A 54592-nucleotide genomic window follows, 5' to 3' on the forward strand; every position below is an offset into this window, starting at 1 on the left:
GCCGTCGCAAAGGGCGGCGACCTGGTTCATCTCGACCAGCGAAAGCTGGGGGGCCGCGAAAACGACGACGTCGACCGGATCGCCTTTCGCGCCGAAGCGCGCCTGCAATGCGGCGAGATCCTCGGCGCCGATCTCTTCGGCCGGCAATTTGTCCCCGCCGACAGCGGCGAGCGTGGGGGCTTCGGTCGTGACGCCGACAATGTGAAACAACGGCGTCGAGCCGTAGCTCGCCATCGCGGCGCCGAAGTGTTTCATTTCGTCGGAGCCGGGCTGGCGCTCGATGCCTTCGATCACGGGGACGGCCCAGTAGGACCCGGATTTCTGGCCGATGACGGCGCCGAGCGCGCCCCAGCCTGTGAGGCCTTCAGGTTGATGCCGCACCACGAAGCGGCGTGTCGCCAGTCGGCGCTCGTCGAGATGGAGGCCGTAGCGGGGCGTGCGGCCGGTCAGTCCTGCGGCAAGCGCCGATGGTCCGCCCTCGAAGTTGGAGCGGGCGCCCAGAACGCTGTTGGAATAGATGACGACGCCCGTGTCGCCGAACGCAACGTGCTCGCCGTGAACCGGCGGAAGAATGGTCTGGTAGTTGATGCAGGTGTTCGTCATCATGATGCCGAGTTCACCGCAGGCGGCGATGAAGCGTCGCTCGATCTCTGCCATTTCTTCCGTCTGGCCGAGCGGGCGATAATGGTTCAGGTCGACGCCGCGCGGATCCGTGATCATCGGAATTGCCACGCGCCGTTCCGCTTCCGGGTGGCGGGCCATCTGCTCCACCAGCTCCAGGCCTGCGGGGCCGATCGATTCCGGGTCCGCCATCATGTGGGCCTGGGTCACTTCGACGAAATCGGCCGCATCGAACATCGTGCCGACCTTGATCATGTGATCCATCGCCCAGCGTCTTGGCTCGCCGAGCTCTCCCGCGAGCATGGCTTCTTCGACATTGCTCAATTTCACGTCGTAACCTCGAATGATGGGTAGTTTGGGGGCTGCGGTGCCGAGCTGGGCGGTTCCGGAGCGCACGCTCGCGGAACCGCCCAACGGCACCGGCCGTTCAGATCAGGCGGGGCGGTGCTTCGCCCGACTATTCCATGTTCGCAGCGATGGCTTCGTCGAGCGCGCTGCGGACGTCTTCGGATGCGAAGACCTGCATGTTCTCTTCGAGAAGGGCCTCGATCGCGTCAGCCGAGATCGCCGACGGGACAGGCACGCCGATCTTTTCGAGCTGCGCGACATAGTCCGGGTCGGTATAGGCCTCAAGGATCGCCGTCTCCCAGGCATCCTGGTAGGATTGCGGCGTTTCGATCGGCAGGGCGAAGGCATGCTGCATCGCCATGGCCTTGTGGAACGTTTCCCAGCCGCGATATGCGGCGCTGTCGACGCTGTCCGGAGCGGCGCTGCGCCAGATGTTGTCGAAGACCGGAATATCCTCCAGCCCTTTCTGGGCGACGATCTTGCCGTCGATGAATTCTCCCATCTGGCCGAGCGGAACCAGGACGCCGTCGCCGGTGATGGCTTCACGGTTGGAGCCGAAATAGGAATCGTTGGTAATGGCGATTTCCGCTTCCTGGGCGCGCACCGCGCTGACCATGCGGCCCTGCGTCGTGTAGCCGCTGACCAGCCGGAACCCGTCGGCGCCGATCGCGCTGCAGAGGAGGCGCAGGCGCAAGGCCTGGGCGTTGTCCGGCGTGTTCGCGGTGAGGAAGAAGCGGTCCGAGTATCCGGGCAGCGTGTCGGCCGTCAGGCCCGCATCCGTGCTGGTCACGAGGACATGGTTCACGCTTCTGCCGGCCACGAAGTGCAGGTCTTTCGCGCGCGCGGGCAGGCTGTCGTCAGCTTGTGCGAGAAACATGAGCGTGCCTGAGAAATATCCGATCGTCATGCCATTCGGCGCGACGGAATCGATCAGGTAGCCGACGCCGGTATTGCCCCCGGCACCCGGCCGGTTGGTGACGATGACGTTCGGATTGCCCGGCAGGTGTTTCGCGATGTAGGGCGCGACGAGGCGAGCGGCGGTATCCGTGCCGCCGCCGGCAGCGAAATTGACCATGATCTCGACAGTTTCGCCTTCGAAATCAACGTCTTGCGCACTAGCAACGGTGATCGGCCCGAATGCTGCTGTGGTTGCCAAGGCGATTGCGAAGCTGATGGATTTTCTCGGCGTTCTAGCCATCGTGGATACTCCCTGCTTGCCGTGAATCTTTGATATTATTCTTGTAGTTATGGCGGGAGAGTCGTCCTCTCGCTCGCCGCGCAGATCGTACCGCATCGCCCGTCCGATATTGTAAGCGGGAAAACAGTTCGCCCGGCCCTCTGTTTCTAAGTTGCCGTCGAGCCCAAAAGGTTTTGGATGCGCTTGCGCGCAACACGGTATCGCTCCGACAGCCTCGTTCATACGCGCTCAAGCCCTTTGAAAGGTAACCATATGCGCCCCAATTTTCTGTTTGTAGTTTCGGATCAGCACCGCGGCGACTGGACCGATTGGTCGGGCGCGAGCTTCGTCCGCACGCCGAACCTGTCCCGCTTGGCGGAAGCCGGGACGGTCTTCGCGGACGCGATCTGTCCGGCGCCGCTTTGCGCGCCGTCGCGGATCTGCATGGCGCGCGGCCAGAACTACGGTCGGGCCACGTCGGACTGCAAGAACGGGGTCGCGCTCGACAATGACGGTCTGCTGCCGATGGACGAGGAAAACCTTTATGCCCGGCTTCAGCAGTCGGGATATGCCGTTGCCGCATGCGGCAAATCGGACCTGAGAAAGGAAGACCAGAGCTGGGGACGCGACGGTCAGCACATGTCCGGCGGACGTTCGGTCTGGAACGCTCTCGGTTTCACGCATGGCTTGGATTCGGCCGGAAAGCATGACGGCATCTGGGCGGCGGAAGCCGGAATTCCGGAGCCGTATCTCTCGTTCCTGGCCGATCACGGCCTCGACAAGGTTCACCTGGATGATTTCGCCGGCCGGCCCTTCCCCAATTACCGCAACACCGACCCGACCAAGCTTCCCGATTTCGCCTACGGGGACAATTACGTGGCGGCGAGCGCCGAGGCGATCATGCGCGAGTTCGCCGGCGGCGAAAAGCCGTGGTTCCTTCAGGTCAATTTCAGGGGGCCCCACGAACCCATGGACATCACGGAATCCATGAAGGACGGCCAGAACGGCAGGACCTATCCGCCACTGCGCAACGGCACCGACATCACGGAAGAGAAGTATCACAAGATCGCCCGCAACTATGTCGCCATGATCGAGAATATCGACGCGCGGGTGGGTGCTTTCCTGGATCTGCTGGAGGAAACCGGTCAGTTGGAAAACACCGTGATCATCTACACCAGCGATCACGGAGAGATGCTCGGCGAAAACGGCAAATGGGGAAAGCTCGTGCCGTATTCCCCCTCTGTCGGCGTGCCGATGGTGTTCTACGGACCGGGCGTCGGAACCGGCACGGTCAACCAGCCGGTATCTCTCATCGACCTTGCTCCGACCTTCCTGGAGATCGCGGGCGCGAACCAGTTGAGCAAGGGCGACGGCGTCTCGCTTGCGCCGTATCTGCGTGGCGAGGAAACGAGTGGCGACGAACCGGTCCGGGTGTCCGGCATGGGGCCGTGGCGGTCCATTCAGGACGAGGACTACAAGCTCATTGTCGGTTACGTCCCGACGATCACCAATCCCGAGATAAGGGCGGGGCGCTGGGACGGCCAGCTGACCGCTCCGATGCTGTTCGACAGGCGCAACGATCCGCATGAGGAGCACAACATCGCGGACGCCAACCCCGCCATCGTGGAGAAACTGTTCGGGCGGCTGGTGCAGGAATTCACTGCCTGACGATCCGTGGAACTACGGAGGCCGGGCTGGTCCGCACAGGAGCCCGGCCTCGCGGGGACGATGGTCGTCTCGTCGTCCGCCGCAAGCATTGAAGAGCGCGCGGGGCCGAAAACGAAAGCATCTCGGGGGAATGCGGCGCGGGCGGGAATTGCCTGCATGACCTCCATGGGATAGCTGTCGTCGCGATGACGAAGAAAAATCGGTCACGGCTTGGCCGGCCGCCCACGATCAAGGATCCCGTCCGGACGATTTGCGACGCGGCAGCCTCTCTCATCGCGGAGAAGGGGTACGACACGACCTCGCTTCAGGACGTGGCCAATGCGGTCGGCGTGACCAAGGCAGGCCTCTACCACTACTTTCCGACCAAGCAGGCGCTGTTCGAGACCATCGTTCTCGACACGCTCGAGGAGCTCTATCGGTACGCTTCTGCGGCAATCGCTGCTGAAACGGATCATCGCGCGAAGCTAACCAGCTTCATGTCCGCCCACGCGGCGTATTTCTCCGAGCACGGGGAACGGTATCGCGCCAGCTTTTTCGGCCGCAGCGGGGACGAACTGGCGAACTACACGCCCCAACAGGTCGCCGCCCGGAAGGCCTATACGCGCCTGTTGGAGGAACTGCTCGAAAACGGGGTTCGCGACAACGCGTTCGTCGTGTCGGACATCCCGACATTCGCGCGCGGCATTCTCGGCATGTTGAACTGGATGGCCCGCTGGTACCGCGCGGACGGGCCTCAGACTGCGCCGCAGATCGCCGAAAGCTACGCAAAGACCATCCTCGCCGGCCTCTCGAAGGACTAGCTGATGACCCGGACATCGGCGTTGACACAAAGCGCGGTTATTTATATTACCGGCCAGACGGTAACTAAGTCGGAAAACGGATCGCCATGCACGCCGAGCGAGTGGAGAAGTCATCTTCGTTGGACGCGTTTCTCTCGCGGGAGGATCAGGAATTCAGGTTCCGGATGCGCGACTTCTTCCAGTCGGAAGTGCCTTCCGAAATCAGGGCGAAAGTCAGCGCCGGCCAGCCCCTAGCGAAGGATGACATCGTCACCTCGCAACAGATCCTGAATGCGCACGGTCTGGCCGTCCCCCATTGGCCGGTGGAATGGGGCGGAAAGGACTGGACGCCTACACAGCGCTACCTCTTCACCGAGGAACTTCAGTTCAACGCGGTGCCGCTGCCATTGCAGTTCAACTGCTACATGGTCGGACCTGTGATCGCCGCTTTCGGCAGCGAGGACCAGAAGCGGAAGTTCCTGCCGCGCGCTGCAAATTGCGACGACTGGTGGTGTCAGGGCTTCTCGGAGCCGAATGCCGGTTCCGACCTGGCGTCACTGAAGACGAGGGCGGTGCGCGACGGTGACGACTACGTGGTCAACGGCCAGAAGACCTGGACGACATACGGTCAATATGCCGACTGGATCTTCTGCCTTGTGCGGACGGATCCCGACGCGAAGAAGCAGCGCGGAATCTCGTTTCTCCTGATCGACCTGAACACGCCCGGCGTGGAGATGCGCCCGATCATCACGCTCGACGGAAGGCACGAGGTCAACGAGGTCTTCTTCTCCGATGTGCGCGTGCCCGCCGAAAATCTGGTCGGCGAGGAAAATCGGGGCTGGGACTACGCCAAGTTCCTGCTGGCAAACGAGCGGTCGGGGATCGCGCGGATCGGTCTGTCGAAGGAACGCGTCGCGCGCATCCGGCGCCGCGCGCAGGCAAAGGGCGTCTGGGATGATCCGCTGTTTCGCGCGGAGGTGATCCGCCTCGAAGTCGAACTCAAGGCCCTGGAGGTGACGCAGATGCAGATCCTCGCGCGCGCCGGCCAGGGAGACAACACGCCAGACCCGGCGTCATCGATCCTGAAGCTGCGCGGATCGCAGCTTCAGCAGCGCGCCTCGGAACTCCTGATGGAACTCGAGGGGCCAGCGGCCTTGCGCGCGCCCGGCGATGTGACGGACGCCCATGGCGCGGCCGAGGAAGAGCTGGCCGCTGCGGCCGCGCTCAACAACTATCTGAATTTCCGAAAGGTTTCCATCTATGGCGGCTCCAACGAGATCCAGAAGAACATCGTCGCGAAGACGATCCTGAACCTGTGAGGCTGCCGTGAAAGCGCTAACCGACGAACACCGAATGCTCCAGGACAGCATCGAAGGCATTCTGTCTTCGACCAGCGACGCCGACGCCGTCTGGACCCAGCTTGCAGAATTGGGAATGCTCGGCCTGACGATCTCTGAGGCCGACGACGGCGCGGGGCTGGGGCTGGCCGAACTGCTCCTCTTCGCCCACGGCTTCGGGCAGGCGGGCGTCTCGACGCATTATCTGGGCGCCGAGATCCTCGCCATGCCGTTGCTGGCCGCGCAATCGTCGCATCCAGCCGTCGCCGGCCTGCTTGCGGATTGTGTCGCCGGCACACGGATCGCCACACTGGCGCTCGACGACTTGGCGCCCGTGACGGCGACACGTGCCGCTGGCGGCGGGTTCGTGATCAGCGGCGTGAAGACGCTTGTCCCGTCAGGTTCAAAGGCTGGAATCATCGTGCTGTCGGCATCGCTTGACGACGCTCCGGCACTGTTCGTCCTCGACACCGAGACCGACGGGATCACGCGCGTACCCTATGAACCGGCCGCCTCCGGCGCGGGTGCCGATGTCGTGTTCGACGCCGTGGGCGTCGACGAAGCCGCGCTCCTGGCCAAGGGCGACGAGGCGGATCGGCTGATCGCCGATGCGCGGGCTCGTGGTTTGCTTGCGGTCTGCGCGGACATGCTCGGTTGCATGGAAAAGCTGCTCGACCTGACCGTCGACTACCTGCGCACCCGGCAGCAATTCGGCCAGCCTCTCGCGTCGTTTCAGGTGCTGCAGCACGCAGCCGTGGACATGTATGTCGAACTCGAAACCGCCCGCGCGATGCTGGACTACGGCGTTCGCCTCTATGACGCCCCTCAGAATGAGCGGGCGCATGCGTTGGACGCGGTGAAATTCAAACTGAACGCTGCGGCCAAGACCGTCGGTGAATCCGCGGTGCAGCTTCACGGCGGTATCGGCATGACGATGGAAAGCCTCACGGGCCGCCTCTTCGCGCGCCTCACCGCCGACCGGCTCTCGTTCGGTGACAGTCGCGCGTGCCTGGCGCGTCTCGTCGCCAACGACGCCAGCATCGCATTGAGTTGAATCCGGAACGGCCCACCCTTCTTCGAGGCCGATTCCCTTTTCTCAGTGCCATTCCCGCCATGCTCGGGCTTCCGCCCAGCGTCGAACACAGAATCGTGAAAGCAATGGAGAGCCCGTGATGGCGGACATGTCAGTAGGTCTTGAGCGGTCAAACGGGATCGCGATCCTCACGATCGACCGACCGCCGGTCAACGCGCTGTCGCACGAGTTGCGGAAGTTGATCGCGGCGCGGCTCGACGAGGTGGCGCGTGACGACGCGATCGCCGGGCTGGTGATCGCCTGCGCCGGCCGGACGTTTGTCGCCGGGGCGGATATCGAGGAACTGGGACTGGTCAGGCACCCGATGCTGCGCGACCTGATCGACACGCTAGAACGTATCGGCAAACCCAGCGTCGCCGCCATTCACGGGACCGCGCTCGGTGGCGGCTTCGAACTGTCGCTTGGTTGCACGTTTCGCTCGGCAATCGCAGACGCGAAAATCGGCCTTCCGGAGGTCAAGCTCGGCCTGCTGCCGGGGGCGGGCGGCACGGTTCGCACGACCTATCTCGCCGGCGCGGAGGCCGCGCTGAAATTGGCCGGCACCGGAGACATGCTGGACGCGACATCCGCCCGCGATCTCGGACTGGTCGACGTTCTATTCGACAGTGATCTCGTCGCAGGCTCGGTACGCTTTCTGGCCGACAGGATCGCTGCCGGAAACATTCCTTCGCCGGTTTCCAGCCGTGCACGCCCCGCGGAGCGGACGGATGACGGGCAGTTGGCGAAAATGACCGCGGAACTCTGCCGCAAGGCGCGATCTTCCGCGCCAGAGCAGGTCGCCAAAGCCGTCAGAAACGCCATCGATCTCTCTTTCGACGATGCGATGATCGAAGAGCGGCGCCTCTTCGATGCCGCCGCCGCAAGCCCGCGCTTTCGGGCGCTCCGGCATCTGTTCTTCGCCGAGAGGGCTGCGGCGAAGCCGGTGGAAACGGTTGACGCGGCCCCGCCTCGCACCGTGCAGTCGGTCGCCGTGATCGGTGCGGGCACGATGGGAAGCGGCATCGCCATGGCGTTCGCCAACAGCGGCTTCGACGTGGTGGTCCGCGAAACCGGCGATGCCGCACTCGAGAGAGGCATGAAGCGCATCCGCGATACCTACGATCGCTCGGTTACGCGCGGCTCGCTCTCGCGGGAGGATGCGGATGGCCGGATTGGCCGGGTTTCCGGGACGACGGAGGCCGAGGCGCTGTCGGCGGCCGACCTGATCATCGAGGCCGCGTTCGAGGACATGGCCGTCAAGAAACAGATCTTCGCCGAGATCGACGCCATCGCGAAACCCGGGGCGATTCTGGCGACCAACACGTCCTATCTGGACGTGAACGAGATCGCCCGGTCCACGCGTCGTCCCTCGGACGTGCTCGGCCTCCACTTCTTCTCGCCCGCCAATGTCATGAGGCTGCTTGAAGTGGTTCGCGGCGCGGATACGGCACCCGAAGTGATCGCGACGGTGCTGAAGGTCGCGCGCCGGCTCGGCAAGCAGCCGGTCGTGGTCGGAGTCTGCCACGGCTTCGTCGGAAATCGGATGCTGCAGGCCCGCAATTCACAACTGTCGCGATTGCTGCTCGACGGAGCAGACCCGGCGGATGTCGATGCGGCGTTCCGCAATTTCGGCTGGCCGATGGGGCCGTGCCAGATGCAGGACCTCGCCGGCCTGGACATCAGCTGGCGCAACCGGAAAGCGCTTGGAAAGGTCGATCTGCTTCCCGACCGGCTCTGTGAAAACGGCCGCCTCGGCCAGAAGGCCGGCAAGGGATGGTATCGCTACGAGAACGGGCGCGACCCGAAGCCCGATGCGGAGGTCGCCGCGCTGATCGAGGAACTGGCGGCAGAAAGCGGCATCGCCCGGCGCACCGTCGGCGAACAGGAGATCATCGACCGCACTCATGGTCCGATGATTGACGAGGGCCGGCGCATCCTGGAAGAGGGCGTTGCCGCGAGGGCCTCCGACATCGACGTGGTCTGGGTCAATGGCTACGGTTTTCCGCGCGACCTCGGCGGGCCGATGTACTGGGACGAGCATTTTCGCACGTCATCGCAATGAATATGCTGCGCCCGAGTTGGGGGCTTTTCAGGGCGTCTGGCCGAATGCCGTGGCGGGGGCTTTCTCGCCCTCCGCGGCGATCTCGTTTTCCAGCCAGGATCGGAACGCTATCAGCGGCTTGTGCTGCGCCCGGTCGCTAGGCCATGCAAGCCAATAGGCCCCGGTACCGGTGACCGTCTTCGTCAGGATCGGCGAAAGCCGGCCCGTCGCGATCTCGGATTCCGCGATGTATTCAGGCAGCAGCGCGACGCCCAGACCGGCGATGGTCGCTTCGATCATCGGCGCGAATTGATCGAAGAGCATCCCCGACACGTCAAGCGCCTTTGTCCCCTGGTCATCGAACCATGACCTCCAGGCCGAGGGCCTGGTTTCGATCTGGAAGAATTGCAGTCCGCGCATGTCGGCGGGTGACGCGATTGGGTGCTGCTCCAAGAGCGACGGTGCGGCACAGGCGACAAGCCGCTCGTCGAAGAGCTTCAGGTGATGGGCGGGTGACCGGGTTTCCGGTCCGAAATAGATCGCCGCGTCGAAGCCGTCGGAACTGAAATCCGGCGGCTGTATTCGCGTGGACAGGTTGATGGTTATGCCGGGATTGTCGGCGACGAAAGTTGCCAGTCGCGGCGCGAGCCAGCGCGTGCCGAAAGCGGGCAAGATCGCCAGCGCCAACGATCCCCCGTCGAGATTCGCCGACAGGCGCATGCTGGACCGCTGGATGAGATCCAGGGCGGTCGAAACGTCCCGGCCAAAATCGATCGCCGATTGCGTGGGCAGCAGCCGCTTCTTTTCCCTGAGGAAGAGTTCGCGTCCGAGTTGGCCTTCAAGATTCTGGATCAGCCGGCTGACGGTGCCCTGAGACAATTGAAGGTCTCGTGCCGCCGCGCTCGCCGATCCCGTGCGCAGCACGGCGTCGAAGGCCGTCAGCATGCTCAGGGATGGAAGATAGCGTCGATTTCGCACGGTAACATGCATATAATGCATGAAGTCAGGTATTCATAGCGCTTTCTGGAGAGGCGTTCGGTCGGGTAGGGAGGTTGTGATCTTATCTTTGTGAAACAGGATATCAGTGCCATGGCCCAGCATCCCACATCGAGCCGTTCGGGGATGGTCCCTTTCGCGTGGCAGGATCCTTTTCTGTTCGAAGGGCAATTGTCCGAAGAAGAACGCATGATCCGTGACACTGCGGCGGCATTCGCCGCCGACAAGCTCGCGCCGATCGTCGAGCGGGCCTATCAGGACGAGGTGACTGATCCCGATCTCTTCCGGCAGATGGGAGAGGCCGGATTGCTCGGGGTGACATTGCCGGAGGACTATGGCTGCGCCGCTTCTTCCTACGTGTCCTACGGCCTGGTCGCGCGCGAGATCGAGCGTGTCGATTCAGGGTATCGCTCGATGATGAGCGTGCAGTCCTCGCTCGTCATGTATCCGATCTATGCCTATGGCTCCGAAGACCAACGGCGCAAATATCTGCCGAAATTGGCCAGCGGCGACTATGTCGGCTGCTTCGGTCTGACCGAACCGGACGCCGGCTCCGATCCGGCCGGAATGAAGACACGGGCGATCAGGACCAATGCCGGTTATCGCATCTCCGGCAGCAAAACCTGGATTTCCAACGCGCCGATCGCCGACATCTTCGTCGTATGGGCGAAGTGCGAGGACGAGAACGACCGGGTGCGCGGCTTCATATTGGAAAAAGGCATGAAAGGCCTGTCGGCGCCGAAGATCGGCGGCAAGTTGAGCCTGCGCGCCTCGATTACCGGTGAAGTGGTGCTGGACAACGTGGAAGTGCCGGCCGACGCCATGCTCCCGAATGTCGCCGGCATGAGCGGCCCCTTCGGCTGCCTAAACCGGGCCCGGTACGGCATCGCCTGGGGCGCGATGGGCGCGGCAGAAGACTGCTGGCATCGCGCCCGGCAATACGGTCTCGAACGGCACCAGTTCAATCGTCCGCTGGCCGCGACGCAGCTCTTCCAGAAGAAGCTGGCCGACATGCAGGCCGAAATCACATTGGGTCTGCAGGCGGCCCTGCGCGTGGGGCGTCTGATGGATGAGGGCAGCTTCGCGCCGGAGATGGTGTCGCTGATCAAGCGCAACAATTGCGGCAAGGCACTCGATATCGCGCGAATGTCACGTGACATGCATGGCGGCAACGGCATCCAGATCGGCTATCACGTCATGCGCCACGCCCAGAACCTGGAAACCGTGAACACCTATGAAGGCACGCACGACGTGCACGCCCTCATTCTGGGCCGCGCCCAGACCGGTCTGCAGGCCTTCTTCTGAGGAAGCAGGGAAGTATCGCAATCGCATGCGCGTCTGATCTGATGCGTTCGTTCAGTTCAGGTTAGTCGTGTCAATGAGGGGAAACGGATTCGGTATCCTGTCCGCCGGCATCCATTAATCCGGCAAAGCCGGGATCGCTGGTACTCCCAAGGGGAATCGAACCCCTGTTTCCGCCGTGAGAGGGCGGCGTCCTGACCGCTAGACGATGGGAGCGTGCGCGGGAGAGGCGCATATAGGCGTGTGCCGGCGTCGCGTCAATGCTCCTTTTTCAGCTTCCGCCGGCGAAGCAGCAGTCCGTGTGTCGCGCATGGCATGATTTGCATCTGGATTGGCGTGATTGGCGAGTGCCAAGGCTGGGGCCGGAGCCTAGTTTCCCTCCGACAACGGAAGGGAAACGCGATGAGCGACAAGCAAACGCGCAAGAAGGTGGCGCTGGTGACCGGCGCGTCGTCGGGCATGGGCAAGGCGATCGCTGCTCGCCTGTTGGGCGAAGGGTTCAAGGTCTATGTCGCGGCGCGCAGCGTCAACAACATGCAGGAACTGGTCGTTGCCGGCGCGAAGCCGCTGCGCATGGACATTTCGAAGGATGAAGACGTCGTCGCCGCCGTCAATGCGATCCTCGCGGCCGACGGCGGCGTGGACGTGCTGGTCAACAATGCCGGTTTTGGCCTCTACGGCTCCGTGGAAGACGTGCCGCTGGACGAGGCGCGCTACCAGTTCGAGGTCAACCTCTTCGGCCTCGCAAGGCTGACCCAACTGCTGCTGCCCGCCATGCGCGAGCGCGGCGCCGGCCGGATCGTCAACATCACCTCGATGGGCGGCAAGATATATACGCCGCTCGGCGCCTGGTATCACGCCACCAAACACGCGCTCGAAGGTTGGTCCGACTGCCTGCGGCTGGAGGTTGCGCCCTTCGGCATCGACGTGGTGATCGTCGAACCTGGCATCGTTCGAACCGGCTTCGGCGGGGTCACCGGGCAGTTGATCACGCGGTTCTCCGGCGGCGGCGCCTATGAGAAGTTGGCGCGGACCGTTGCCAAGGCCACTGCGAAGACCTATGCGGCCCGCAGCGCTTCGGAACCGAAGGTCGTCGCCGACGTGGTGGTCGAGGCGCTGCAGGTGCGGCGTCCGAGAACGCGCTATGTTGTCGGATCTCTCGCGCGGCCGCTGATTGTCGCCCGGCGCTGGCTGGGCGACCGGATGTTCGACCGTCTGATCATGAGCCAGGTGAAGTGATGCACGTCGGATGAGCGCGGCAAACCAGAAATTCGCGGTTGACTACGCCTGGGAAGCGATCCTCACGAATCTGGGCGTGGCCAAGGGTGAATTGCTGCGCCACGCCGGCCTGCCGGCGGATCTGTTCGCGCGGCCGAAGCCGGAACTGACCATCGATGAGTATTTCCGTCTCTGGCGCAGCCTGGAGGTTCTGCTCGACGATCAGGCCTTCGCGCTTCGCGTGGGAACGGCCGTGCCGGCCGAGGCGTTCAGCCCGCCGATCTTCGCGGCATTCTGCAGCCCGAACCTCGACATCGCGTTGCAGCGCCTGTCGCGCTTCAAGCCGCTGATCGGCCCGCTGCGTCTCGATCTTTCCGCGACGGGGCAGGGGATCGCCGCGCGCTACGGCGCGATTGCGGGGCAGGGCTTGCCTTCGGCGCTGGCGACGACCGAACTGGTCTTCCTCGTCAACCTGGCGCGCATGGCGACGCGCCAGCGCATCGTGCCCGAGCGGATCGAACTCGCAGGGATGCCTGCGCAGGCGAGGCCGCTGGAGGAATTCTTCGGCGTGCGGCTAAGGTCCGGCGCGGACAACGTTATCGTGTTTTCGCAAGTCGACTGCGCGCGCCCCTTCGTCACCGTCAACGAGGCGATGTTCCGCACCTTCGAACCCGTGCTCGGCGCGCGGCTGGAGGAATTGCAGACCGGACAGGACTTCCGCGACCGGTTGCGCGCCTGCCTGATGGAGGCGCTGCCGAGCGGCCGGACCGCGATGGCCGAAGTGGCCGACCGGCTCGCCGTCAGCCCGCGCACCCTGCAGCGGCGCCTCGCCGAAGCCGGCAGTTCCTTCCAGGAGGAACTCGGCCGATTGCGCGCCGAACTGGCGCAGCACTACCTGGCCAATTCCGACTATTCCAGCGCCGAGATCTCCTTCCTGCTCGGCTATGAGGACCCGAACTCCTTCATCCGGGCCTTCCACGGCTGGACGGGCCGGACGCCGCAGGCGATGCGCGCCGAAACGCAGCTGCACTGACGCCGAAGCGCCTCAGATGTCGTCCACGACGGCCTTCAGCATGTCGCGCACCTGATCGGCGAGGAAATGCAGGTCCCGGTTGGGGATCGCCTGCATCGACGAGACGGGATCGACGGCGCTGACCATGACCTCGTCGCCCGGCGTCGCGCGCACCACGACGTTGCAGGGCAGCATCGCGCCGATCCGCGGCTCGATCTTGATCGCCTCGTTGGCCATCGTCGGATTGCAAGCGCCGAGGATCAGGTATGAGTCGATCTCCGCCCCGATCTTGGCTTTCAGCGTATCCTGGACATTGATCTCGGTGAGCACGCCGAAGCCGTGCGCGCCAAGCGCGGCGCGGACGCGTTCGACGATCGCGTCGAATGTCTCGCCCGAAAAGGTGCGGTCGATCGTGTAGCTCATGCTCTCCTCCCGTTTTGCATATGCCGTTTTTAGAATGTGAGCGCGAAGCGTGGCGATCGCAAGGCCCGCGCCACGGCCGTCGGAGGAGAAACGGCCCAGCGTCCGGCTGGTTCCCGCGCGTGCGGATCGTTTGCGGGATGATTCTCATGCGTTACAGACACAATCGGGGAGCGTGTCTGTAACGCTTGGCCGCTCGCAAGCTGTGACGAAACGGCCGTCTAAAATGGCGGCGAAGCGGGACTACCGCTCCGTGCCGCCCACGGTCATCTGGTCCATGCGCAGATGCGGCTGGCCGACGCCGACGGGGACGCCCTGGCCGGCCTTGCCGCACATGCCGACGCCGGTGTCGAGGGCCATGTCGTTGCCGACCATGGAGACGCGATGCATCGCTTCCGGGCCGTTGCCGATCAGCATCGCGCCTTTGACCGGATGCGTCACCTTGCCGTTCTCGATCATGTAGGCCTCGGTGCAGCCGAACACGAACTTGCCGCTGGTGATGTCCACCTGGCCGCCGCCAAAGGAGACGGCGTAGATGCCCTTGTCGACGGAGGCGATGATCTCGTCGGGCGTGTGCTTGCCGCCGAGCATGTAGGTGTTGGTCATGCGCGGCATCGGCACGTGAGCGTAGGATTCGCGCCGGCCGTTGCCGGTCGGCTTGACGCCCATCAGGCGGGCATTCTGGCGGTCCTGCATGTAGCCGACCAGCTTGCCGTCCTCGATCAGGACATTGTAGCCGGACGGCGTACCCTCGTCGTCGATCGAAAGCGAGCCTCGGCGGTTCTCGATCGTGCCATCATCCACGACCGTCACGCCCTTGGCCGCAACCTGTTCGCCCATCAGCCCGGCAAAGGCCGAGGTGCCCTTGCGGTTGAAGTCACCCTCGAGACCATGGCCGACGGCCTCGTGCAGCATGACGCCGGGCCAGCCGGCGCCGAGCACGATGTCGAAGGTGCCGGCCGGGGCGGGCTTCGCCTCCAGATTGACGAGCGCCTGGCGCAGCGCCTCGTCGGCACCGTGACGCCACGTGTCCGTCGCGATGAACTGGCCGAACTCCTGCCGGCCGCCCATGCCGTGCGAGCCCGTTTCCTGCCGGTCGCCGTCGCCGACCACGACGGCGATGTTGACGCGGGTCAGCGGACGGATGTCCTTGGCGAAATGGCCGTCGGCGCGCAGGATCTCGACCACCTGCCAGGAGGCGGACAGAGAGGCGGTGACCTGGCGCACGCGCGGATCCTTCGCCCGCAGATAGGCGTCGATCTCGGTGAGGAGCTTCACCTTGGCCTCGAAGGAGGGTTCACCGATCGGATTGGCGTCGCCATAGAGCTTGCGGTTGGTGCCCTGCGGCGCGTCGGAATATTTGCCCGCATGTCCGGTCGTCACGGCGCCGACGGCGTCGGCGGCCCGCTTCAGCGCGGCGAGCGACAATTCGCCCGATTCGGCGTAGCCGACCGCTTCGCCGGCAACGGCGCGCAGGCCGAAGCCGCGGCCGGTGTTGAAGGAGCCGGTCTTCAGGCGGCCATTGTCGAACATCAGCATTTCCGATTCGCCGTGTTCGAGGAACAGCTCGCCGTCGTCGGCCTTGGCCAGCGTGTCGGAAACGATGCCTTCAAGCGTCTCCCTGGAGACGTCGAAGGAATTGATCAGGTCGGGAACGGCGGTTTCGGCGGTCATGAAGGACGTCCTTTCGTATCAACCGACATGTAGGCGCGGGGGCAGGGCGGGGCAACCGTCCGCCCGATGCAAATGGCGTCAGCGCCGAAGCTTGCGCGCCCGCATGTGCAGGAAGATCGGCGCGATGCGCGTGTCGGCGACGGACGGCGCCGCGCGGGCGACCTCTTCGCTTGCGACCGGTTCGCCCATCGCCTCGATCATGAAGCCCGCGCCGACGACCATCGCGACCCAGTCCGACAGGGTGCGGTGGAAGCGCGGCACCTCGAAGGGCGCCACGGCGTCGCGCTCCTCCTGCGGGACGGCGGAAAACTTCCAGCGTTCGACGTCGCCATCCGTCGGTGTGAAATAGTCGCTGATCTCGACGGCATAGGCGTTGCCCTCCGCGTCGCGCAGCGTGCGCCGGCCGCCGGGCACGAAACACGGATGCAGGATGGAAAACTGCAGGAAGCCACCGGGACGGACGACCCGGAAGGCCTCGGCCAGCGCGGTGTCCTGGTCGGGCATGTCCATCAGCGACATGAAGGCGACCGCGAAATCGAAGGATCCGTCGGCAAAGGGCAGCCGCGAGGCGTCGCCGACCGTGAAATCGATGCCGAGCGGGTCGCGATCTTCGGCCTCGCGGGCATGGCGTATGAAGGTCGACGCTATGTCGATGCCGGTCATTCGCGCGCCTGCTTGCGCCACGGTTCGGGTATTGGAGCCTTCGCCGCAGCCGATGTCGAGGCCGCGCATGCCGGCGACGTCCGGCAGCATGGCGAGAAAGGCGGGTGTGTTCAGCGCGTCGCGATAGACGTCGTAGCCGGCCCGCGACTGGCGCGTCCAGGTTTCGGCGTTGCGCTCCCAGTAGCGGCCGACATCCTCCGATTTCACGACACGTCTCCCTTCCGGCCGCAGCCGGCCGGTCACGTCATGCGCGATGCGATCATGCGGTTACGGCAGCGCGTTGTAGCCGTCGGTGAAGCCGGTCAGATCGACCGGGATGCCGATGCCTTCCTCGGGCGTCTGGAAGACGTAGAAGGTGGCGCTGTTGCCGCCCTGCAGCGAGCTGATCAGGGCGTCGTCGAGGATGACCTCGGCATAGCAGCCGTCGGTGAAGCAGCGCACGAAATAGGCGCGGCCGATATCCTTGCCGTCGATGTTGAGGCCGAGCCCGTTGGGGAGAAGCACGCCGAGGGGGGCCAGCACGCGCAGGATCTGCGCCTTGCGATCGGCAGTCTTCAGCACGACGACCGACAGGCCGAATTCCTCCCGGTCCGCGGCGATGACGTTCTGCATCAAAACGCATTGCTCGGAAGACGCGCCGGGGGGCAGGTCGCAGACGATGGACCATGCCCCGTGAGTCGAGCGCACGCTGGACGGCTGCAGGGAGCGGCCGATCGTGTCCTGCGCAAAGGCGGGCACACCAGCGGCGAAGAGAGAGGCCAGCGCGACGAGAAACGCGACCGCGCGGCGCAGCCACGCCGACCGTCCATCCACCTGCCGGCGGCCGTCGCGGCCGGACTGCATGCGGTAGTCTGGGGCGGGCAGGAAGGTGTCGGTCATTGTCGGGCCAGGCTCTGCGCTTCGAATTCGTTCTGTGTCGGCTTCGGAGAGGCTCATTTCCACTTCCTTGAGGGAAGCCGAAAACGGCCCAACACGTCGGTCCGCCCTTTTAGCGCAGCCAGCGACGAAAGGGAAAGAAGCCGATTTCGCCTTCACACATGGTTTCTGGTCGAAATCAAGGCAGGGCGCGTTTTTTTGTCACGTCAGTGACTTGGCAAACACCGACAATTCGCCAATAAGCGCCCCGTGTGGCAGACGCGTTGCGCGCAAAAATGACGCATGGTTTCGACTTGTGTTCCAGTTGCGCGGAAATGCGGTCTGTGATTGATACAGGTCAATGACGGGCGGTCACCCGCGCGGCCGCGGCCCGGGCGTCCTGTGATTGGGAGTTACAAACGTGCTGAAAAAATCGGCCTGGCTTGCAGGCATCGTATCCATCGCTTCCGTGTTTTCGGCGAGCGCGGCGCTGGCCGCTCAGCCGATGCCGTGGCAGACCGACCTGCAGCCGGCGGCAACCGGGATCATGCACGAGATCCGCTGGTTCGAGGAATACACGCTGTGGTTCGTGGTCCCGATCGTGCTGCTGGTGCTCGGCCTTCTGGTCTATGTGGTCGTGCGCTTCAATCGCCGCGCCAACCCGGTCCCCTCGCGTACCAGCCACAACACGATGATCGAGGTCGTCTGGACCGTCGGTCCGGTACTCATTCTCTTGCTGCTGGCCGTGCCGTCCTTCCAACTCCTGACCGCGCAGTACACGCCGGAAAGCGAGCCGGAAATCACCATCAAGGCGACCGGCTACCAGTGGTATTGGGGCTATGAATACCAGGGCGAGGAAGGCGAGGACGTCGCTTTCGATTCGCTGCTTCTGCAGGAAGGCGACCGCGCCGACTACGGCAAGGAAGACAAGGCCGCCTATCCGCGCCTTCTGGCCGTCGACAACGAGATCGTCGTTCCCGTCGACACGACTGTGCGCCTGCTGGTCACCGCCGGCGACGTTCTGCACTCCTGGGCGATGCCCGCCTTCGGCGTGAAGATGGACGCGGTGCCGGGCCGTCTCAACGAGACCTGGTTCCATGTCGAGGAAGAGGGCATCTATTACGGCCAGTGCTCCGAACTGTGCGGCAAGGACCACGCCTTCATGCCGATCGCCGTGCGCGCCGTCTCGCGTGACAAATACGACGCCTGGCTTGTCGCCGCCCGCGACGACGTCGAAGAGGCGAACAAGATGCTGATGGCCGCGATCGCGCTCGACACCGAGCGCAAGCTGGCTTCGGCCGAATAAATCTCTCGAGGAGCATGCAAGACATGGCTGGATCAACCGTTCACGACGCCCACGCCGATCACAAGCCGCAAGGCTTCGTGCGGCGCTGGATGTTTTCGACCAACCACAAGGACATCGGAACGCTCTACCTGATCTTCGCGATCTGCGCGGGCGTCTTCGGCGGCTTCCTGTCCGTGATGATGCGCTGGGAGCTCGCCGAGCCGGGCATCCAGATCTTCCACGGCCTGGCGCAGATGGTCTACGGCGTCGAAGGCGACTCGGCGCTCGACGCCGGCAAGCACATGTTCAACGTGTTCACCACGGGTCACGGCCTGATCATGATCTTCTTCATGGTCATGCCGGCGCTGATCGGCGGCTACGCCAACTGGATGGTGCCGATCATGATCGGCGCGCCGGACATGGCTTTCCCGCGCATGAACAACATCTCTTTCTGGCTGCTGCCGCCGGCCATCATCCTGCTGGCGATCTCCATGTTCATGCCGTCGGCGCCCGGCGCCTATGGCGTGGGTGGCGGCTGGACGATCTATCCGCCGCTGTCGACCTCCGGCCAGCCCGGACCGGCCATGGATTTCGCGATCCTGTCGCTCCACATCGCCGGCGCGTCCTCGATCCTCGGCGCGATCAACTTCATCACCACGATCTTCAACATGCGCGCTCCGGGCATGACGCTGCACAAGATGCCGCTGTTTGCCTGGTCCGTGCTGATCACCGCCTTCCTGCTGCTGCTCTCGCTGCCGGTCCTGGCGGGCGGCATCACGATGCTCTTGACCGACCGCAACTTCGGCACGACCTTCTTCGCGCCGGACGGCGGCGGTGACCCGATCCTGTTCCAGCACCTGTTCTGGTTCTTCGGTCACCCGGAAGTCTACATCCTGATCCTGCCGGCCTTCGGCATCATCAGCCACATCGTGTCGACCTTCTCGCGCAAGCCCGTCTTCGGCTATCTCGGCATGGCCTACGCCATGGTCGCAATCGGCGTCGTCGGCTTCATCGTGTGGGCGCACCACATGTACACGGTCGGCCTGTCGCTCGACACGCAGCGCTACTTCCTGTTCGCCACGATGGTGATCGCGGTGCCAACGGGCGTGAAGATCTTCTCCTGGATCGCCACCATGTGGGGCGGTTCGCTGGAGATCCGCACCCCGATGCTCTGGGCGATCGGCTTCATCTTCCTGTTCACGGTCGGCGGCGTGACGGGCGTGCAGCTGGCCAATGCCGGCCTCGACCGCGCCCTGCACGACACCTACTACGTGGTCGCGCACTTCCACTACGTGCTGTCGCTCGGCGCCGTCTTCGCGATCTTCGCCGCGTGGTACTACTGGTTCCCGAAGATGTTCGGCTACATGTACAACTCGACCATCGCGCGAATCCATTTCTGGGTGACGTTCATCGGCGTGAACCTGGTCTTCTTCCCGCAGCACTTCCTCGGCCTTGCCGGCATGCCGCGTCGCTACATCGACTATCCGGACGCGTTTGCCGGCTGGAACATGGTGTCGTCCTACGGCTCCTACCTCTCGGCCATCGGCGTTCTGATCTTCCTCTACGGCGTGTGGGAAGCCTTCTCCCGCAAGCGTGAGGCCGGCGCCAATCCGTGGGGCGAGGGTGCGACCACGCTGGAGTGGCAGCTGTCCTCGCCGCCGCCCTACCACCAGTGGGAGCAGTTGCCCCGCATCAAGTAAGGGCAACCGGGACAAACAGAACACGCTGCCCGGTGCCATGCATCGGGCAGCAGCGTTAGAAAGAGGCCCTGCGGGGCGGAAATGAGCGAATGTCGCTAGTCGATAACATCGAGAACGAAGCCGTCCGCGTCTCCGAGGCGCTGCCCGAGGACTATTTCGCGCTTCTCAAGCCGCGCGTGATGTCCCTGGTCGTCTTCACGGCCTTTGTCGGCATGATGCTCGCGCCGGGTTCGATCAATCCGCTGATCGCCTGCATCGCCATCCTGGCGATCGCTGTCGGCGGCGGCGCGTCGGGCGCATTGAACATGTGGTACGACGCCGACATCGACGCCGTGATGACCCGCACCAGGAAGCGCCCGATCCCGGCTGGCCGGATCGCGCGCGGCGAGGCGCTCGCCTTCGGGCTGATCCTGTCGGTCTTCGCGGTCCTGACCCTCGGCACGCTGACCAACTGGGTCGCCGGCGGCCTGCTCGCCTTCACCATATTCTTCTACGCCGTCATCTACACCATGTGGCTGAAACGCTCGACACCGCAGAACATCGTCATCGGCGGCGCGGCGGGCGCTTTCCCGCCCATGATCGGGTGGGCTGCGGTGACCGGCGGCATCAGCCTGGAAAGCGTGATCCTGTTCCTGATCATCTTTCTTTGGACGCCGCCGCATTTCTGGGCGCTGGCGCTGTTCAAGCTGCGCGACTACGACATGGCCAATGTGCCGATGCTGCCCAACGTCGCCGGCGAACGCCACACCAAGCTGCAGATCGTCGTCTATTCGGTCGTGCTGACGGCGATTGCCGTCGCCCCATGGCCGCTCGGCTTCGCCGGTCCGGCCTATGGCTTTACCGCCGTGCTGCTCGGCGCGAATTTCCTGCGTCATGCCGTGAACGTCTGGCGCATGCCCGACGGTGACGCGACCATGATCCCGGCCAAGAAATTGTTCGGCTTTTCGCTCGTCTATCTGGCGGCGCTGTTCACGGTGATGCTGGCCGAGGCGCTCGTCTCCATGGTGATGGCGTGGTGACGGCGATGAGCGACGACAAGCCCGAAATGGTCGAACTGACCGACGTGCAGAAGAAGGCGCAGCGCCGGCGTTCGATCGCCATCGGCATCGTGCTCGCCGCATTCGTGATCATCGTCTATGTCGGCTCCTGGGCCAAGATGGGCGCTTCGATACTCGATCGGCCGATGTGACGGGGACGTGATGGCTCAAGACGGAAAGACCACGAAAGCGAGCCGCCGCAACGGCCTTGTCGCCGCGATCGGCATCGGCATGGTCGTCGGCATGGTCGGCATGGCCTATGCCTCCGTGCCGCTCTACCGCATCTTCTGCCAGGTCACCGGCTATGGCGGCACCACCCAGCGCGCCCAGACCGCGGGCATCAAGGTTCTCGACAAGACGATCAAGGTGCGGTTCGACGCCAACACCGCCGCCGACGTGAACTGGGACTTCAAGCCGAAGCAGCGTGAAGTCGAACTCAGGATCGGCGAGACCATGCAGGTCGCTTATTCGGCGCACAACAATTCAGTTCGCCCCGCGACCAGCACGGCGACCTTCAACGTAACGCCGCAGGCAGCTGGCGCCTACTTCAACAAGATCGAGTGTTTCTGCTTCACCGAGCAGACGCTGCAGCCCGGCGAAACCGCCGACATGCCGATCGTGTTCTTCATCGATCCCGACATCGTGGACTCCGAAGAACTGAAGGACATTTCCACCATCACGCTCTCCTACACCTTCTTTGCTGTTGACGATCCCGGGCCGGTCGCGCAATCAGTCACGAAGGCGGACGAGACGAAAACCATACGATAACTCGGGGATAGGCTTATGGCCGACGCACACACCAAACATCATGATTACCACATCATCGATCCGAGCCCCTGGCCACTGATGGGCTCGATCGGCGCGCTGATCATGGCGATCGGCGGCATCGGCTGGATGCAGGCGCTGAAGGGCAACGAGTTCGGCCTTCTCGGGCTTCCGCTGTCCAACCCCTGGGTCTTCTTCATCGGCCTGCTGGTCGTGCTCTACACCATGTTCGGCTGGTGGGGCGACACCATCAAGGAAGCCCATCAGGGTCATCACACCCGCGTCGTGTCGCTGCATCTGCGCTACGGCATGATCATGTTCATCGCGTCGGAAGTGATGTTCTTCGTCGCGTGGTTCTGGGCGGTCTTCGACGCCAGCCTGTTCTACGACGAGGCGCGCCAGTTCTCGCGACTGGCCTATACGGGCGGCACGTGGCCGCCGCAGGGCCTGGAAGTGCTCGATCCGCTGCACCTGCCGCTCTACAACACGGTTATCCTGCTCCTCTCGGGCACGACGGTCACCTGGGCGCACCATGCGCTGCTGCACAATGATCGCCAAGGCCTCAAGTGGGGCCTGGCGATCACGATTCTGCTCGGCATCCTGTTCTCCAGCGTGCAGGCCTACGAATACGCGCATGCGCCCTATTCCTTCTCCGGTTCGCTCTACGGCGCGACTTTCTTCATGGCGACGGGCTTCCACGGGTTCCACGTGTTGGTCGGCACGATCTTCCTGCTGGTCTGCTTCTTCCGGGCCCTGGCCGGGGACTTCACGCCGAAGCAGCATTTCGGCTTCGAGGCGGCGGCCTGGTACTGGCACTTCGTCGATGTTGTCTGGCTGTTCCTGTTCTTCGTGATCTATGTCTGGGGTTCCTGGGGCGCGCCGCTCGCGCATTGATGATCGACCATCGACCTGAATTGAGTGAGGGCGGCCGTGGCGACACGGCCGCCCTTCGCATTTGACCCCGAAGACGGAGCAGGCATATGACGGACATTCGCGAGGAAGTGACGAAATCCGGTGGGCGATACGTCGCGACGGTGGTTGGCCACGAATCCGAAATGACCTATTCGCGTGTGTCGCCGCGGCTGATCATCATCGACCACACTGATGTGCCGGACGCGCTACGCGGCAAGGGCGTCGGGCAGGCGCTTGCCCTCCACGCCGTGGAGGCGGCGCGCGCCGGGGGCTGGAAGATCATCCCGCTATGCCCGTTCTTCAAGGCGCAGTCGCTGCGCCATCCGGAATGGGAAGACGTCATCAACAAGTGACGGGCACGATCACGCGGCCGCGGCATCGCGCGGTGTCGATCCGGCGGCCATGATCGTGATACATGGCTTGCGCAACAGATCGGCCGACGATCGAGGAGTCTTACGTGGCAGCACCGCAAACGCAGACCGAGTGGCAGGGCGGGCGCCGAGGCTTTCCCTGGCTTCTGGTGGTCTCGACACTTGTCGCGCTGGCGATCCTCATCTCGCTCGGCAACTGGCAGGTCCGCCGGCTGGCCTGGAAGGAAGGTCTGCTTGCGACGATCGACACGCGCATCCACGCCGAGCCGGTCCCGCTGGCGCAGGTTCTCTCCAAGATGCTCTCTGGCGACGATGTCGAATATCTGCCGGTCACACTGAAGGGCACTTTCCTTCCGGAAACCGAGCAGCACGTCCTGTCGACCTGGAAGGGCGTCTCTGGCTGGAACCTGTACCAGCCGCTGCGGCTGGAGGACGGCGCGATCCTCTTCGTCAATCGCGGCTTCGTGCCCTATGACCGCAAGGACCCGGCGACGCGCCCGGAGAGCCTTGCGCAGGGCGAGCAGGTCATCACCGGGCTCTCGCGCCTGCCACTCGACGAAAAGCCGTCCTTCCTCGTGCCGGAGAACGACCCGGTGAAGAACCAGTATCACTGGAAGGATCTTACCGCGATGACCGTTGCCGCAGGGCTGACGGGCGAGACAGTGCTGCCGCTTTTCGTCGATGCCGGCCCCTATGCCGATCCGAGGCGACTGCCGATCGGCGGGGTCACCAATATCGACCTGCCCAACAGCCACCTGCAATATGCCGCGACATGGTATGGTCTGGCAGCCGCGCTTCTCGCGGTGTCGGGCGTCTTCCTGTGGCGGCGGCGGCGATAGCACTACCGCCCACAGTGGGCTGAATCGTTCAGTCGATCGCCGTTCTGGCGACTTTGCCTCTGGGTGGGCACCACGGGGCGTCTTGGCGATGCAAGGGAGCGGTTGCTGCCGTACGTGCATCTTTCGTTTTCTGCTGAAACGCCTCAGCGAAGGATCTGGTTGTTCTCTCCGGCATACTCATCAGCCGCCAATCGCCCCCGAACGACGCTTGACACCCGCGCCACCCGATCCCTAATCACGGCAATGAACATCTCTGCCAAACCTCCCCTCACGATCCGCCTGTGCGAGCCGCGCGGCTTCTGCGCTGGTGTCGATCGGGCGATCCAGATCGTCGTGTTGGCGCTGAAGAAATACGGCGCGCCCGTCTATGTGCGTCATGAGATCGTGCACAATCGCTTCGTCGTCGACGGCCTGCGCGATCGTGGCGCCGTCTTCGTGAAGGAGCTCGGCGACATCCCGGCCGAGCATCGCGACCGGCCGGTCGTGTTCTCGGCGCATGGCGTGCCGAAATCGGTGCCGGCGGACGCCGAGAACCGGCACATGTTCTATCTCGACGCGACCTGTCCGCTGGTCTCCAAGGTGCACAAACAGGCGATGCGCCATCAGCGCCTCGGCCGCCACGTGCTCTTGATCGGTCATGCCGGCCATCCCGAGGTCATTGGCACGATGGGTCAGTTGCCGGAAGGCGCCGTGACGCTGGTCGAAACGGTCGAGCAGGTGAACGGCCTTTCCGTGCCGGACGAGGACAATCTCGGCTACGTAACCCAGACGACGCTCTCCGTGGATGACACAGCTGACATTGTCGCGGCGCTTGAAGCGCGCTATCCCGCGCTGACGCCGCCATCGTCGGAATCCATCTGCTACGCCACGACGAACCGCCAGGAGGCGGTGAAAATGGCCGCGCCCGGCACAGACCTGTTCCTGATCGTCGGTGCGCCGAACTCGTCGAACTCGCGCCGCCTTGTCGAGGTCGCCAAGCGGCACGGCGCGGCAGAGGCGTTGCTGGTCCAGCGCGCAGACGAAATCGACTGGGGGCGGCTCGACGCGGTTTCCGCCGTCGGCCTGTCGGCGGGCGCCTCGGCGCCCGAGATCGTCGTCCAGGAGATCATCGACGCCTTCCGCGCCCGGTTCGACGTCACGGTCGATCTCGCGCTCACCGTCGAGGAGACGGAAAACTTTCCGGTCATGCGAGACCTGCGCGACACCGAACTCGCTTCGGCCGACATGGCCTTCCTCAACGGCGCGGATCGCTGACCCATGGCTGTCTACACCGACATCACCGAGTCCGAACTCGGCGCGTTTCTGGCCGGCTACGACGTCGGCGAACTGCAATCCTATCGCGGCATCGCCGAGGGCGTGGAGAACTCCAACTTCCTCGTCCACACGACGACGGGCCAGTTCATCTTGACGCTCTACGAGAAGCGGGTGAACCGGGACGAACTGCCGTTCTTTCTCGGTCTCATGCAGCATCTGGCGACGCATGGCATTTCCTGCCCGCTGCCGGTGAAGCGCCGCGACGGCGGCACGCTGGGCGAATTGGCTGGGCGGCCCGCGGCAATGGTGACGTTTCTGGAAGGCATCTGGCTGCGTCGGCCGCAACCCGTCCATTGCGCCGAGGTCGGCCGTGGCCTGGCCGAGATGCATCTGGCGGCCGACAGCTTCACGATGACGCGCCGCAACGGCCTGACCCTGGAGGACTGGCGGCCGCTCTGGGAGAAGGCCCGCGACCATGCTGACGGTATCGAGCCGATGCTCCGAACGGAGACGGAGGCGCTTCTCGATCAACTGGAGGCGCAGTGGCCGCGTGACCTGCCGCAGGGCGTCATCCATGCGGACCTCTTCCCGGACAATGTCTTCTTCCTCGGCGACCGGCTGTCAGGGTTCATCGACTTCTATTTCGCCTGCAACGACGCCTTCGCCTACGATCTGGCCGTCTGCCTGAATGCATGGTGCTTCGAGCGGGATCACGCCTTCAACGTGACCAAGGGCAAGGCCTTCCTTAACGCCTACAACGCCGTGCGACCGCTGACCGACGCGGAGGTCGACGCCTTGCCGATCCTGTCGGCGGGGGCGGCGCTGCGTTTCATGCTGACGCGGCTCTATGATTGGGTGATGACGCCGGAGGGATCGCTGGTGGTCAAGAAAGACCCGCTGGAATATCTGGCCAAGATGCGCTTCCACCGCCAGGTGCGCGCCGCCAGCGAATACGGACTGGACTGATGACTGGCAAGACGATCGAGATCTTCACCGACGGCGCATGCTCCGGCAACCCGGGACCGGGCGGCTGGGGCGCGATCCTGCGCTACAACGGCACCGAGAAGGAGCTGAACGGCGGCGAGGCGAAGACCACCAACAATCGTATGGAACTGTTGGCGGCGATCCGCGCGCTGGAGGCGCTGAAGGGCGGGCCGCATCGCATCGAGCTCTACACGGATTCTTCCTATGTGAAAGACGGCATCTCCGGCTGGATCCATGGCTGGAAGCGCAATGGCTGGAAGACGGCGGCCAAGAAGCCGGTGAAAAACGCCGAACTTTGGCAGGAGCTCGACGCGCTGACGCATCGCCACGAGATCAGTTGGCATTGGGTCAAGGGCCATGCCGGCCACCCCGAAAACGAACGTGCCGACGAACTAGCGCGAGAGGGCATGAAGCCTTTCAAGGGCTGAGATGTTGGCGGCGGCAAATTGTCAGGCGCTGAAGGCTGAGCCACGGGGGAGACGCTTCATGAGAATGGTGGTTCTGGCTTCGCTGGCCGTGTTCGCCTCGGGCGTTTCTCCCGCTGCGCTGGCGCAACAGGGGCCAGTCAGCGCGGCTGTGAAACGTTCTGTCACGCCGCTGAAATCGAACGAGTTCTGGCTTCAGGTCGCAAGCCGACAGACCCTGCCGGATGCGATCGAATTGGCCGAGCACTATGCGCCGCACTTTCCCAGGACTGCCGTGCTGCAGGCGCCGAACGGCTGGTACGCCATCATCGTCGACGTGGTCGAGAACGGCGCTGTGAAGGACCCGCTGGCACGTTTGAAACAGGAAGGCCGCATTCCGGACGATAGCTATGCGACGCCCGGAAAGACGTTCTTGTGGATCGCCTGGCCGGCGATAGACCCCTACGCGCCGGTGACCGGCGTCAACTGAGCGATTTCAGCCAAGCTGTTCCAGCATGGCCGCCGCGCCGGAGGTGGTCGCCTCGCCGCGCTTTTCTTCCAGGTTGACTGCCGTGACCTTGCCGTCCTCGACGATCATCGAGTAGCGGATCGACCGCAGGCCAAGCCCACCCGCCGACAGATCGGCGTCCATGCCGACCGCCTCGGTCAAGGCTGCGTCCCAGTCGGCGATGAAGGTGATCTTGCCGAGCCCGCCGGTCGCCTGCGCCCATGCCTTCATGACGTGATGATCGTTGACCGACAGGCAGACGATCTCGTCGACGCCTTTGGCGAGGATCGTGTCGCGGTTCTCGATGAAACCGGGAAGGTGGTTGAGGGAACAGGTGGGTGTGAAGGCGCCCGGCAGGCCGAACAGGACCACCTTGCGGCCGTCGAACAATGCGCCGGTGGAGATCTCCGCCGGTCCGTCCTCGGTGATCTTGATTACGTTCAGGCTCGGGATCGTCGCTCCGACTTCGATGGGCATGCTGTTCTCCGGTTCAGATTGTTGGGCAAAGACATAGAGCGATCGGCGCGGAAAGGGGAGTGGTCCGATCGCGATTTTGCGCGCCTCAGGGCGCCGGCACCGTCAAGGACGTTTCCACAGCGTCGATCCCCTTTCGCGCAGTGACCAGCAGGTCCAGGTCTCCGGCTTCGGCCGGGTCGAATGCCGGCTCGATACGGAAGGTCGTCGAACTGTCGTCACTGGTGACGCGCACGGGCTTTTTGAACGGATACGTCGAACCTGCCGAGACGAAGAGCTGCGGCTCAGCTTCTGCGGAGGCGTGATGCAACGTGATCTCGATTGACCCGTCCGTGGTCCAGGTCGCGCTGTCAATAGCCAGCCGCTCGGTGTTGCCGCGGGGCAAGGCGTCGAAGGCGGCGTTGAGCAGCAGCTTCTGCATGGCGTGGCCGCGACCGTCGTTCGGCGTGACCTCGAATCGGACGCTGACCGGTACGCAGACGTCGTGGCAGATGCCGAGGAACACGTCTGCTGCGACCGCCTGCGGCGTCGCGCCGCCCGACAGGGTGAAGGTCAGGGGCAGCGCGACCGGCTGCTTGTAGCCGGCCCAGGAGCCGTAGGCGTCGTCCGACCACTCGGGCGCCGGATAGTGGATTTCCACGGCCTCGATCGCGTCGCTGTCGATCGAGATTTGCGGCGGAATTCCAGCGGAGCCGGGTTCGCGCCAATAGGTCTTCCAACCGGGCTCAAGCTCGATCTGCAGCAGGCCGCGCATGTCGCTGCGGCCGGGCTCGGCGGGTTCGACAAGCATCCTCAGACGTGCGCCGTCGGTCACCTCCCAGGGCGATGAAGCGGCGAGCACCTGTTGCGGCACAATGGCGCAGATAAGGGCGAAACCCGCCGGCCAGTTCTTCGTCAGCAAATGGATCATTGGGCTCAAATGGCCTTCGCAAGGTCGGTTGGCAATCGCAAAAGGACAGCCACCAGCGTCAACTCTTTGTGACAAAAAGCCCATTCACCCTTGCCCGCCGCGGTGCAAAAAAAACTGGCGAAATCCCATCGCAGTGTTACGCTTCTCCCATGGAGATCTTGGCGAAAAGCGGATTCAAGAGCGGTTCCGGGCAGTTCGAGGGGAAGTTCCTTGTAGCGATGCCCGGCCTCGCCTCGTCCTTCTTCGCACAGACGATCATCTATGTCTGCGCCCACAACGAGGAAGGCGCGATGGGGTTCGTCGTCAACAAGACGCGAGACATGACCTTCTGCGACCTCGTCGAGCAGACCGACGTGTTTTCCGAAACGGCCATCCCGCAGATGCCCACGAGCGTGGCCCATGCACCGGTTTGTCACGGCGGCCCGGTGGACGAACATCGCGGCTTCGTTCTGCATTCCACCGACTATTGCGGCGATTCCACCATCCCCATCTCGGATTCGGTGTTCCTGACATCGACCACGCAGGTTCTGCGCATGATCGCGAATGGCCACGGGCCGCATAGATGCGTGATTTCGCTCGGCTATTCCGGCTGGGGGCCGGGTCAGCTCGAGACCGAGATGATGGACAACAGCTGGCTAACGCTGGAAGCCGATCCCGGGCTGGTCTTCGACCGCGATCACGACACCAAATATGACCGGCTGCTGCGCGCGGCTGGCATCCAGCCCGAACATTTCGTGGCCGATTGCGGTCACGCCTGACCCGCGCATTCTTCTGATTCTCGCTGAAATGCTATCGCCGGTTATTCAGCCGCATCGTCATTGGAGATGACGGGGTTCTGCTTCATCACGAGTTCGGTCGCCTGCTCGGCGGTGATCGGCACGCCGGCGACATAACCCTGGATGTAGCGGCAGCCCATGTCCTGCAGCCGGTCGGCGTCTTCTGATGTCTCCACGCCCTCGGCGACGGTAGCGAGGCCCAGATTGCTCGCCATGGTGATGATCGACTGGAGCAGCGTGTCGCGCTGCGACCAGTCGTTGCGCACCAGGGACTGGTCGATCTTGATCGTGTCGAAAGGGAAGTGGGACAGATAGGCTAGCGACGAATACCCGGTGCCGAAATCGTCCATCGCCAAGCCGATGCCGAGTTCGCGAACCTTCTTGAGGACGCGCGCATTGTGCTCGGGGTTCTGCATCAGCACGGTCTCGGTGATTTCGAGCCGCAGCTTGTGGCGGCGAGAGGCGAAGCGCGCCCGCATGCCCGACAGCGTGTTCGCGAAATCGCGCATCATCACCTGTTGGCTCGACACGTTGACCGACAGGAACAGGCCGGCGTCGGGCATCTGCACGTCCCAGTCCATCAACTGCCGCATCGCCAGTTCGAGCGCGTGGTTGCCGAGTTCGATGATCAGATCGGAGCGCTCGGCGATCGCGATGAATTCCGACGGCTGCACTTCGCCGCGCCGCGGATGGTTCCAGCGCATCAGCGCCTCGAACCCGGCGATGTCGAGCGAGCTCGAATGCACGATCGGCTGATAGGCGAGCGAAATCTCGCCACGCTCGATGGCACGCCGCAGGTCCGATTCCATCTGCAGCTTGTCGGAGCCGGAGGTGCGGAAGGCGGGGCGGAACGGTTCCACGCGGTCGCCGCCGAAACGCTTGGCCTGGAACAGCGCCAGTTCCGCGTCGCCGAACAGGTCTTCTTCCTGGGTGCGGGCGTGGGTGTAGCTGGCGAGGCCAATGGAAACGGTGAGGATGATCTGGCGCTCGGCGAACGAGATCGGCGCCTTGATGGTCTTCTTGACGGCGTCGGCGAAGGCGGCGACACGGCCCGGCTCGGTCTCAGACAGAAGGATGATGCCGAACTGGTTCCCGGAGAGCCGCGCCAGCGTGTCATGCGGGCGCAAAAGCCGCCTGAGGCGGCGCGCCACGGTGATCAGCAGCGTGTCTCCTGCGGCCATCCCGATGGATTCATTGACCTGCCGGAAGCGGTCGATGTCAACGATCATCAGGGTCGGTTTCATCGCGTCGTCGGCATTGGCGATGGCCATGGCGTTGCGCAGCCGGTCCATGAACAATTCGCGGTTCGGCAGGCCGGTGAGGTTGTCATGCACGGCGTCGTGCAGCAGGCGCTCCTCGGCACGCTTCTGGTCGCTGACATCGACGACGGTGCCGATACAGCGGATAACCTGACCGTCGCCCCCGACGACGGGCCGCGCGCGCACTGCGTACCAGTTGAAGTGGTTGTCGGCGCCACGCAGGCGCAGATTGATGTCGATCTTGCCGCGCCGTTTTTCCAGCACCGCGTCGAGAGTCACGCGGAACAGGTCGCGGTCGTCGGAATGAATGTGGGTCAGCCAGTTCTTCGGCGGTCCCTGCAGCTTGCCGATGCCGAGCCCGAGCACGGAGCCGAGATCGGGCGTCGTCGACAGGCGGTCGCGGCCGACGTCCCAGTCCCAGACGATGCCGCCGGAGCCCTTCACCGCGAGCGCCTGGCGCTCGACATTGGAGAGCAGGTTCTGCTGGAAGGCGCCGCCGGAAAACGCGTTCTGCATGATCGTGAAGCCGATCAGCAGCACGATCAGAACAAGGCCGCCGGCCAGCGCCGGCTGGATGATGTCGTTGTCCACCTGGCCGGAAATCGTCATGTAGCCGGCGATGATCCAGGCGATCAGCAGCGCCCAGGCCGGGACCAGCATGATTGCGCGGTCGAAGCCGCGCCAGCTCATATAGGCAATCAGCACCGAGCCGAAGATCGCCGTGCCGGCAATCGACAGCCGCGCCACGCCGGCCGCCAGGGCCGGATCGTAGAACACCAGCGCCGACAGCGCGGCCAGAGCCAACACCCAGGCGATGGCGCCGTAGCTCAGGTGGTCGTTCCAGCGATTGAGATTGAGATAGGTGAAGATGAAGAGCGCCAGCGTCGCGGCAAGCGACACCTCGCTCATCGCTCTCCACCCCCCGACATCACTGGGGGCCACGTCGAAGAAACGGTCGATGAAGCCGAAATCGATGCAGATATAGGCGAGCACGGCCCAAGCAAGCGCGGCGGCGGCCGGGAACATCGAGGTGCCGCGCACGACGAACAGGATCGTCAGGAACAGCGCCAGAAGGCCGGAAATGCCAAGCACGATGCCGCGATAGAGCGTATAGGAGTTGACGATGTCTTTGTACTGGTCAGCTTCCCACAGATAGACCTGCGGCAAGTTCGGCGAGGCGAGTTCGGCAACAAAGGTGACCACCACGCCGGGGTTCAGCGTGATGGAGAAGATGTCGGCGTCGGAACTCTGCACCCGGTCGAGCGCAAAACCCTCGCTCGGCGTGATCGCGACGATGCGCTGCGACCCCAGGTCCGGCCAGAAGAAATGCGATCCGACCAGACGGAAATGCGGTGCGACGATCAGGCGGTCGATCTGCGCGTCGGTCGTGTTGGCGAGCGCGAAGACGGCCCAGTGCCCGTCCGTGCCTTCCTGAGTGGCCTGCACCTCGATCGTCCGCACGATGCCTTCGCTGTCGGGGGCGGTGGAAATCCGGAATGTCTCGCCGCGGTTGCGGTAGATGGTCACTGCGCGCGACAGGTCAAGCGCCTGGGCGTCGCGCCCGATCGAGATCGGCTCGATGGCGTAGGCCGGGCCGGCGAAGGCGGAAATCAGGGCGGCGAGCGCGATAAGCAGCATCGCGCAGATGCGCCGCCAATCCCCGGCGCGCAATCCTCCCTCAAATGCCTGCAGTCCCGTCAAATCGTTCCACCTTGTTGAGTTGGTGCATCCTCGCGCGCATGGCGCGGATCGATACGCGCATAAAGCACATGGTCACGCCAGCCGCCATTGATCTTCAGGTAAGATCGCAAATAGCCCTCGCGTTCGAATCCGGCTTTTTCTAGAAGTCGGATCGAACGCGTATTGTCGGGAATACAGGCAGCTTCAAGGCGGTGCAATCCGCAAGCGCCGAAGGCGTGCGTGCACAGGAGCGCAAGCGCCTCGCTCATGATGCCCTTGCCCTTGTGACGTTCGCCCATCCAATAGCCGATCTGGCCGCTCTGAGAGACGCCGCGCCTGACATTCCCCAACGTAATTCCACCGAGAATGGTGCCCGACGCATTGGCGCAGATGAAGAACGGAAATCCGGTTCCCGCCGCGATTTCCTGGTTGTAGCGGCGAATGCGCGCTCGAAAGGCGTTGCGCTCGAGGTCGTCGCGGGGCCAGGTCGGTTCCCACGGCCGCAGGAACGCCTCGCTGTCGGCCCGCAGCGCCGCCCACTCGGCGTGGTCGGCGATGTCCGGGTGGCGCAGGAACACATGGCTTCCGGCGATGACCTGATGGCGTGTCGCGCGGAAGGGGAGGGCAATCATTCCGGCACCCGTGGTTCTGGTGGCGGTCGAAGGGGTCAGCCGACGGCGAGCCGGGCGGCCGCACGCGGAGGTTCAAACCCGGCGGAAACGAGTTCCGAGCGGATCGAGTCGAGATCCATCAACTGATCGACCGGCCCGATCGCCGAAACGGTCGGCGCCGACGAGGTGAACAGCCGTCCGGCGAGGTCGCGCAGCCGCTCGACCGTCAGCTTGTCCAGCCTCTCGAGCAGTTCCTCGTTGGGGATCGGCCGGCCGAACAGCAGAATCTGCCGGGCGATCTGTCCAGCGCGGCTCGGCGCGCTCTCTCCCGACATCAGCAGGCTGGCGCGGAACTGCGCGCGGGCGCGCTCCAATTCGCTCTGGTCGATATCGTCGGCGGCGCGGCGCAATTCCTTGAGCACCAGATGGACGAGCTCGTCGAGGTCGCCGGGCTCGGTCGCCGCATGGACGCCGAAGATGCCGGTGTCGGAGAAGCCCCAGTGGAAGGCATAGATCGAGTAGCAGATGCCGCGCTTCTCGCGCACTTCCTGGAAAAGGCGGGACGACATGCCGCCGCCCAGCAGCATGGCCAGCACCTGGGAGGCGTAGAAGTCGCGCACGTGATAGGCGCGGCCTTCGAAGCCGAGGAGGAATTGCGTGTCCTGAAGCGGACGGTGCTCGCGGTAATCGCCGCCGACATAATGGGCAAGCGCCACGGCCTTGCCGGAGGGACGCGCCCGGATGCCGCCGAAATCGGCTTCCACCAGCTTGACGAAGGTGTCGTGGTCGATGGCACCGGCCGCCGAGATCACGATGCGTTCGCCGCAATATTCGCGGTCGATATAGGCGCGCAGCTGATCGCTGGTGAAGGAGCCGATGGTTTCGCGCGTACCGAGAATGGCGCGGCCGATCGGCTGGTGGCGGAACGCCGTCTCGGTGAAACGGTCGAAGACCGCGTCGTCGGGCACGTCGTTGGCGGCGCCCAGTTCCTGCAGCACGACGTGTTTTTCGCGCTGCAGCTCGTCCTCGTCGAATTTCGAGTTCTGCAGGATGTCGGACAGGAGATCGAGCGCCAGCGGCACGTCGTCCTTCAACACGCGGACGAAATAGGAGGTCGTTTCCACGCTGGTGGCGGCATTGATGTCGCCGCCGACATTCTCGATTTCCTCGGCTATGGTGCGCGCGTCGCGCCGTGCGGTGCCCTTGAAGGCCATGTGCTCCAGCAGGTGGGCGATGCCGTGTTCGTTTTCGAGTTCGTTGCGCGAACCCGCCTTCACCCAGACGCCGAGGGCGACGCTTTCCACATGGTCGAAACGCTGGGTGGCGACGGTGATGCCGTTGGGAAGACGGGTCGTCTCCACAGTCATGTGCATACTCCCTGGACCGGCCGTTGCCCGGCCGTCTGCTTCCTCACACTCAAGGCCCGCGCCGTCAGTTCGCCGCGCGCGCGTGACCCGAAACGTGATCTTCCACTATTTTCAGGTCGGATGGAAGCTCCGTGAAGCTTTCGTGACGATTCATCAGGTCCGAGAGCCAGGCTGGAAGCCCCGGGCGGATACCGGAGGCCGCCTCGACCGCGTCAGGGAACTTGGCGGGGTGGGCGGTGGAAAGCACCACCATCGGCGTCGCAGAGCGCGGCATCGCGCGCGCGACATGCACACCGGTCGCGGTGTGCGGATCGAGGAGGTAGCCGGATTTCTCGTGCACGTTGGCGATGGTCGCGGCGGCCTCTGAGACGTGGGCCGTGCCGGCGGCGAACCCGGCGCGGATAGACGCGAGCGTCGTGTCGGCCAGTTCGAAGCGGCGGGCCTGCTTGAGGTTCGCCATCGCGCTGCGCACCTCCGCCGCATCACGATCGCCGGCATCGAACAGCAGCCGCTCGAAATTCGAGGACACCTGGATGTCCATGGAAGGTGAGGTGGTTTCGACCACGTCGCGCATTTGATATACGCCGGTGGTGAGGGTGCGGGCTAGTATGTCGTTGTCGTTGGTGGCGATGATCAGCGTCTCGACGGGCAGGCCCATCTGCCGGGCGACGTGGCCGGCGAAGATGTCGCCGAAATTGCCGGTCGGCACGGTGAACGAAACCGGCCGGTCCGGCGCGCCGAGCGACAGGGCGGAGGTGAAATAGTAGACCACCTGCGCCATGATCCGCGCCCAGTTGATCGAATTGACGCCGGAGAGTTTGACGGCATCGCGGAAGGCGGTGTGGTTGAACATGTCCTTCAACAGCGCCTGACAGTCGTCGAAATTGCCCTCGATGGCGAGCGCGTGGACGTTCGACGCGGTGCTGCTGGTCATCTGGCGCTGCTGCACCGGCGAGACGCGGCCCTTGGGGAACAGGATGAAGATGTCGGTGCGGTCGCGGCCGGCGAAGGCCTCGATGGCCGCGCCGCCGGTGTCGCCCGACGTCGCGCCGACGATCGTCGCGCGCTCGTCGCGCAGCCCCAACACATGGTCCATCAGCCGGCCGATCAACTGCATGGCGACGTCCTTGAAGGCGAGCGTCGGCCCGTGGAACAGCTCCAGCACGAACTCGTTGTCGCCGGTCTGGACGAGCGGGCAGACCGCCTCGTGGCGGAAGGTCGCATAGGCCTCGCGCACGATCGTCTCGAAGGTGGCGCGCTCGATCTCGCCCTCGACGAAGGGCCACATCACCGCGATGGCGACGTCCTCGTAGGATTTGCCGCGCAGCGCGCGAATGTCGGCGGGCGAGAAATGCGGCCAGGTCTGCGGCACGTAGAGGCCGCCGTCGCTTGCCAGCCCCGCCAGCATGGTGTCGCAGAAGCCGAGGACGGGCGCCTCGCCGCGGGTCGAAATGTATTTCACGGACCTTCACTCTTTCTTTGTCGCGTCACGGCGCGGTTGTCGCGACACCCTCTAGCGGATAACGGCCGGCTCTCAAAGGCCGAAGCGGGCGAAGCAGTGCCGGCGGCCATTGACGAAGCGGACATTCCTATGGATGTTGCCGCGGCCATCGCTGAATCGCCATGATCATCAGGACAAGAATGGCGAACGGGTAACGGGAATACGGGACAGACGGGTTCGACATGAGTAACGTTCAGGCACATCGCGTCACGCGCTTCGGCGCAATTCTGGCCCTCTTGACGCTCGCGTCGTGCCAGTCGACCGACCTGGGCGGGATGCTCACGACGAAGCCGACCGGCAAGCCCGGCGACGAAGAGATCAGCGGCGCGGACCTGCGCGCCTACTGCCCGCGCGTGCAGCTGCGCGAGGGCACGGCGATCCTGCGCACCTACGCCAAGGGCCATGACGGCGAGGCCGACCAGATCATCTACCAGGCGACGATCACGGACGTGACGCGCACCTGCAAATACGAAGGCGGCCTGCTCTACATGCAGGTCGTGGCCGCCGGTCGCGTTGTCGAGGGGCCGAAGGGCAAGTCGGGGGCGCTGGAACTGCCGATCCGCGTGGCGGTGCGCCAGGGCGAGACCTTGCCCTATTCGCAGCTCGGCAAGCTGCAGGTGGCCGTCGCCCCGAATGCCGGGGCAACGCAGTTCATCTTCAAGGACCAGCAGGTTTCGGTCCCCGCGCCGTCCTCGCAGAACCTCCAGGTCTTCGTCGGGTTCGACGAGGGCCCCTACGGAACGCCGTAAGCGCGAACGCTTCCCGTCAGAAAACGAGTGACCGGTAGGCGCACACGCCTGCCATCATGCCGGCCGACGAGGCCAGCAGGGCGCTGTGCATCTGCGTGGCCGCGTCGCCGGCCGCGAAGACCCCGGCGACGGTGGTCTGCTGCTGGGCGTCGACCTCGATGACCGGCCCCTGCAACCCGTCGAGCAGGTCGCAGCCGAGCCGCTCGGCGATCGGGCTTGTCAGTTCCAGCCTGGGTCCGGTGAAGAGGGCGGCGAGTTCGACCGTTCGACCGTCGGCGAGGCGCACCGCTTCCAGCATCGGCGCCGTCCCGAGAAGCGCGACGACGGGGCTTCGCTCCACCGTGACGCCGCGGGCTGCGAACCGCGCCAGTTCCTCCGGCGTCGGCTCGAATTCGCCTTGCGTGAAATAGGTTGTCGGCCCCCAGTCCGGAATGAGTTCGCCCTGATGCGACGACATCGGCCCGGTGGCGAGCACGCCGAGCGGACGGTCGCGATATTCGTAGCCGTGGCAGAAGGGACAATGCAGGACGCTGCGGCCCCATCGCTCAGCCAGACCGTCGATCTCGGGCAGGATGTCGGTGACGCCGGTGGCAAGCACCAGCCGGCGCGCGCGCTCCTCGCGGCCGTCCGCCATGGCGATCGCGAAGCCGTCGGCGATGGACCGTGCATCGAGGGCCTCGCCATCGAGAAAGGCGACATTGTCGTAGGCCGCAAGCTCGGCCCGGCCGGTCGCGCGGATCGTCGCGGGCGCCTTGCCGTCCTGGCCGAGGAACCCGTGCGAGGCCTCGGTGAAGCGATTGCGCGGCTTGCCGGCGTCAATCAAAAGCACCCGGCGGCGGGACCGCGCCAGATACATGGTGGCCGAAAGGCCGGCGAAACTGCCGCCGATGACGATGGCGTCGAACATGGATGTCTCCTTGGAAAATATCAGGAAACTTTTATTGTTTCATGAGGCGGAGAGTCAATATACGAAACTTGAAAAGTTGCATGAGATGAGCGAAGCGCCTACAGTCACCGGCCTGATAAGGAGAATTGCGTGAGACGAGACAGCCGCCTGTCGCGCATGCTGCATGTGCTGATCCACATGGCCGAACATGACGAACCGCTGACGTCGGAGGCGGTCGCCTCCTTCCTGTCGACCAATCCCGTGGTGGCGCGACGCTCCATGGCGGGCTTGCGCGACGCCGGCTTCCTGACCTCGAAAAAGGGGCATGGCGGCGGCTGGGCGCTGGCCGTGCCGCTGGAGAAGATCACGCTGCTCGACGTCTACAACGCGCTCGGCGACCCGGCGGTCTTCGCCTTCGGTCCGACCGACGACCAGCCGGACTGCCTCGTCGAACAGGCGATCAACGAGCGGCTCGCCGCGACGCTGGAGGAGGCGAGGGCGCTGCTCTTGGGGCGGTTCGCGACGATCACGCTCGCCGACATCAACGCCGACTTCGAGGAGAAGCTGAAAGCCTCGCCCTGGACGGGCAAACCCGAGTTCTGCGGATGAGTTCGGCACACTCGTCTGCAATTCTTCGCATCGCGCTAACCGCCCGTTAACCGCGCTGGGTAACCATGTGCCCGGTTCTGTTCTGCGTAAACCGGGTGTTTCATGTCTGCCGTTCGCCTTGCCTCTTCGGGCCGCGCCGCTGTCGCGCGCAAGCCCGCCATCTCCTCCCCCGACCTGTCCGGCCTTCTCGACACGATCGTCCAGGGCGATTGCGTCGCGGCGCTGGAGAGCCTGCCCGAGAAATCGGTGGACGTGATCTTCGCCGATCCGCCCTACAATCTGCAGCTCGACGGCGACCTGCATCGGCCCGACCAGTCCAAGGTCGACGCGGTGGACGATCACTGGGACCAGTTCGAATCCTTCCAGGCCTATGACGCCTTCACCCGCGCCTGGCTGCTGGCCGCACGCCGCGTGCTCAAGCCTTCCGGCACGATCTGGGTGATCGGCTCCTATCACAACATTTTCCGCGTCGGGGCGAGCCTTCAGGATCTCGGCTTCTGGATTCTCAACGACGTGATCTGGCGCAAGACCAATCCGATGCCGAATTTCCGCGGCCGTCGTTTCCAGAACGCCCACGAGACCATGATCTGGGCTTCCCGCGACCAGAACGCCAAGGGCTACACTTTCAATTACGAAGCGCTGAAGGCGGCCAATGACGACCTTCAGATGCGCTCCGACTGGCTGTTTCCGATCTGCAATGGCGGCGAGCGTCTGAAGGACGACAATGGCGACAAGGTCCATCCGACCCAGAAGCCGGAAGCGCTGCTTGCGCGCGTGCTGATGTCGTCCACCAAGCCCGGCGACGTCGTGCTCGACCCCTTCTTCGGCTCCGGCACCACCGGTGCGGTGGCAAAACGCCTCGGTCGCCATTTCATCGGCATCGAGCGCGAACGCGCCTATATCGACGCGGCCACCGCCCGTATCGACGCGGTCGAGCCGGCCGATCTGTCGACCCTGAAACTCGTGACTTCGAAGCGCGCGGAACCCCGCGTCGCCTTCGTGACCCTCTTGGATGGCGGGCTATTGCAGCCCGGCACGTCGCTGACCGATTCCAAACGCCGCTGGACGGTCACCGTGCAGGCCGACGGCTCGCTGCATCACGCAGGCGAGCAGGCCTCCATCCATCGCATGGGCGCCAAAGTGCAGGGCCTCGACGCCTGCAATGGCTGGACCTTCTGGCACTACGAGCAGGAAGGCGCGCTGCAGCCGATCGACGTGCTGCGCCAGCAGGTGAGGAAGTCGATGGCCGCGGCCGGCGCCTAGGTCGCCGTGTGTTCGGTGCGCCCCTGGCGCGCCGACATCTCCCGGTTGAGCGCGCTCTGGATCTTGCAATAGGCGGCGATCTCTTCACGCGTGAAGCGTGACGCGAAAGCGTCGAACTGCTCCTTTTCGCGCATCCTGATGCCGTCGATGATGCGTGTGCTTGTCGGGGTCAGGCGATAGAAGCGCGAGGCCCGATGGTCCGGATTGGCCACGGCCTCCACGAAGCCGCGTTCCAGAAGCGCCTTGATTTCCCGCCCGACGAATTGCCGTTTCACGTCGAGCCGCCCGGTGATCTGCGGCGCCGTCGCCTGTCCGAGTTCGCGCAGCGCTTCGAGGATCGCGCGCTGGCCGACGCTGACACCGGTTCCGGCAAGGTCGGCTTCCACCCGCGTTGTGATGTTTCGAAGCAGCGGACGGGTCAGTTGCACCCCCGCATAGAGGAGCTCGCCGGGTGTCAGGTCGTGCGGCATGTCGTTTGTCCCTTTCTCTGGCATGACGCGAATCATGGGTCGGCCTTGCATATTATGTCAACTCAGTTGACAATATTGGCGAGGGCATTATCTGTTGGTTGCCGCCATCGATGGCTGGCATGCCGACGAAAGGGTGATGACATGAGATGGGATCATCTTGCCGAACACCAGATCCGAAAAGCGCAGGCCGAAGGGCAACTCGATGATCTGAAAGGCGCTGGCAAGCCGCTCGAATTTCGCGGTGGCAACGGCGTCGAAGCGATCGGGTTCGGCATCATGGCCGATGCAGGGGTGTTGCCGCGCGAAATCGAGCTGAAGAAGGCGGTGGACGAGCAGCGCCGTGCACTCTCCGACATGGCCGAGCCTGAAGACAGAAGGCGCGAGATGAAGAAACTCGCCGATCTGGAGCTCAGGCTCGCAATCGAGCGCGAGGCGCGGCGGAGATACTATTCGGGGGCCTAGGCGGGCCCGCTAGCCCTGGCGCTGCCGCGCGGCAAAGCGCGCGAATTCATCCAGTTTGGCGCGCATTTCGGCGCGCATGTCCGCCCTGGCCAGAATGTCCGTCGCGTTGGCCTGTGTCCGTCCGATCAGATGCGTTTCGAAGTCCGGACCGGGGAACAAGTCGCACGACATGGTCGAAAGCACTTCGCGCAGCTGCGCGCGCACATGTTCGCCGCGCGTCGAGGCGTGCACCAGCATGACCGGCTTGCCCGGGATTTCGAACCGCGACACCAGCCAGTCGAGCGCATTCTTGAAGGCGCCGGGGATGCCGTGCGCATATTCCGGGCAGGCGATCAGAATTCCGTCGCACGCCGCGACTGCCTCGGCGAGGCGGAGGACGCTGTCCGGCGTGTCGGCTTCGCGATCCGGCGAGAAGGGAGGCAGGTCGCCCATCGCGTCGAAGACTTCGACGGCAAACCCTGTCGGCGCTTCCGAGGCGAAGGCCCGCAGAAGGGCGGTGTTGGTGGAGCTTGCGCGCAAGCTTCCGGACAGGGCGAGGAAGCGCATGGTCTCACGCGACGAATTCGTACGCCTCCAGTGCCGCGCGCAGCTGGTCCGCATCCTCGAAATGGATCGCGTGCCAGCCGAAATCGCGCGCCGACAGCACGTTCTTCTCCGAGTCGTCGATGAAGAGCGTCGCCTCGGGATCGAGCCCGAAGCTCTCCGTGTGATGCGCGTAGATCGCCGGATCGGGCTTGATCAGCCTGATGTCGCCGGAGACGGTCACGCCGCGCGTGTCCTTCAGGAACGGATAGATCTCCTGCGCCTCGCGAAACGTGTCGGAGGCGAAATTGGTGAGCATCGTGACATCGCGGCCGGCATCGAGCTGCTCGCGGAAGATCGCGACGCTGTCCTCATAGGCGTGGGGCACCATCTCGGTCCAGTTCCGGCGAAAGGCGCGGATGTTGTCGGCCTCGTCGGGGAAACGGGCGATCAACTCGTCCTCGGCCTCGATCCAGGACCGGCCGCGGTCCTGCTCGACATTCCAGTCATGCGAACAGACCTCTTCGAGGAACCATGCCCTCCGCCGGTCGTCCGGTATGATGCGGCGGAACGGCAGTTCCGGGTCGTAATGCAGCGGAACCTTGCCGATGTCGAAGACGATGTGGCGGATCGTGGTCATGAGATTGGTCCGGGCTTCAGGTGAGGTCGTGTTCCGATTCGTGCGCGATGGCGAGACCCAACACTTTTTTCATGACGGTTGGTAGGGCCTCGCCGCCCACCGTGTCGGCCGCGCTCCACCATTGATGCGCCGCAGGCAGCATGTCGCCCTCGGCGCGATAGACGTCGAGACGCAATTCGAAATGGGTGAAGACATGGGTGACGGTGCCGCAGCCGATCCAGTCGGCGCCGGGCAGGGGGGCTTCCGCTGTGCCGGTCGCGCCGTCCGTGCGCGCCGTCCAGCCGGTGGTCGGCACCTGCGTCATGCCGGCGAGAAGGCCCGTCGTGCCGCGCTTTTCCAGGAGAAAGGCGCCGTCGCGATTGGTCAGCACATAGGCCGCGCCGCGCCGCACGGGTTTCGCCTTCTTCGGCGGCTTGACCGGAAACCGTTCGGGATCGCCGCCGTCGAGCGCCCGGCAACCGTCCCTGAGCGGGCAATGCAGGCAGGCGGGGCGCTTCGGCGTGCAGATCGTCGCGCCGAGATCCATCATCGCCTGGGCGAAATCGCCGGACCGGGCCGGATCGAGCATCGCCGCCGTCAGCCGCCGGATCTCGGGCTTTGCCGCGGGAAGGGGCGTGTCGATTGCGTGGAGCCGCGTGACGACCCGTTCCACATTGCCGTCGACGACGGGCACGGCCTCGCCAAAGGCGATCGCGGCGATCGCGGCGCTGGTGTAGTCGCCGATGCCGGGCAGGTCGCGCAGCGCGGCGGCCGTGTGCGGGAAGCGGCCGCCATGGCCTTCCATCACCGCGTCGGCGCATTTCTTCAGATTGCGGGCGCGCGAATAATAGCCGAGCCCGGCCCAGGCCTTGAGGACGTCGTCCTCGGAGGCGGCGGCGAGCGCCTCGATCGTCGGCCATGCCGCAATGAATTTGGCGAAATAGTCCTTCACCGCCGCGACAGTGGTCTGCTGCAGCATGATCTCCGACAGCCAGACGCGATAGGGATCGGGCCTCTCGCCGCGGGCGATCGCCGCCGGGCCGATGCGCCATGGCAGTTCGCGGGCATGGCGGTCGTACCAGGCAAGCAGGGCCGACGATGCGGGCGCGGGGGCGCTCACGGTATTATCCCCGCATTGCGCGCGGCCCATTCATACATGGAGCCCGGCTGCGGCGGCAGGAAGGAGGGCTCCTTGTGGTGGACGTGGAACCCGAAGACATCCGGCCTGAACAGGCTGCGGAAATCGAAGTCGCCATCGTAGAAGCGCTCGGTGTCACGGCCCGTGAGCGCGTAGAAATTGTCGCGCGGCGCGGCGGCGTCGAAGAAACCGTGCCGGTGCGCCAGTCGGCTGATCCCGTCATTGCCGAAAACGGTGACGCCGACGGTGGTCGGTTTCACCGGCTTGCCCCGCAGCCGCAGCCACGCCGGCTTCACCACCCTGCGACGCCAGCCCAGCCAGTCGGGAAGGGTCCTGTCGCTGGCCAGGAAGCGGTCGAACTCGCCGATGACCGGGTGGTCGGGCGGAAAATACATCGCCGAGACCCCGAGCCGCGTCGCGCTCTCGCGCGCCAGATAGGCTTTGTCCTGTGGAACCTCGAAGGGGCGCAGGACGAGCACGTCCGTGTCGAGCCAGAAGCCCCTGGCGTGCTTCATCAGGGCGATACGGAAGATGTCGCTGAACTGCTGCCGGGCGAGCTGGTCGATACCGTCGGGGTCATCGGGATCGATGCGCCGGAACACGTCCGCCGACAGGATCTCCCGCGCGTCGCGCGTCTCGGCTCCCGCGGGCAGGTTCTCAACGGGCTCGAAGCTGTAGACGGCGACCCGAAATCCCGCCGCGACCATGGAGTGGACGCAGATGTAGTCGATGTCGCGCAGCCGCTCGCCATGCCAGAATGTGCAGATGTCCATTGCGCGTTTTCGAGCCCCGGGCGACACGGTCGCCGCCCTTAGCATCGATTGGCGCGCCATGGCAAAGGCGTGGGCGGGCTGAAGGGTTGCCACGCTTGGCCGCCATCGGCCCGGATGCTAGACAGGCGCGATGAATTTCGCCTCCAGATTGCAGGATTCGGCAAGGCGGCTCGCCGGCGCGAACGGCGGGGGCTCGCTCGTGCTGGTGCTTCTGTGCCTGGTCCTCGTCTCCTGCCTCTGGACCCAGTCCGACGCGTATCGCTACGCCGCTATCGGTCTGCTGGTGATCGGCGCGACGAACTTCTTCCTGCCGGAAAACGCCCGGTTCCGCACCGGATGGCTCGGTTTCGCCGTCTACGCCTGGGCGCTTCATGTCGCGCTGCGCTACGGGCATCTCCTGCTCACCAATCCGCAGACGCTCGGCGGGCAGGCCGAGGGGATCTACGTTTTCGTCGCGCTCTGTCCGGCAGTGGGCTTCGCGATGTTCCTCAATCGGGCGCGCACGCAACTGACCGTCCGGCTGATCTTCGCGGTGAGCCTCGCCTGCGTGATCGCCGCCCTGGCGGTCGGCTATTCCGACGGCGGCTGGAACCCGGATCGCAACCTCCACACCAACCGGATCCACGCCGCGCTCGCCACGGGCTTCTTGGTGCTGGCCACGCTCGCCCGGCTGGTCTGGTTGATCGAACAGCCCGGGGAGCGCTCGCGTGCCCGCAACGTCGAGATCGCGCTGCTTGCAGTCCTCCTGGCGATCTCGACCTTTCTGGTCGTCGCCTGGATTTCCAAGGGGGTCTGGCTGGCGCTCGCGGTCGCCTTGCCGGTCATGGCGGCAGGGATCCTCTGGAACGGCAAGTCAGCCGCGCGCAAGTCGATTGGCGTGATCGCACTGGCGACAGCCGCGATCGTCCTCGTCAATCTCGATTTCTTCGCGGCTGTCGCGGGATCGACGGTCGAGGGCGTCCTGCAGGTCGCCCATCGCGTCGTGCAGACCGGCAGCCTTGCAGAAGCGACCCGCAGTCTGGAGACCGAAGGAGCCTTGCCGCCCGCACTGGCCCAGCGCCTCGAAATATGGTCGAATGCGCTGGAGATCTGGCGAACAAACCCCTGGTTCGGCGTTGGCGCGACCTGGGAGGATTCATGGTCCACGGCAAGCTTCACCCACACGGCCTTCAACGACAACATGCATAACGGTTTCCTGGAAACCGGCATGCGTTACGGCGTGGCCGGCCTGCTGTTCTACACGGTGCTCTATGGCGTGCTTGGCGCGACCGTCGTCGCGGCCTGCCGGCGCGGGCTGATCCACCATGTCGCGGCCAATCTGTGGTTCGTCAGCCTGCTCTATTTCCTTGTCACGCTTCTCACCAATTCCAACGAGCGATTGCCGCATGGCGAGTCCTTCATGCTGGTCCTGGGCGCGACCGGCTTCTGGATGCAATTCGCCCTGCAGGATCAGCGTGCGCGCGATGCGGCCAGTCAGGCCTGTTCACCGGAAGGGGCAGGCCGATGACCCCGCCGCGCCGCCCGCGACAGCCCAAGCAGATCGGCGGTCTCGTGTCGGACGTGCTCGATCCGGTGCTGGCACGCCGCGCCGGCATGACGAGCGAGCTTCTGGCCGCCTGGCCGCAGATCGTGCCCTCCATGCTCGCCGAGACGACCCGCCCGCAGAAGATCAACTGGCCGCGCCGCGCGCATGAGGACGATCCGTTCAAGCCGGCCACACTTGTGGTTGCCGCCGAAAGCATGGCCGCGCTGCACCTGCAGCACCAGTCGGGCGAGATCATCCAGCGGGTCAACGCTTTCTTCGGCTTCCAGGCCGTCGAGAGGCTCCAACTGGTGCAAAAGCCGGTTCAGCCAGAGCGCAAACCGCCGCGCCGCAAGGCGCCTGTCTCCCCGGCTGACGAGAAGCGCATCACCGCGCTTGCCGAGGGTATCGAGGACGAGGGGCTGCGCGAAGCTCTGATCCGGCTGGGGCGCAGCGTCAGGCAGGAGCGTCGTTGACGCTTGCTGCGCCATTGCCAGCGCCGCGCGATTGTGTTTGGACGCCGACATGACCGTTTCCGCGCCCCCGTCCGACATCCGCCACCGCTTCTGGGAGACAGTCCCGCTCGAGGAGATGACGTCTTCCGAATGGGAGGCGCTGTGCGACGGCTGCGGCAAGTGCTGCATGTCCAAGCTGATCGACGACGACACCGACGAGATCTACTACACCACCGTTGCCTGCCGCCTGTTCGACGCAGGCTTCTGCGGCTGCACGGACTACGAGAACCGCCAGAAGCTGGTGCCCGACTGCGTGCGCCTGACGCCCGAGAATGTGCGCACGATCCCCTGGCTGCCGCGCACCTGCGCCTATCGGCTGATTGCCGAGGGTGGAACCTTGTTCGACTGGCATCCGTTGATCACCGGCAACCCGGAGTCGGTGCATGACGCCTCCATGTCGATGCGCGACCGTGTCACCGCCTTCGAGCAGGATATGGAGCACGACGGCGAATATCTCGACCATCTGGTCGAGGAGGGCATGTAGGCGGCGACGCATGTGGCCCGGCGCGCTTGAACGAGGCACCGCACGAACGGAGAAACACCCATGGCCGAGACAGAAACCCGGGCGCTGATCGAGCGCTATCTCGAAGCCTTCAATGCCAACGACTACGACACCATGCTGGCCTGCCTGCATGAGGACGTCGCCCATGACATCAACCAGGGCGGCCGCGAGATCGGCAAGGAGAAGTTCCGCTGGTTCAACGCCGAAATGAACCGTCATTATGACGAGCGTCTTGCCGACATCGTCGTGATGGTGGCCGAGGGCGGCGTGCGGGCGGCTGCCGAGTTCACCGTGCACGGCAAGTATCTGGCCACCGCCGAGGGGCTGCCGCAGGCGAACGGACAGTCCTACACGCTGCCGGCCGGCATCTTCTTCGAGATCGACGACGGACTGATCAGCCGCGTGACCACCTATTACAACCTGAAGGACTGGATCGCGCAGGTGAGCGACGACGGCTGATGGGCGTCGTCGTCCGCCCGCTGACGCGCAACGAGATCGCGGCCCGTTTCGACGACCTCGCGCATCTGCGCATCACCGTCTTTCGCGCGTGGCCCTATCTCTATGACGGCGATCCCGCCTATGAGCGCGATTATCTGAAGACCTATCTCGCCGCGCCCGGCGCCTTCGTCTGCGGCGCGCTGGATGGCGACGCGCTCGTCGGCGCGGCGACGGCCTCGCCGCTTGCCGAACACAAGGAGGAATTCGCCGAACCCTTCGCCGCGCAGGGGCCGGCGGTGGAGGACTTCTTCTATTTCGGCGAATCGGTCCTGCTGCCGCAATATCGCGGCCACGGTGTCGGCGTTCGCTTCTTCGAGGAGCGTGAGGCGGAGGCGCGCCGCCAGGGCTTTTCGCGATGTGTCTTCTCGGCCGTCATCCGCCCGGCCGACCATCCCATGCGCCCGAAGGACTATGTCCCGCTCGACGGCTTCTGGCGCAATCGGGGCTATCAGCGCGTCCCCGGATTGTCGACAACCTATCGTTGGAAGGATGTCGATGACTCTGCGGAATCCGACAAGCCGATGGAATATTGGATGCGCGATTTGGGCTAGCGACAGCCTGCTTTTCTGCCGACAGGGGTCCGATCCAAGCAAACGCTCCGCGAATCACTTGCGGGCGCCTGCCTTCGGATCGCCTTTTCGCTTCATCGGCAAGAGGCGATGCTTCTGCCCGGCGCGATCCTCCGAAACTCTCGCAAAGTAATGCGCGCCACTGTAACAATTCCGTGTGTGCACAAGGCCAAAAACAACTTGCCGGGCTTGTGGCGGTGCGCTACGCCGCCGCGTGTGGAGGAGAGCCATGACCGTTACCCGCCGTGCTTCCTTTCGCCTGGTTCTCGCCGGCGTGACGCTGATGACGTCTGGCCGGTTCGCGCTGGCCGAGAGGGTCAATACCCGTGCCGACGGGGTTGCGATCGACGGGTATGATCCGGTGGCCTATTTCACGCAATCCAGGCCCGTCATGGGGTCCGACGAATTCACGGCGGAACATGCCGGCGCGGACTACCATTTCGCCAGCGCCGCCAATCGCGACGTCTTCCTTGCCGATCCCGCGAAATACGCCCCCCAATATGGCGGGTTCTGCGCCTATGCGGTCGCCCACGGCGCGACCGCGCCGATCGACCCGCAGGCTTTCACCGTATCTGGCGGCAAGCTCTACATGAACTATTCCGACCTTGTGCGCGCCCAGTGGCGCAACAATGCCGAGGGGTTCATTTCAAGGGCCGACGGCAACTGGCCGAAACTCTCCGGCCAGTGACCGCCGCCGGTCCCTACTGATCCAGCGCGAAGCTGACATTGACGGTGACGCGGTAGGTGTTCTCGCCGGTGGCGACGGGCACGGCGCTGGCGGCTTCCACCATTGCGGAGCGCACCTTCGCCAGCGGTTCCGGCGCCCCGCCCTGGGACGATTCGGAAATCTCCAGCACCTTGCCGAGCCCGATGCCGGCGGCGTCCGTCAGCGTCTTCGCCCGCGCCATCGCATCCTTCATCGCCGCCACGCGTGCCTCGGTGACCGCCTCCGACGGATCGTCATTGGAAAACACGATGTTGCCGCCCTGGTTGACGCCGAGCGAGACCGAAGTGTCGAGCACCGCGCCGAGCCGGTCGAGATTGCGGATGCGCACGGTCAGCGTGTTGTGCACGGCATAGCCGACGATGCGCGGCGGCTCGCGGTCGCCGTTGGAACTCGACTGCGGATAGACATATTTCGGCTCGATCGAGAAATTCGAGGTCTGCAGGTCGCGTTCGGCGACGCCTTCTTCCTGCATCGCGGCCAGCACGTCGGCCATCGCGGCCGAATTGGCGTCGAGCGCCGCGCGCGCCGTGTCCGCCTCGCGCACGACCGACAGCGTCAGGATCGCGGTGTCGGGCGTGATCGACGCCGTGCCTTCGCCGGTGACGACGATATGCGGCGTCGGCCGGCTGTCCTCGGCAAGCGCCGGCTGCGCGACGAGCGGCGCTGCGAGCACGATTGCGGCGACAAGGCTGTTTCCTGCGAAATTCATGGGTGTTCCCCCAACTTCAAGACCCTTCGGGCAAGCCGATGCCACCCCATTGCGCCCCCAATAAGGCGTCGGCCGCGCGAATGCACGCGACCGCTTGTGAAGCCGAAGCGATTCCGCTAGGCAGGGCGTTCGTGGGGCCTGTAGCTCAATTGGTTAGAGCCGGCGGCTCATAACCGCTTGGTTGGGGGTTCGAGTCCCTCCGGGCCCACCATTTTTCAGTCATTTCATTCGCTGACGTTCGGTGTAGCGCGCCAGCTGGTTCTGGAAATTTTGCCAGCGGGTCTTGGAACAATCCCGAATCGCGCTCACCACTTCATCTTCATCTGACCGGTGTAGCTTATCAGGTCGTCAGCTGATGGATTTCTGCTACGGCGAGGCGATCCAGTCTTGTCTCGAACGGCGATCTCTTGGCCGCCGATCAGCGTGCCCGTGACGGTATCGAGATCGAGAAGCCGTGCGGGTGTCTTGTTCACAACGGTACTGAGAAACGTCCTATAAGGAACAGGATCGAGACCATGGCCGTCTCTCAGGCTGCGAAGCAGATCCTCCGTCAATCGCTCGTGCATCGTGTCTCGGTCATGTTCGGCGAACATCATCTCGCCTATGACCGACGGATCGTAGTTTATGTCGAAGCCAAGTATCTCCAATCCACCTCGTCCTGGGTGGATGGAATGGTTCTTTGTGTTCCAATGGGTATCGACCATCACGTTCCTGGCCGTGTAATGATTCGAAAGGTGCACAACCCATAGGCTTCGATGAGCTGTGTCCGATCGAATGAAAAATGGGCTTATGAACTGTGCACCGGTTGCAGTTTGGATGTGGTCCTTCAGACCGCGCTGAATGGCATAGCGCCATCCGGGCTCGTCCTTTGCGTCCAACCACTCTCGTATCTGTTCTGTCGACACCTCTACTGGCTTGATCGAGCGTAGGAACGCGTCGTTGCCGGACATGTTGTCGATAAACCAATCGATCGCGAAGGTCAGAATTACCTCAGCGCCGGAGAAGCTCTGAAGGATTTCACGAACGGTTGCGAAAGGTGCATCCTTCCAACCCTTCTGGTCCAAGACGAAAACGGACCTCCCGACGCTCCTCCGAGTGCGGTTTGAAATACGTTGTTTGATCTGCGGGAAGACCGTGACGAACTCGCAATTGTGCAGATGAATTGTCCTGCCGAGGTCGGCAAGCAGGCCTTCCTTCACGAGTTCGGCTCGAAGAAAGTCGATGGTTTCACGCCTGCTGTCCACGAAATGGTACTCAGCGTTGATGCCCAGAGGCTTCCGCCTTGCCGCGTTCAATTGGCGTCGAGCGCGTTCGACGGCCTTGAAGAGAATAAGGGGGCTGCCGTCCGTAACGCCCCCAAATGACGAGTATCTTCCACCGCCGCAAAAGCCGTCGACGAAGGTGAGGTTCAGAACCTCTTGCCGAGGGTCGCGAACGATCGCCGGGAAGTAATCCTCGAGATACTGGTCGAGCAGCGTCAACTTCGCCGCGCTGTGCTCGGGCAGCGAAGGCGGCGGGTTTCCTATTATCCAGTCGAATTCAGCGATTGTAGCCCCCGCAGTTCACAACTATTCGTTTATGAGGGCATCCCGATAGTCAAGCTGCGCTGACGTCCTCCACAGGCTGATCAGAGGCTGGAAACTCCCGGATTAGGGCGCCATCGAGCAGCCCACCACCTTTGCCATGTGGGTCAATCGCCTTGAGATCCTCCGATGCGACCTCACCCGACTGAAGCAGCGGGTTGTTTCCGGCTGCGCCCCACTGCTTGAAGAAGGGCGCGACACCGAATGACCGGCAATCGTTGACAATGTCGCGTGCCCACTGCGGGTCCATGGGTCGGGATCCATGCCCGCTCTCACCGCCGACAATGAGCCAATTCGGTTTCGGGTCTGTTGCCTCGAGCCGCAGCGGCCCGATCGCCGGCTCGTAAGAGACGAACCACACTGCCGCTGGAACCGCCTCGATGAAGCGTTTGCGCTGATCGTAGCGGGTCTGATCCTCCGCAGTGAACCCGAGCCAGACATTGTGGTAGCCGTTATTACCCCAATCGCTAGGGAGCATCTTTGCGATGTTCTGCGGGCGCTTGGTCAGCAACTGCCAGTCCAGTGATGGCGTCTCGCGGATCAACGCGAAGAGATCAGCCCGCCAGGCCGGATCCGCTTTGTTGTCGAAGACATCGGCGAGGGATGCACAGAACACGCGTTGCCGACGGCTGTGCTCGGCATGGAAGGCGCTCGCCTTACGCTGCCAGATCTTCGGTCCTTTCCAATATGCCTCAGTCGTGCGCTTTCGAGGGTGCTTGCCCCACACGACATGGCCAGATCGCTTCGACCATGCTTCGGCGTAGCAGTTGTCACACCCAGGGCTGATCTTTGTGCAGCCGGTCCACGGATTGAACGTGTGATCGGTCCATTCGATCGAAGAGTGCGTCGCCATTGTCATCTCCTGGTCGCATGCATTGTGCAGCCATTGAATCATTGCCGACTTTTTGAGTGGTTAACAGCCCTACTGAAGCGTCCTCCTGACAGCGGCCCTCGCCACGGCCGGGTTGTGTCCGTCTTCGACCTCCAGCTTGTAGCGCCCAGCGAGACGCAAAAGCGCAGTGGCCACGTCCTGGGCAGGCCAGCCCTCGTCGATCGCAGATTCCGCCATGGCTCTGAATTGCCTCTCGAGCACCTCTTGAAGGTCCTTCGAAGGGGCGTCGAAAGAGGGCATTCCAGTCTCCCGCTTGGGTTCCGTGGCGATCAGATCGGCTCGATCGCGTCGGCGTCGTGGTATTTGAACGTGTTCACGTTCCGGCTCACGCGGTGGAATTCCAGCTGTCCGTCGAGGTTCTTGTTCAGGAGCGCCTTCGCTTCATCCGCAGGGTTCTCGGGATCGAGCCATGCGTCATAGGCATCGGGATCGAGAATGATCGGCATGCGGTCGTGCAACTGCTTCACGGGCTCGGTGGCGGCGGCCGTCAGGATGGTGCAGCTCGTGATGTCCAGCGCGTCATTGTGAGCCCAGAGACCGGCGAACGAGAAGGGCCTGGCGTCGGGAAGGTGGATCCACCAGGGATCCTTGCCGCCATCGTCGGCCTTGGTCCATTCATAGAAGCCGTCGGCCGGTATCAGGCAGCGCTTGCTCTTGAAGGCATCCCGGAAGGCGGGCTTCTTGTCGGCGTCCTCGCTGCGCGCGTTGAACATTGCCCATTTGGGCTTTTCCTTCGCCCAATGCGGCACCAGCCACCATTGCCCGTCGGAAACGACCTGGTTTCCCTCCTTGTCGAGGTGAACGAAGGGCACGTCCTGCGTCGGCGCGATGTTGTAGCGCGGCGCGGTGTTGCGGCCCCGGTCGGCATCCCGCGTCAGGTTGTAGAGATCGTAAATCTCCGTCCAGGAGGTGAACAGGGTGAAGCGTCCGCACATGCCGCCCATTTCAATCGCAAAGTGCGTACGCCGGCAAGCGGCCTTGCGAACCGGCCCGCAGGGAATATCATTCCGGCATGGCAGACGAAGCCCAGCACTGTCCCGATCCGATCAGCGCCGTCCTCGACAGAACCGAAGAGGCGATCGACGATGGCTTGCCGCCATTGGAGGAGCTCTACCTCGACGAGGAGAGGCCGCGGTCGGAAACCGCGGCCAATCTGATGGTCTTCGGGCCTCTAGTGATAGTGCTCGGACTCTGGCTTCTGGGCACTTTCGTCTATGTGTGACCAGGCCTCTGCGAGTGCCAGCCCGATCAGGTAGACGAGAAACGCGTTGCCCTCGCGCCGTGCGGCGACCAATGCACATTCCAGCATGTAGATCGTGTCCATTTCCTTGCCCTCGGTTGATGGGCCGGGAAGCGTGGACACGTGGAGGTGGTCTGGCACTCCAATTAGTTGCATGTTCAGTTCGCCATTTGGGCGATGCCGGCGTCTCAGCTTCAACGTTGACGCTTCGCTAGGGCGTCGCGCTTCTGCTCTTCGGTGAGCCCGTCCCAATGCGACGCGCCGAGCTCCTCTCTGGTGGCCGGTTTGCGCTCGATCGAGAAGCCGGACAGGTAGCGCATCACCGTCCGCGCGACATCTTTCTGCGCCTCCTCGGCGCGAACCCAGTTCCGGTCCAGGAGCTGCTTGAGGGTGGTTTTGGGGAGCTGTTTGAGCGCGACGACAATTCGCGCTCTCAGGTCGTCTTCGGAAACGGGCGGCATGATCTTTCTCTGTGTTCAGTGGTATGCACGCCGCCCCGCCGATATGCATTTATTCCTTTCGATCGTCAACGCGCCCCTGGGCAGCGTTTTGCGCGATGCGTTCCCTCAATTCCGCCACGGTTAGACACGGATCGACGCGGTGGACCATTCTATGGCAGTTCGAGCAAAGGACGGTGAGGTCTTTGATCGAAGTGGGCATGCTCTTGCCCTCTCGGCCGGTGAGAGGGTCGATGTGGTGGCACTCGATGAAATCTTCGCCGATTTCGCCATAGAAGGATTCGAAATCGAACTCGCAGCACATGCACCGAAAGCCGTATTCCGTCTTCGCCTGCCTCACAAGCGCGGAACTTCTTGCCAGATAGGTGGCTTCGAGCCTTCTTCGCTCTCCCTCTTCGAACACTTGATCCGAAGCCGGATCATCGAATTCGTACCCATTCGCGTGAAACCACTTGATGGCGTCGTTTGTGTGTATGGTAACCGGAGGAACAGGTGGGGAGTGTGCTGCGGCGAAGAGCGCTTTCGCCGGTATGCTATGACCATCAACGATCACCCGACGAGTGCGTGATCCCCGCCCAGAAGCGTATGATCGCAGAAATTCCTTTTCGCCCAATCTAAGGTATTCGCGAACTCGCTCCTGAATGCTCTCGGTCGTGACATTCATGATCGTCTCCCTCCCTGAGATCATCTCCGAAACGGCGATATTATCAACTCCTTCGCCGGCCTGCCTTTTCCTCCGCTGATCGAATAGGTGAGTGACACCTCCTCGAGCCGGAAGCCGGAGAATACCTCGCGGATCGCCGGCCGGTCGTTGATCGACAGCAGGAACGTGCCCTCGATGCCGGCCAGCACCTCCGCCAAGCGCCCGAAATCGTCGACGGAAAACACGCCGTCGCCATAGTCGCCCTCGTTCCCGAAATAAGGCGGGTCGAGGTAGAACAGCATGCCCGGCCGGTCCCAGCGGGCGATGAACTCCGCCCAGGGCAGACACTCGATCACGACGCCGGAGAGACGCTCGTGAACGTCCTCGAGGAGCGGCGCCAGGCGCGTCAAGTTGAAGCGCGCGCCTCCTGACTTGTCGATCCCGAAAGTGCGGCCGGCGACCTTGCCGCCGAAGGCCGTCTTCTGGAGGTAGAGGAAGCGCGCAGCGCGCTCAAGGTCGGTCAGCGTGTTCGGATCGCAGGCGGCCAGGCGTTCGAATTCGCGCCGTGACGTGATCTGGAATTTGAGAGTGTCCATGAACTGCGGATAGTGGCGCTGCAGGATGCGGAAGAGCGTCGTCACGTCGCCGGAGATGTCGTTGATCACCTCTGTCCTGGGCTTGCGATCGCGACGAAAGAAGACGCCGCCCATGCCGATGAAGGGCTCGGCATAGCCGTCATGCGGCGTAGCATTGATCCGCTCGATGATCTGACGGGATAACAGCTTCTTGCCGCCGACATAGGCCGCAGGCGGCCGCACGGGTTCGATGTGGGTAAGTTCGTTCATGCCTGTCGCACGCTCGCGGAATCGGTCACCCTGCCGAAGCTTGCGAAAGCGAGCCGGGTGAGACGTTAACGACAGGTGCGTCTGACGGGTCTCGGCGCCAACTGAAGCCCGTCGCTTGGAGCGGCAATCGCTCCGGCCGCCCGGATCATGGAGGAGCTGGTGTCGTGAACCTCGGTCTGGAAGAGGACTTGCTTCTGTTTTGCCGTTTGCCTGGTTTCGGCGGCAGCTGGCTCCAGTTGATCGGAATGGGCTGCGATATTGTCGGAGTCATCCTTCTGTCGGCAGACCTTATCGCTGTCAGCCAGGCTGCCATGCGCGGCAAGGAAGCTGACAACGCCCTGGTCATCGAACTGAACGAAGTTCGTGAGAAAATGGCGAGGGATATAGGATCTGCAAACCGCCAATTGGCGTCGAACGCCAAGGCCCTGCTAGGCCCCGGACCACACGCGGCGCTGAAGGAATACAAGACCGAACTGGGAACCATCCGTCTTGTGGAGGATATCGCAAAGCACTTCGACCATCGTCTCCGACAAACAGATGCAATGATCGAGGAGATCCGGAAGGCAATAGCGACTCGT

At 64.0% G+C, this 54592-nt stretch carries 60 protein-coding genes and 2 tRNA genes (2 of these 62 running past the window's edge); 34 read left to right on the plus strand and 28 right to left on the minus strand.

Translation table 11 applies throughout. The annotated features are described in order from the left end of the window. A protein-coding gene (locus MRY80_RS17110) for an aconitase X catalytic domain-containing protein (protein WP_293292269.1) crosses the window boundary here: on the minus strand, positions 1-951 show its 5' portion. Its footprint begins 294 nt before the window's first position; only the first 951 of its 1245 coding nucleotides appear in the window; the start codon lies at positions 949-951; its stop codon lies beyond the left edge, outside the window. Between the two features lie 127 nt (positions 952-1078). Continuing rightward, on the minus strand, positions 1079-2167 hold the full coding sequence (locus tag MRY80_RS17115; RefSeq protein ID WP_293292270.1) for a tripartite tricarboxylate transporter substrate-binding protein: 1089 nt from the start codon (positions 2165-2167) through the stop codon (positions 1079-1081). A gap of 252 nt (positions 2168-2419) precedes the next feature. On the opposite strand from MRY80_RS17115, the gene MRY80_RS17120 reads away from it, so the two are divergent. The 5 genes from MRY80_RS17120 (at position 2420) to MRY80_RS17140 (ending at position 9064) form a co-directional block, all read left to right on the plus strand. After that, the gene (locus MRY80_RS17120; RefSeq protein WP_293292271.1) at positions 2420-3814 is read left to right on the plus strand and encodes a sulfatase-like hydrolase/transferase; all 1395 of its coding nucleotides are present in this window, start codon (positions 2420-2422) and stop codon (positions 3812-3814) included. A gap of 185 nt (positions 3815-3999) precedes the next feature. Then, positions 4000-4614, plus strand: a complete 615-nt coding sequence (locus MRY80_RS17125) for a TetR/AcrR family transcriptional regulator (RefSeq protein ID WP_293292272.1) — start codon at positions 4000-4002, stop codon at positions 4612-4614. 119 nt (positions 4615-4733) lie between these two features. Then, positions 4734-5912 carry an acyl-CoA dehydrogenase family protein gene (locus tag MRY80_RS17130; RefSeq protein WP_293292273.1) on the plus strand — a complete coding sequence of 393 codons (1179 nt, stop codon included), beginning with the start codon at positions 4734-4736 and terminating at the stop codon, positions 5910-5912. 34 nt (positions 5913-5946) lie between these two features. Continuing rightward, positions 5947-6984, plus strand: a complete 1038-nt coding sequence (locus MRY80_RS17135) for an acyl-CoA dehydrogenase (RefSeq protein ID WP_293292274.1) — start codon at positions 5947-5949, stop codon at positions 6982-6984. Between the two features lie 118 nt (positions 6985-7102). Beyond that, entirely contained in the window at positions 7103-9064 is a 1962-nt protein-coding gene (locus MRY80_RS17140) for a 3-hydroxyacyl-CoA dehydrogenase NAD-binding domain-containing protein (RefSeq protein WP_293292275.1), read from the plus strand. Between the two features lie 27 nt (positions 9065-9091). Here MRY80_RS17140 and MRY80_RS17145 read toward each other — a convergent pair whose 3' ends face one another. Further along, entirely contained in the window at positions 9092-9988 is an 897-nt protein-coding gene (locus MRY80_RS17145; RefSeq protein WP_293292276.1) for a LysR family transcriptional regulator, read from the minus strand. A 177-nt stretch (positions 9989-10165) separates the two neighbouring features. Between MRY80_RS17145 and MRY80_RS17150 the strand changes: the two genes are divergently transcribed. Next, positions 10166-11344, plus strand: a complete 1179-nt coding sequence (locus MRY80_RS17150; RefSeq protein ID WP_293292328.1) for an acyl-CoA dehydrogenase — start codon at positions 10166-10168, stop codon at positions 11342-11344. A gap of 138 nt (positions 11345-11482) precedes the next feature. On the opposite strand, the gene MRY80_RS17155 is transcribed toward MRY80_RS17150, so the two are convergent. Further along, a tRNA-Glu gene (locus tag MRY80_RS17155) sits at positions 11483-11557 on the minus strand. A gap of 186 nt (positions 11558-11743) precedes the next feature. Between MRY80_RS17155 and MRY80_RS17160 the strand changes: the two genes are divergently transcribed. Beyond that, a complete protein-coding gene (locus tag MRY80_RS17160) occupies positions 11744-12580 on the plus strand; it encodes an oxidoreductase (RefSeq protein WP_293292277.1) in 837 nt (278 codons plus the stop codon). Between the two features lie 10 nt (positions 12581-12590). Then, positions 12591-13592: an AraC family transcriptional regulator gene (locus MRY80_RS17165; RefSeq protein ID WP_293292278.1), complete on the plus strand. Its 1002-nt coding sequence runs from the start codon at positions 12591-12593 to the stop codon at positions 13590-13592. 12 nt (positions 13593-13604) lie between these two features. On the opposite strand, the gene MRY80_RS17170 is transcribed toward MRY80_RS17165, so the two are convergent. From MRY80_RS17170 to MRY80_RS17185, 4 genes are all read right to left on the minus strand, one after another. Continuing rightward, positions 13605-13994, minus strand: coding sequence for a DUF302 domain-containing protein (locus MRY80_RS17170; RefSeq protein ID WP_293292279.1), 390 nt, complete (start codon positions 13992-13994; stop codon positions 13605-13607). Positions 13995-14234: 240 nt separating this feature from the next. Next, on the minus strand, positions 14235-15665 hold the full coding sequence (gene tldD / locus MRY80_RS17175; protein WP_293292280.1) for a metalloprotease TldD: 1431 nt from the start codon (positions 15663-15665) through the stop codon (positions 14235-14237). A gap of 78 nt (positions 15666-15743) precedes the next feature. Beyond that, entirely contained in the window at positions 15744-16535 is a 792-nt protein-coding gene (locus MRY80_RS17180; RefSeq protein WP_293292281.1) for a class I SAM-dependent methyltransferase, read from the minus strand. 60 nt (positions 16536-16595) lie between these two features. After that, positions 16596-17171: an invasion associated locus B family protein gene (locus tag MRY80_RS17185; protein ID WP_293292329.1), complete on the minus strand. Its 576-nt coding sequence runs from the start codon at positions 17169-17171 to the stop codon at positions 16596-16598. A 436-nt stretch (positions 17172-17607) separates the two neighbouring features. Between MRY80_RS17185 and coxB the strand changes: the two genes are divergently transcribed. From coxB to MRY80_RS17245, 12 genes are all read left to right on the plus strand, one after another. Beyond that, a complete protein-coding gene (gene coxB / locus MRY80_RS17190) occupies positions 17608-18489 on the plus strand; it encodes a cytochrome c oxidase subunit II (RefSeq protein ID WP_293292330.1) in 882 nt (293 codons plus the stop codon). Positions 18490-18512: 23 nt separating this feature from the next. Next, positions 18513-20168 carry a cytochrome c oxidase subunit I gene (gene ctaD, locus MRY80_RS17195; protein ID WP_293292282.1) on the plus strand — a complete coding sequence of 552 codons (1656 nt, stop codon included), beginning with the start codon at positions 18513-18515 and terminating at the stop codon, positions 20166-20168. Positions 20169-20257: 89 nt separating this feature from the next. Then, positions 20258-21187, plus strand: a complete 930-nt coding sequence (locus tag MRY80_RS17200) for a heme o synthase (protein ID WP_293292283.1) — start codon at positions 20258-20260, stop codon at positions 21185-21187. 5 nt (positions 21188-21192) lie between these two features. Then, positions 21193-21357 carry a hypothetical protein gene (locus MRY80_RS17205; RefSeq protein WP_293292284.1) on the plus strand — a complete coding sequence of 55 codons (165 nt, stop codon included), beginning with the start codon at positions 21193-21195 and terminating at the stop codon, positions 21355-21357. A gap of 10 nt (positions 21358-21367) precedes the next feature. After that, positions 21368-21973, plus strand: coding sequence for a cytochrome c oxidase assembly protein (locus MRY80_RS17210; RefSeq protein ID WP_293292285.1), 606 nt, complete (start codon positions 21368-21370; stop codon positions 21971-21973). Positions 21974-21988: 15 nt separating this feature from the next. After that, positions 21989-22864: a cytochrome c oxidase subunit 3 gene (locus tag MRY80_RS17215; protein WP_293292286.1), complete on the plus strand. Its 876-nt coding sequence runs from the start codon at positions 21989-21991 to the stop codon at positions 22862-22864. An 86-nt stretch (positions 22865-22950) separates the two neighbouring features. Further along, the gene (locus MRY80_RS17220) at positions 22951-23235 is read left to right on the plus strand and encodes a GNAT family N-acetyltransferase (protein ID WP_293292287.1); all 285 of its coding nucleotides are present in this window, start codon (positions 22951-22953) and stop codon (positions 23233-23235) included. 104 nt (positions 23236-23339) lie between these two features. Further along, entirely contained in the window at positions 23340-24092 is a 753-nt protein-coding gene (locus MRY80_RS17225; protein ID WP_293292288.1) for an SURF1 family protein, read from the plus strand. A 243-nt stretch (positions 24093-24335) separates the two neighbouring features. After that, positions 24336-25346 (plus strand): 4-hydroxy-3-methylbut-2-enyl diphosphate reductase, encoded by a 1011-nt coding sequence (gene ispH, locus MRY80_RS17230; RefSeq protein ID WP_293292289.1) that lies wholly within the window; start codon positions 24336-24338, stop codon positions 25344-25346. Positions 25347-25349: 3 nt separating this feature from the next. Continuing rightward, entirely contained in the window at positions 25350-26312 is a 963-nt protein-coding gene (locus tag MRY80_RS17235; RefSeq protein ID WP_293292290.1) for a homoserine kinase, read from the plus strand. After that, a complete protein-coding gene (rnhA, locus tag MRY80_RS17240; RefSeq protein ID WP_293292291.1) occupies positions 26312-26758 on the plus strand; it encodes a ribonuclease HI in 447 nt (148 codons plus the stop codon). The genes MRY80_RS17235 and rnhA overlap by 1 nt, the downstream gene beginning before the upstream one ends. Positions 26759-26816: 58 nt before the next feature. Then, positions 26817-27224, plus strand: a complete 408-nt coding sequence (locus MRY80_RS17245) for a hypothetical protein (RefSeq protein ID WP_293292292.1) — start codon at positions 26817-26819, stop codon at positions 27222-27224. A gap of 6 nt (positions 27225-27230) precedes the next feature. Here the strand turns inward: MRY80_RS17245 and MRY80_RS17250 are convergent, their stop codons facing one another. Together MRY80_RS17250 and MRY80_RS17255 are read right to left on the minus strand one after the other, a co-directional pair. Further along, on the minus strand, positions 27231-27719 hold the full coding sequence (locus MRY80_RS17250) for a peroxiredoxin (RefSeq protein ID WP_293292293.1): 489 nt from the start codon (positions 27717-27719) through the stop codon (positions 27231-27233). Between the two features lie 85 nt (positions 27720-27804). Then, positions 27805-28626, minus strand: coding sequence for a protein-disulfide reductase DsbD domain-containing protein (locus MRY80_RS17255; RefSeq protein ID WP_293292294.1), 822 nt, complete (start codon positions 28624-28626; stop codon positions 27805-27807). Between the two features lie 158 nt (positions 28627-28784). On the opposite strand from MRY80_RS17255, the gene MRY80_RS17260 reads away from it, so the two are divergent. Then, on the plus strand, positions 28785-29384 hold the full coding sequence (locus tag MRY80_RS17260; RefSeq protein WP_293292295.1) for a YqgE/AlgH family protein: 600 nt from the start codon (positions 28785-28787) through the stop codon (positions 29382-29384). A gap of 41 nt (positions 29385-29425) precedes the next feature. Here the strand turns inward: MRY80_RS17260 and MRY80_RS17265 are convergent, their stop codons facing one another. From MRY80_RS17265 to thrC, 4 genes are all read right to left on the minus strand, one after another. Beyond that, positions 29426-32299 (minus strand): EAL domain-containing protein, encoded by a 2874-nt coding sequence (locus MRY80_RS17265; protein ID WP_293292331.1) that lies wholly within the window; start codon positions 32297-32299, stop codon positions 29426-29428. A 59-nt stretch (positions 32300-32358) separates the two neighbouring features. After that, on the minus strand, positions 32359-32973 hold the full coding sequence (locus tag MRY80_RS17270; RefSeq protein WP_293292296.1) for a GNAT family protein: 615 nt from the start codon (positions 32971-32973) through the stop codon (positions 32359-32361). A 35-nt stretch (positions 32974-33008) separates the two neighbouring features. After that, a complete protein-coding gene (locus MRY80_RS17275; RefSeq protein WP_293292297.1) occupies positions 33009-34319 on the minus strand; it encodes a pitrilysin family protein in 1311 nt (436 codons plus the stop codon). 64 nt (positions 34320-34383) lie between these two features. Continuing rightward, entirely contained in the window at positions 34384-35781 is a 1398-nt protein-coding gene (thrC, locus tag MRY80_RS17280) for a threonine synthase (protein WP_293292298.1), read from the minus strand. 221 nt (positions 35782-36002) lie between these two features. On the opposite strand from thrC, the gene MRY80_RS17285 reads away from it, so the two are divergent. Further along, positions 36003-36569 (plus strand): hypothetical protein, encoded by a 567-nt coding sequence (locus MRY80_RS17285; protein WP_293292299.1) that lies wholly within the window; start codon positions 36003-36005, stop codon positions 36567-36569. Between the two features lie 16 nt (positions 36570-36585). On the opposite strand, the gene MRY80_RS17290 is transcribed toward MRY80_RS17285, so the two are convergent. Continuing rightward, positions 36586-37476 carry an NAD(P)/FAD-dependent oxidoreductase gene (locus tag MRY80_RS17290; RefSeq protein ID WP_293292300.1) on the minus strand — a complete coding sequence of 297 codons (891 nt, stop codon included), beginning with the start codon at positions 37474-37476 and terminating at the stop codon, positions 36586-36588. 129 nt (positions 37477-37605) lie between these two features. On the opposite strand from MRY80_RS17290, the gene MRY80_RS17295 reads away from it, so the two are divergent. Together MRY80_RS17295 and MRY80_RS17300 are read left to right on the plus strand one after the other, a co-directional pair. Beyond that, positions 37606-38064, plus strand: coding sequence for an Rrf2 family transcriptional regulator (locus MRY80_RS17295; RefSeq protein ID WP_293292301.1), 459 nt, complete (start codon positions 37606-37608; stop codon positions 38062-38064). Positions 38065-38166: 102 nt separating this feature from the next. Then, positions 38167-39327 (plus strand): site-specific DNA-methyltransferase, encoded by a 1161-nt coding sequence (locus MRY80_RS17300; protein ID WP_293292302.1) that lies wholly within the window; start codon positions 38167-38169, stop codon positions 39325-39327. Here the strand turns inward: MRY80_RS17300 and MRY80_RS17305 are convergent. Continuing rightward, the gene (locus tag MRY80_RS17305) at positions 39324-39797 is read right to left on the minus strand and encodes a MarR family transcriptional regulator (protein WP_293292303.1); all 474 of its coding nucleotides are present in this window, start codon (positions 39795-39797) and stop codon (positions 39324-39326) included. The two genes, MRY80_RS17300 and MRY80_RS17305, sit on opposite strands and share 4 nt — an antisense overlap. 141 nt (positions 39798-39938) lie before the next feature. On the opposite strand from MRY80_RS17305, the gene MRY80_RS17310 reads away from it, so the two are divergent. Continuing rightward, complete coding sequence (locus MRY80_RS17310) at positions 39939-40259, plus strand: DUF1992 domain-containing protein (protein ID WP_293292304.1); 321 nt, start codon at positions 39939-39941, stop codon at positions 40257-40259. Between the two features lie 9 nt (positions 40260-40268). Here MRY80_RS17310 and MRY80_RS17315 read toward each other — a convergent pair whose 3' ends face one another. Genes MRY80_RS17315 through MRY80_RS17330 form a run of 4 tightly spaced genes read right to left on the minus strand, consistent with a single transcriptional unit; the run spans position 40269 to position 43311 of the window. Beyond that, positions 40269-40805 (minus strand): NADPH-dependent FMN reductase, encoded by a 537-nt coding sequence (locus tag MRY80_RS17315; protein WP_293292305.1) that lies wholly within the window; start codon positions 40803-40805, stop codon positions 40269-40271. 4 nt (positions 40806-40809) lie between these two features. Next, the gene (locus MRY80_RS17320; protein WP_293292306.1) at positions 40810-41421 is read right to left on the minus strand and encodes an HAD family phosphatase; all 612 of its coding nucleotides are present in this window, start codon (positions 41419-41421) and stop codon (positions 40810-40812) included. A gap of 16 nt (positions 41422-41437) precedes the next feature. Then, on the minus strand, positions 41438-42550 hold the full coding sequence (gene mutY, locus MRY80_RS17325) for an A/G-specific adenine glycosylase (protein ID WP_293292307.1): 1113 nt from the start codon (positions 42548-42550) through the stop codon (positions 41438-41440). Beyond that, positions 42517-43311 carry a hypothetical protein gene (locus MRY80_RS17330; protein ID WP_293292308.1) on the minus strand — a complete coding sequence of 265 codons (795 nt, stop codon included), beginning with the start codon at positions 43309-43311 and terminating at the stop codon, positions 42517-42519. The genes mutY and MRY80_RS17330 overlap by 34 nt, the downstream gene beginning before the upstream one ends. Before the next feature lie 130 nt (positions 43312-43441). Here MRY80_RS17330 and MRY80_RS17335 point away from each other — a divergent pair, with 130 nt between their 5' ends. From MRY80_RS17335 to MRY80_RS17360, 6 genes are all read left to right on the plus strand, one after another. Next, complete coding sequence (locus MRY80_RS17335) at positions 43442-44818, plus strand: O-antigen ligase family protein (RefSeq protein WP_293292309.1); 1377 nt, start codon at positions 43442-43444, stop codon at positions 44816-44818. Further along, complete coding sequence (locus MRY80_RS17340) at positions 44815-45309, plus strand: DciA family protein (protein ID WP_293292310.1); 495 nt, start codon at positions 44815-44817, stop codon at positions 45307-45309. Before MRY80_RS17335 ends, MRY80_RS17340 begins: the two co-directional genes overlap by 4 nt. Before the next feature lie 49 nt (positions 45310-45358). Further along, entirely contained in the window at positions 45359-45832 is a 474-nt protein-coding gene (locus MRY80_RS17345) for a YcgN family cysteine cluster protein (RefSeq protein WP_293292311.1), read from the plus strand. Positions 45833-45892: 60 nt separating this feature from the next. Next, complete coding sequence (locus MRY80_RS17350; RefSeq protein ID WP_293292312.1) at positions 45893-46309, plus strand: ketosteroid isomerase-related protein; 417 nt, start codon at positions 45893-45895, stop codon at positions 46307-46309. Next, positions 46309-46899 (plus strand): GNAT family N-acetyltransferase, encoded by a 591-nt coding sequence (locus MRY80_RS17355; protein ID WP_293292313.1) that lies wholly within the window; start codon positions 46309-46311, stop codon positions 46897-46899. The genes MRY80_RS17350 and MRY80_RS17355 overlap by 1 nt, the downstream gene beginning before the upstream one ends. A 247-nt stretch (positions 46900-47146) precedes the next feature. After that, a complete protein-coding gene (locus MRY80_RS17360; RefSeq protein WP_293292314.1) occupies positions 47147-47605 on the plus strand; it encodes a YHS domain-containing (seleno)protein in 459 nt (152 codons plus the stop codon). A 13-nt stretch (positions 47606-47618) separates the two neighbouring features. Here the strand turns inward: MRY80_RS17360 and MRY80_RS17365 are convergent, their stop codons facing one another. Next, the gene (locus MRY80_RS17365) at positions 47619-48353 is read right to left on the minus strand and encodes an SIMPL domain-containing protein (protein ID WP_293292315.1); all 735 of its coding nucleotides are present in this window, start codon (positions 48351-48353) and stop codon (positions 47619-47621) included. 134 nt (positions 48354-48487) lie between these two features. Here MRY80_RS17365 and MRY80_RS17370 point away from each other — a divergent pair. Beyond that, positions 48488-48564: transfer RNA gene (locus tag MRY80_RS17370), tRNA-Ile, on the plus strand. A gap of 94 nt (positions 48565-48658) precedes the next feature. On the opposite strand, the gene MRY80_RS17375 is transcribed toward MRY80_RS17370, so the two are convergent. From MRY80_RS17375 to MRY80_RS17390, 4 genes are all read right to left on the minus strand, one after another. Beyond that, positions 48659-49900 (minus strand): three-Cys-motif partner protein TcmP, encoded by a 1242-nt coding sequence (locus tag MRY80_RS17375; protein ID WP_346433407.1) that lies wholly within the window; start codon positions 49898-49900, stop codon positions 48659-48661. Positions 49901-49949: 49 nt separating this feature from the next. Continuing rightward, positions 49950-50789: a phage Gp37/Gp68 family protein gene (locus MRY80_RS17380; protein WP_293292316.1), complete on the minus strand. Its 840-nt coding sequence runs from the start codon at positions 50787-50789 to the stop codon at positions 49950-49952. Positions 50790-50858: 69 nt separating this feature from the next. Then, a complete protein-coding gene (locus MRY80_RS17385; RefSeq protein WP_293292317.1) occupies positions 50859-51005 on the minus strand; it encodes a hypothetical protein in 147 nt (48 codons plus the stop codon). Between the two features lie 92 nt (positions 51006-51097). Beyond that, positions 51098-51763, minus strand: a complete 666-nt coding sequence (locus tag MRY80_RS17390; RefSeq protein WP_293292318.1) for an SOS response-associated peptidase — start codon at positions 51761-51763, stop codon at positions 51098-51100. A 77-nt stretch (positions 51764-51840) separates the two neighbouring features. Between MRY80_RS17390 and MRY80_RS17395 the strand changes: the two genes are divergently transcribed. Continuing rightward, entirely contained in the window at positions 51841-52050 is a 210-nt protein-coding gene (locus tag MRY80_RS17395) for a hypothetical protein (protein ID WP_293292319.1), read from the plus strand. Positions 52051-52262: 212 nt separating this feature from the next. Here the strand turns inward: MRY80_RS17395 and MRY80_RS17400 are convergent, their stop codons facing one another. Genes MRY80_RS17400 through MRY80_RS17410 form a run of 3 tightly spaced genes read right to left on the minus strand, consistent with a single transcriptional unit; the run spans position 52263 to position 54014 of the window. Next, positions 52263-52529: a hypothetical protein gene (locus tag MRY80_RS17400; RefSeq protein WP_293292320.1), complete on the minus strand. Its 267-nt coding sequence runs from the start codon at positions 52527-52529 to the stop codon at positions 52263-52265. Positions 52530-52578: 49 nt separating this feature from the next. After that, positions 52579-53190: an HNH endonuclease gene (locus MRY80_RS17405; RefSeq protein WP_293292321.1), complete on the minus strand. Its 612-nt coding sequence runs from the start codon at positions 53188-53190 to the stop codon at positions 52579-52581. 20 nt (positions 53191-53210) lie between these two features. Further along, complete coding sequence (locus tag MRY80_RS17410; RefSeq protein ID WP_293292322.1) at positions 53211-54014, minus strand: DNA adenine methylase; 804 nt, start codon at positions 54012-54014, stop codon at positions 53211-53213. A gap of 164 nt (positions 54015-54178) precedes the next feature. On the opposite strand from MRY80_RS17410, the gene MRY80_RS17415 reads away from it, so the two are divergent. Next, positions 54179-54592, plus strand: the 5' portion of a protein-coding gene (locus MRY80_RS17415) for a hypothetical protein (protein WP_293292323.1). It continues 114 nt past the right edge of the window; 414 of the gene's 528 nt are visible here — the first part of the coding sequence; its start codon is at positions 54179-54181; the stop codon falls past the right edge of the window.

It is taken from the genome of Oricola sp., from assembly GCF_022763245.1.
In the GTDB taxonomy this organism is placed as follows: Bacteria; Pseudomonadota; Alphaproteobacteria; order Rhizobiales; family Rhizobiaceae; genus Oricola.

What these genes read in the sequence shown, in the direction of transcription:
- MRY80_RS17205 (WP_293292284.1), top strand. Translation starts at nt 21,193, where the DNA reads ATGAGCGACGACAAGCCCGAAATGGTCGAACTGACCGACGTGCAGAAG.
- ctaD (WP_293292282.1), top strand. Translation starts at nt 18,513, where the DNA reads ATGGCTGGATCAACCGTTCACGACGCCCACGCCGATCACAAGCCGCAA.
- MRY80_RS17185 (WP_293292329.1), bottom strand. Translation starts at nt 17,171, where the DNA reads ATGCAGTCCGGCCGCGACGGCCGCCGGCAGGTGGATGGACGGTCGGCG.
- rnhA (WP_293292291.1), top strand. Translation starts at nt 26,312, where the DNA reads ATGACTGGCAAGACGATCGAGATCTTCACCGACGGCGCATGCTCCGGC.
- MRY80_RS17125 (WP_293292272.1), top strand. Translation starts at nt 4,000, where the DNA reads ATGACGAAGAAAAATCGGTCACGGCTTGGCCGGCCGCCCACGATCAAG.
- ispH (WP_293292289.1), top strand. Translation starts at nt 24,336, where the DNA reads ATGAACATCTCTGCCAAACCTCCCCTCACGATCCGCCTGTGCGAGCCG.
- MRY80_RS17380 (WP_293292316.1), bottom strand. Translation starts at nt 50,789, where the DNA reads ATGGCGACGCACTCTTCGATCGAATGGACCGATCACACGTTCAATCCG.
- MRY80_RS17115 (WP_293292270.1), bottom strand. Translation starts at nt 2,167, where the DNA reads ATGGCTAGAACGCCGAGAAAATCCATCAGCTTCGCAATCGCCTTGGCA.
- MRY80_RS17250 (WP_293292293.1), bottom strand. Translation starts at nt 27,719, where the DNA reads ATGCCCATCGAAGTCGGAGCGACGATCCCGAGCCTGAACGTAATCAAG.
- MRY80_RS17330 (WP_293292308.1), bottom strand. Translation starts at nt 43,311, where the DNA reads ATGGACATCTGCACATTCTGGCATGGCGAGCGGCTGCGCGACATCGAC.
- MRY80_RS17320 (WP_293292306.1), bottom strand. Translation starts at nt 41,421, where the DNA reads ATGACCACGATCCGCCACATCGTCTTCGACATCGGCAAGGTTCCGCTG.
- MRY80_RS17120 (WP_293292271.1), top strand. Translation starts at nt 2,420, where the DNA reads ATGCGCCCCAATTTTCTGTTTGTAGTTTCGGATCAGCACCGCGGCGAC.
- MRY80_RS17360 (WP_293292314.1), top strand. Translation starts at nt 47,147, where the DNA reads ATGACCGTTACCCGCCGTGCTTCCTTTCGCCTGGTTCTCGCCGGCGTG.
- MRY80_RS17310 (WP_293292304.1), top strand. Translation starts at nt 39,939, where the DNA reads ATGAGATGGGATCATCTTGCCGAACACCAGATCCGAAAAGCGCAGGCC.
- mutY (WP_293292307.1), bottom strand. Translation starts at nt 42,550, where the DNA reads ATGGGCCGCGCGCAATGCGGGGATAATACCGTGAGCGCCCCCGCGCCC.
- MRY80_RS17390 (WP_293292318.1), bottom strand. Translation starts at nt 51,763, where the DNA reads ATGTGCGGACGCTTCACCCTGTTCACCTCCTGGACGGAGATTTACGAT.
- MRY80_RS17215 (WP_293292286.1), top strand. Translation starts at nt 21,989, where the DNA reads ATGGCCGACGCACACACCAAACATCATGATTACCACATCATCGATCCG.
- MRY80_RS17265 (WP_293292331.1), bottom strand. Translation starts at nt 32,299, where the DNA reads ATGCTGCTTATCGCGCTCGCCGCCCTGATTTCCGCCTTCGCCGGCCCG.
- MRY80_RS17170 (WP_293292279.1), bottom strand. Translation starts at nt 13,994, where the DNA reads ATGAGCTACACGATCGACCGCACCTTTTCGGGCGAGACATTCGACGCG.
- MRY80_RS17400 (WP_293292320.1), bottom strand. Translation starts at nt 52,529, where the DNA reads ATGCCGCCCGTTTCCGAAGACGACCTGAGAGCGCGAATTGTCGTCGCG.
- MRY80_RS17220 (WP_293292287.1), top strand. Translation starts at nt 22,951, where the DNA reads ATGACGGACATTCGCGAGGAAGTGACGAAATCCGGTGGGCGATACGTC.
- MRY80_RS17315 (WP_293292305.1), bottom strand. Translation starts at nt 40,805, where the DNA reads ATGCGCTTCCTCGCCCTGTCCGGAAGCTTGCGCGCAAGCTCCACCAAC.
- MRY80_RS17210 (WP_293292285.1), top strand. Translation starts at nt 21,368, where the DNA reads ATGGCTCAAGACGGAAAGACCACGAAAGCGAGCCGCCGCAACGGCCTT.
- MRY80_RS17355 (WP_293292313.1), top strand. Translation starts at nt 46,309, where the DNA reads ATGGGCGTCGTCGTCCGCCCGCTGACGCGCAACGAGATCGCGGCCCGT.
- MRY80_RS17365 (WP_293292315.1), bottom strand. Translation starts at nt 48,353, where the DNA reads ATGAATTTCGCAGGAAACAGCCTTGTCGCCGCAATCGTGCTCGCAGCG.
- MRY80_RS17300 (WP_293292302.1), top strand. Translation starts at nt 38,167, where the DNA reads ATGTCTGCCGTTCGCCTTGCCTCTTCGGGCCGCGCCGCTGTCGCGCGC.
- MRY80_RS17350 (WP_293292312.1), top strand. Translation starts at nt 45,893, where the DNA reads ATGGCCGAGACAGAAACCCGGGCGCTGATCGAGCGCTATCTCGAAGCC.
- MRY80_RS17200 (WP_293292283.1), top strand. Translation starts at nt 20,258, where the DNA reads ATGTCGCTAGTCGATAACATCGAGAACGAAGCCGTCCGCGTCTCCGAG.
- MRY80_RS17405 (WP_293292321.1), bottom strand. Translation starts at nt 53,190, where the DNA reads ATGAATGTCACGACCGAGAGCATTCAGGAGCGAGTTCGCGAATACCTT.
- MRY80_RS17160 (WP_293292277.1), top strand. Translation starts at nt 11,744, where the DNA reads ATGAGCGACAAGCAAACGCGCAAGAAGGTGGCGCTGGTGACCGGCGCG.
- MRY80_RS17245 (WP_293292292.1), top strand. Translation starts at nt 26,817, where the DNA reads ATGAGAATGGTGGTTCTGGCTTCGCTGGCCGTGTTCGCCTCGGGCGTT.
- MRY80_RS17140 (WP_293292275.1), top strand. Translation starts at nt 7,103, where the DNA reads ATGGCGGACATGTCAGTAGGTCTTGAGCGGTCAAACGGGATCGCGATC.
- MRY80_RS17165 (WP_293292278.1), top strand. Translation starts at nt 12,591, where the DNA reads ATGAGCGCGGCAAACCAGAAATTCGCGGTTGACTACGCCTGGGAAGCG.
- MRY80_RS17235 (WP_293292290.1), top strand. Translation starts at nt 25,350, where the DNA reads ATGGCTGTCTACACCGACATCACCGAGTCCGAACTCGGCGCGTTTCTG.
- MRY80_RS17290 (WP_293292300.1), bottom strand. Translation starts at nt 37,476, where the DNA reads ATGTTCGACGCCATCGTCATCGGCGGCAGTTTCGCCGGCCTTTCGGCC.
- MRY80_RS17385 (WP_293292317.1), bottom strand. Translation starts at nt 51,005, where the DNA reads ATGGCGGAATCTGCGATCGACGAGGGCTGGCCTGCCCAGGACGTGGCC.
- MRY80_RS17145 (WP_293292276.1), bottom strand. Translation starts at nt 9,988, where the DNA reads ATGCTGACGGCCTTCGACGCCGTGCTGCGCACGGGATCGGCGAGCGCG.
- MRY80_RS17410 (WP_293292322.1), bottom strand. Translation starts at nt 54,014, where the DNA reads ATGAACGAACTTACCCACATCGAACCCGTGCGGCCGCCTGCGGCCTAT.
- tldD (WP_293292280.1), bottom strand. Translation starts at nt 15,665, where the DNA reads ATGACCGCCGAAACCGCCGTTCCCGACCTGATCAATTCCTTCGACGTC.
- MRY80_RS17335 (WP_293292309.1), top strand. Translation starts at nt 43,442, where the DNA reads ATGAATTTCGCCTCCAGATTGCAGGATTCGGCAAGGCGGCTCGCCGGC.
- MRY80_RS17395 (WP_293292319.1), top strand. Translation starts at nt 51,841, where the DNA reads ATGGCAGACGAAGCCCAGCACTGTCCCGATCCGATCAGCGCCGTCCTC.
- MRY80_RS17275 (WP_293292297.1), bottom strand. Translation starts at nt 34,319, where the DNA reads ATGACTGTGGAGACGACCCGTCTTCCCAACGGCATCACCGTCGCCACC.
- MRY80_RS17285 (WP_293292299.1), top strand. Translation starts at nt 36,003, where the DNA reads ATGAGTAACGTTCAGGCACATCGCGTCACGCGCTTCGGCGCAATTCTG.
- MRY80_RS17305 (WP_293292303.1), bottom strand. Translation starts at nt 39,797, where the DNA reads ATGCCGCACGACCTGACACCCGGCGAGCTCCTCTATGCGGGGGTGCAA.
- MRY80_RS17270 (WP_293292296.1), bottom strand. Translation starts at nt 32,973, where the DNA reads ATGATTGCCCTCCCCTTCCGCGCGACACGCCATCAGGTCATCGCCGGA.
- MRY80_RS17340 (WP_293292310.1), top strand. Translation starts at nt 44,815, where the DNA reads ATGACCCCGCCGCGCCGCCCGCGACAGCCCAAGCAGATCGGCGGTCTC.
- MRY80_RS17150 (WP_293292328.1), top strand. Translation starts at nt 10,166, where the DNA reads ATGGTCCCTTTCGCGTGGCAGGATCCTTTTCTGTTCGAAGGGCAATTG.
- MRY80_RS17135 (WP_293292274.1), top strand. Translation starts at nt 5,947, where the DNA reads ATGCTCCAGGACAGCATCGAAGGCATTCTGTCTTCGACCAGCGACGCC.
- MRY80_RS17255 (WP_293292294.1), bottom strand. Translation starts at nt 28,626, where the DNA reads ATGATCCATTTGCTGACGAAGAACTGGCCGGCGGGTTTCGCCCTTATC.
- MRY80_RS17345 (WP_293292311.1), top strand. Translation starts at nt 45,359, where the DNA reads ATGACCGTTTCCGCGCCCCCGTCCGACATCCGCCACCGCTTCTGGGAG.